The organism is Campylobacter concisus, from assembly GCF_902460535.1.
Lineage (GTDB): Bacteria > Campylobacterota > Campylobacteria > Campylobacterales > Campylobacteraceae > Campylobacter_A > Campylobacter_A concisus_AS.
In genome coordinates this window covers 117530-170016 of sequence record NZ_CABPTV010000009.1, presented here as the reverse complement: position 1 = coordinate 170016, position 52487 = coordinate 117530, and the positions used below count along the sequence as shown (strand labels likewise).

Genomic DNA, 52487 nt, shown 5'->3' with positions numbered 1-52487 from the left:
TTGATATTAACTTTCAATAAGAATAAATTTCTTGTAGCCCACCTACATTTTTTTCTAGAATTTGGTTCTTCTCGTCAAGTTTGACCAAACCATTTGTTTTAAATTTATTTAAAATTCTCGAAAAAGTTTCTGGAGTCATATTGAGTATCGATGAAATTTTTGTATGCTTTAGTTCATTAAATAGATCTTCATGATCTAAAATAAACCTAGCTACCTTCTCTTCAGAGCTTAGTATTAGCTCTTGATGAAGTAAATTCGTTGTTATCCTTATCTTTTGAGCCATTGATTTTAGAAATTTCATGCAAATTTCTGGCTTTGTTAAAAATTGTGCTTCAAATTTTTCATAATTTATCTTTAAAACTTCACCAGAGATAGTAAAAATGGCGCTTGCAGGATATGGGATATTTTCAAAATTTACGACTTCAGCTACAAAATTCATAGGTGCAAGCTGATGGATAAAAATTTCCTTGCCATTTGCCGTAGTTTTATAAAGTTTAACTGAGCCAGTTATCAAAAACGTAAGCCACTTTGGCTCCTCGCCCTCTATAAATAAAAACTCGCCTTTTTTGTATTTTTTAACAACACTGATTGCTTCAAGTTTGGCTAGGTCATCGGCGCTAAGACCTTGGAAAAATGGGATTTGTTCTATCATATTTTACTCGCTTTTAAGATGAAAAAGCATTTTAGCATAAAAAATAGGACAAAATTTAACGGATTTCAAAGGGAGCTTTCTCCCTTTGATTAAAAAATTTATTTTTTTAGAAGATCTCTGATCTCAGTAAGAAGTGCTATATCAGCTGGAGTTTCAGGCTCTGCAGGAGCTGCCTCTTCTTCTTTTGGTAGTTTATTTTTAAGTGTATTTAAAGCTTTGATGACGCAAAAGATACAAAACGCAATGATTAAAAAATCAACCATTGTTTGTATAAATGAGCCATAGTTTATCGTAACAGCTGGCGCACCTTCTGCAGCTTCTTTTAGTGTTAGCTTAAGATCAGTGAAATTTACACCGCCTGTTATAGCGCCAACTACTGGCATGATAATATCGCCAACTAGTGATGAGACAATCTTTCCAAATGCTCCACCGATAACAACACCAACTGCCATATCTATGACATTTCCGCGCATCGCAAATTCTTTAAATTCACTGATAAAACTCATTGCTTTCTCCTATAAATAGTTAAATTTTCGTGCGGATTTTATAAAAACTATGCTTTGCTTAGCCTAAAAATTTAAAATTACATAACTTTAAATTTATCAAGCTAGTGTTATAATCCAAACTTCAAATTTAACGTAAGGAATGAGCTTATGTATCGTTTTGCACCCTCTCCAACAGGAGATATGCACATAGGAAATTTACGTGCTGCTATTTTCAACTATATTTGTTCTTTGCAAGATAAAAGTGGCTTTATTTTACGCATAGAAGATACCGACAAAGAGCGAAATATCGAGGGAAAAGAGAAAGATATCTTAGAAATTTTAAGCAAATTTGGCATAAAACCAGAGCAAATTTACATCCAAAGTGAGAATTTAAAATTCCACAGACAGCTTGCATCAAAGCTCCTCATCAACAAAAAAGCCTTTGCCTGCTTTTGCACCGAAGAAGAGCTCGAAGCTAAAAAGCAAAAAGCAAAAGAGCAAGGCGTGGCATATAGATATGACGGCACCTGCGAGAGGCTAAGCGACGCTGAAGTTTTAAACTGCGAGAAGCCATTTGTTATCCGCATGAAAAAACCAACACGCACGATGAGCTTTACAGACGCGATCAAAGGCGAGCTAAGCTTCGAGCCAGACGCAGTTGATAGCTTTGTCATCATGAGAGCGGATAAGACTCCAACTTATAACTTCGCCTGCGCGATTGATGATATGCTAGAAGGCGTGACCTTTGTCATACGCGGCGAGGATCATGTGAGCAACACACCAAAGCAAGACCTCATACGCGAGGGGCTTGGCTACACTGGCAAGATGAACTACGCGCATTTGCCTATCCTTTTAAATATAGAGGGCAAAAAAATGAGCAAGCGCGAGAACGAATCAAGCGTAAAATGGCTCTTTGAGCAGGGATTTTTGCCTGAGGCGATCGCAAACTATCTGATACTTCTTGGCAACAAAACTCCAACTGAAATTTTTACTATCGAAGAGGCGGTGAAGTGGTTTGATATAACTAAAATTTCACGCTCGCCTGCTAGATTTGACGTGAAAAAGCTTGAGCAGATAAATAGAGAACACATCAAGCTTGCCTCAAAAGAGCGTATAAAAGAGATCTTTGGCGTGGATGAGAGTAAGGTTGAGCTAGTTAAATTTTACACTCAAGAAAGCTCTCTTGTGCCTGAGATAAAGGCAAAAGTTGAGGCTATTTACTCACCGAAAATAGCTCCAGATGAGTATAAAAACGAATTTGAGATCATAAAAAAAGCAGCTCTAAATTTAAAAGCGTGCGAGAGCTTTGATGAGTTTAAAAAAGAGCTTATGAGCGCTACAAATTTAAAAGGCAAAAACTTTTTTATGCCGCTACGTGCGCTGCTTACAAACGACCTTCATGGCCCTGAGCTAAGCGAGCTCTATCCGCTCATCAAAGATGATTTAGCAAAAATTTTGATCTAGGAGCAAAAATGATACTTTCCACTCTATTTTCAGCGATCGCAAACATTTTGCACCTTATCATCACGGTCTATACGTGGATCGTCATAGCAGCGGCTCTCATTAGCTGGGTCAAGCCTGATCCTAGCTCGCCAGTCGTGCAGCTACTTTATAGGCTGACTGATCCTGTTTATAGCTTCATCAGACGCTACATCAAAACAGAATTTAACGGCATCGACTTTGCCCCACTCATCGTGCTTTTAGCACTTCAACTCATAGATCAATTTTTAATAAGGCTTTTATTTGTTTTTGCTGCGTCACTTTAGTATCCTCTCTTTAGCCTGCGTTGCTCTTTTAGCTAAAATTTACACCTACGAGGAGCTAAAAAACGAGCCAAAAAGCCTTGCAAAAGACTACTACATAAACCGCCTTATAAACGAGGGCAGCTACACAAAGGAGCAGATAGCTGAGCTTTCACGCGACGTTTTTAGAAAAAGTGGCTTAGTTCAAAAATCAATCAATAAAATTTTACCTCCCAAAGCAGCCCCTAGCAAGTGTCCTGGCATAAATGCAAGCAACATCACAAGTGCTAGCTTGGCTTGCCAAAATTTACTAACAACGATGAGCTTTTCTCTAAAGCTTGATAGTAAAACTCGTGAAATTTTAGCGGCAAATCTTGCAAATACAAACCCAGAAAAAGCTAGAATTTTACGCACTTTAAACGAGCCAAACCCAGCTCTTAGCTTTGCAAATGCAAACGATACAAAGAGCTTTTTAGAGCTTTTTAACGCTTCAAACCCGCAAAGTAAAAATGCGCTTTTTAGCGTAAATTTTGAAGCAAATTTTATGAACAAGCTCTACATGCAAAAGGGCTTTACAAATTTATTAAACGATATCGTATTTAATAAAAAATATGAAAGCTTTAGAAGAAATTTACTTAGCATAGATCCAGCTGTCACCGAAAAAGGCGACGCATTTACACTTGGGCTAAACGCCATCTTGCTTGGTCAAAATGACGTTGCATTTAGTTTTTTCACAAGAGCTAAAAATACCTTTGATAGGGCTTGGCAAAGGGACAATGCCATATTTTGGCAGTATGAACTAAGCGGCGATGAGAGCTTTTTAAAAGAGCTAAGTGCTAGCAAAGATGCAAATATCTACTCACTTTACGCAAGAGATTTGGTCGGTGGCGAGCCATTTGAGGTGATCGTGCCAAGACCTAGCAAGCAAAATATCGAAAATTTTGATGTGAGCGATCCATTTTTGTGGAACAAAACCGCTGCCCTTGCAAAGGATATGAACGCCACACAAGCAAGCGAATTTGCTATGAAATTTTACACAAACGAAAGTATCGGTGCATACGCATACTTCATGCAAAAGGCACATGGCTGGGAGAAGCAGTACTTTTTGATGCCAAACTCACCAGAGCTTGAAGGCATCAGCACTGAGCGAAAGTCGATGATCTACGCACTAGCAAGACAAGAGAGCCTCTTTATCCCAAGTGTCGTTTCTACCTCATACGCTCTTGGTATGATGCAGTTTATGCCATTTCTCGCAAATGCGATCGGCAAAAAAGAGCTAAAAATTCCAAATTTTGACCAGGACGATCTTTTTAAAACTGATGTTGCATTTAAATTTGCAAATCACCACCTAAACTACCTTGATAAATTTCTCTATCATCCGCTCTTTACAGCCTACGCGTATAACGGCGGCATCGGTTTTACCAAAAAAGTCATCACAAGAGATGATATGTTTAAAGAGGGGAGATTTGAGCCATTTTTATCTATCGAGCTAGTCCCAGTGGCTGAGACTAGAAACTACGGTAAGAAGGTGCTTGCAAACTACGTGATCTATATGGCGCTTAATGGTTCCAGTATAAAGATTTCGCAACTTTTCGAAAATTTAACAAAACCGGCTTTGACTGATAAATTTCGAAACTAAGCGCGAGATCGTCGCTTTGCTTACTTGGTGCGGTCACTTCATAATAGACCGCCCAAGGCATAGAAAATCCAGCAAATTTAAGCATCTCGTCACTTTCATCAAGCAGCCTTGCATTTGTGGCATTTGAGTCACCATTTACCTTTATATTGCTCAAATTTTGCGCATGCTCTTTTGGGTTTATGGCTACTAAAAAGTGCTCTTTGTTCTCGTCTAAATTTGAGTTATATATAGGATTTAGATAGGTTGCAATTATAAGCGTTCTATCGGTGCTATCAATGATCTCGCTCTTGCTTGTGTAGGCTAAAAGCTCATTTTTTAGTGGCTCATGCACGATCACTTTTTGATCAGCACAACCAAATATCATCAAAATAAATATAAAAAATAGTGTAAATTTTCTCATAAAAAACTCTTAAAACATTAAATTTTCTCGCATTTTAGCATTTTATTTTTTAAATTTCACTCATAAATTTTAAAGCCAATATGAGCTATAATCGCAAGAAATTTTAACGAAAAAGGCTCTTATGAAAAGACTTGCCATTGCTTTTTCTGGCCCTTCAAATAGCGGAAAAACGACGCTTATCTTAAAAGTCGCAAAAAAATTTATAGATGACGGGCTAAAGGTTGTTGTAGTCAAGCACGACCCAGGCGACAAGGCCAAATTTGACGTTGAAGGCAAGGATAGCTTTAAATTTTCTCAGGCAGGAGCTGACGTAGTCGTGATGAGTCCGACTAGAACGACTTATTTTTCACAAAGCTCGCAAGGCATAGACGAGGTCATAAGGATGATCGGCGAGTTTGACATACTCTTAGTCGAGGGGCTAAAGACACTGCCACTGCCAAGACTAAGCGTCTTTAGAGGTGAGATCGATGAAGCTTATCTTAGCTTTTCAGACGCGATCGCCACTTATAAAAAACAGATCCCCTACGAGATCACCAATCTAAATTTAGACGATATAGACGCCATTTGTGCGTGGATAATCAAAAATGCAAAGGCTGTATAATGCAAGAACTAAACCAAATTTTTAACACCATAAAAGATATAGCAAAAGAGATAAGCGAGGTGATAAAATACGCCGATCTTGGCTACACAACTCACGAAAACGCAACTGGCGACATCCAGCTAAAGCTTGACGTCAAAAGCGACGAGATCATCACAGCTAAATTTAAGCAGCTTTCATGCTTAAAAGCGCTAATTAGCGAAGAGAAAGAGGACGAGCTTGAGATAAATAAAAATGCTAAATTTATCATCGCTTACGATCCACTCGATGGCTCAAGCCTAGTTGATGTAAATTTCGCCGTTGGCTCGATCTTTGGCATATACGAAGACGAGGTAAAACCAGAAAATTTAATAGCCGCAGCTTACAGCATCTATGGTCCAAGACTTGAGCTAGTAATTGCTGAGAAAAAGGGCGCTTTGCCTAAATTTTATAGGCTTAGCAAAGATGGCGAGTTTAAATTTGTAAAAGAGCTTGAGCTAAAAGAAAAAGGCAAGCTAAACGCTACAGGAGCTACGCAAAAAGGCTGGAGTCAAACGCATAGAAATTTCATAAACGAGCTATTTAACGAGGGCTACAGGCTAAGATACTCAGGTGCGATGGTGAGCGACTTGCATCAAATTTTACTAAAAGGCGGCGGTCTTTTTAGCTACCCAGCAACGAGCGATCATCCAAATGGCAAGCTAAGGGTTGTCTTTGAAGTGTTGCCATTTGCCTTTATATATGAAAACGCAAAGGGCGCAACCTCAAACGGCAAAAACCAAACACTTTTTGATATAAAAATAGAAAAAATTCACCAAACTACGCCATGCTTCTTTGGCTCACGTGATGAAATTTCACTTTTGCATAAATTTTACGAGCAAAAATAATGCAAGAAGCACAAGCAAACGAGCCACTTGACGCATTTGAGCTAGCCCTAAAACAAAAGGCTAAAATCATGCAAGAGTGCCAAGAGCAAAAAGGTCGCAAAAGCTGTTTTAACTGCGAGGCATTTTTTGACTGCGAGACGAGGATAGAGTATGTAAATAGCTGCTACAACTCGATGTCAAAAGGCAACACCGGTAGTGACGGCGGATTTGATTTTTAAATTTAAAGGAAAAATATGAAAGAAAAAGCTTATATAACCACTCCGATTTATTACGTAAATGACGTGCCACACATCGGTCACGCCTATACGACTATCATCGCTGATACGCTGGCTAGATTTAACCGCTTGCAAGGCAAAGAGACCTACTTCATGACTGGCACAGACGAGCATGGTCAAAAGATCGAGCAAGCAGCTCGCGCTAGAGGCAAAACGCCAAAAGAGTATGCTGATGAGATCAGTGCGAAATTTAGATCGCTTTGGGATGAATTTGAGATAAGCTACGACCACTTCATAAGGACGACTGACGAAGAGCACAAGCAAACAGTGCAAAATGTCTTTGAAAAGATGCAGGCAAACGGCGATATCTACAAGGGCGAATACGAGGGCTTTTACTGCGTTAGCTGCGAGACATTTTTTAACCAAAGAGACCTACTTGAGGACAACCGCTGTCCAGACTGCGGCCGTGTAACATCTTTGGTTAAAGAAGAGAGCTACTTTTTTAAGCTTTCAAAATATGAAGACGCACTTTTAAAGTGGTATGAAAACGACGAACTTTGCGTCATCCCAAAGGGCAAGAAAAACGAGGTCGTAAGCTTTGTAAAAGGCGGACTAAAAGATCTCTCAGTCACAAGAACGAGCTTTGACTGGGGCATAAAGCTACCAAAGAGCGCAAACGACGACAAGCACGTTATGTACGTCTGGCTTGACGCACTTATAAACTACCTAACAACACTAGGATACTCAAGAGATAACGCCAGAATGGACCTTTGGCCACACACGACACACATCGTCGGTAAGGACATTTTACGTTTTCACGCAGTTTATTGGCCGGCATTTTTGATGAGCCTTGGCTTGCCACTGCCAAAACATGTCGCAGCACACGGCTGGTGGACGATAGATGGCGAAAAGATGAGCAAAAGCAAGGGCAACGTCATAAACCCAAGAGAGGTCGCAAACGCTTATGGGCTTGAAAATTTCAGATACTTTTTGCTTAGAGAGGTGCCGTTTGGACAAGATGGCGACTACAGCCAAAAGGCTTTGATCGAGCGCATAAACTCAGAGCTTGGTAACGGACTTGGTAACCTACTAAGCCGCATTGTGGGCATGAGCGCAAAGTATAGCGACTACAAAATTGGCTCAAAAGACGTGGTCAAATTTCACAAAGCTGAGCTTGATGAGGCGAAGGGCTACCTTGACGAGGCTATAAAAAATTTAGAAAATTTAGCGACAAACCGCTATTTAGAGGATCTTTGGAAGGTTGTAACTCTGGCAAACGCAGCCGTTGCGAAGTATGAGCCATGGTCGCTTGTAAAAGCTGGCAAAAGTGACGAGGCAAACGCACTTGTGGCGCTTTGCGCAAATTTACTTGCAAAAGTGGCGATACTGCTTAGCCCAGCTATGCCAAAAACTTGCGCTAAGATAGCTGATACGCTTGGCTTTAGCATAGATACGGCCTCTTATGAGAGCCTTGTATTGAAAAATGAAATTTCAAATTTTATGGCAAAAGCTACTGAGTCACTCTTCCCAAGGATAGAAAAAGAGCTAATGGGCGAGGCAAGAGACCTAAAAGAAGGGCCAAAAGAGGAGAAAAAAGAAGAAGATATCATTAGCATCGATGACTTTGCCAAAATTGTGATAAAAGTAGGCGAAGTGCTCGAGTGCGAGAGGGTTGAGGGTAGCGAGAAACTGCTTAAATTTAAGATAGATCTTGGCGAGGAGCAGCCACGTCAAATTTTATCTGGCATCGCCAAATACTACGAGCCTAGCTCGCTTGTGGGCAAGCAAGTTTGCGTTTTAGCAAATTTAAAAGAGCGAACGATGATGAAAAAATATGTCTCGCAAGGCATGATCCTAAGCGCATCAGACGGCTCGCTAACGCTTCTTGGCACGCAGAGCAAGGTCAAAAACGGCGCGATCGTTGGCTAAATGACGATAGAAAATTTAACCCACATAATAAATGGGCAAATTTTAAACAACCCAAGCATCTCAAGCGTGACTAGCTTCGCGTTTGAGGCTAAAAATATAAAACGAGGCTACGCTCTCATCGCCACGCAAAGCGATCAGATCGCACCTGCGATAAAGCAAGGTGCCTACGCTATCATTAGCGAAGATGATATCACACCAAGTGACGAGGAGATAGCCTTTATCAAGGTAGCAAGCCTGCAAACGGCTATCATCAAGCTCATGCGCTTTGAAGCGATCCACAAAAATATCAAATTTTGCGCGGTCAATCCCTTCATAAAAGCACTTTTAGAGAAGTCGCACCTTGAAAAAAACGCCCACATCATACCTGAAAATTTAACCGAGCTTTTTTATAAAATTTTCCATGCAAATTTGTTTGACACATTTTTTAGCGACGATACGAGGATACTTCAAAGGCTCTCGCTTCTTTACGAGACGGCCTGGACTGACACAAACATAAGCGTGCTAAATCCAAGCTCGATCTTTTTTACAACGCTCATTTACGATGACAAATACTATCAAAATTTAAGCATTCCAAGGGTTTTTGCTGGGATGTTCTGCGGACTTCTTGGCTATCTTAAGAAAAACAATATCGGCTTTAAAGTGACAGAGAGTAGAATTTCATCGCACTTTGACCCAGTCTTTATCGACAAAGACTTTAAGCCAGTTGGTTTTGGTAGCAGTTTTAGAGCTGTGATAGCCGAAGAAGACGAAGAGCTATTTTTGACTGAAAGCATATTTCTAAGGCGAAATTTCAGCGAAAGCGAGCTTAAATTTTGCCTGCCAAAAGATAGTACGCTAAAGGTTGAAAACGCCATTTTTTATGAAAATTTAGACGAGATAAAGAAGTTACAAAATTTCGTCTATGCCCTTGTGCTTTGTAAAAAAGAGGATCTACTTGATAGCCTAAGTCAAAGCAAAGAGCAAAGCGGTCTTTTTTAAATTTAGAGCCAGAGCCTAAGCTCTGGCAGTTTTTTACTCACCTAAGAAGTATTTTAGATCAGCCTGCGCGTCGCCACTGATCGGTCTAACATTAAATTTATCCACTAAGAAATTTATGATCTCTTCATTGAAAAATTTAGGCAAGCTAGGTCCTACGTTGATGTTTTTGATACCAAGGCTAAATAGCGCTAGCAAGATGATGACCGCTTTTTGCTCCATCCACATTAGCACGATGGAAACTGGCAGGTCATTTACTGCGATACCTGTTGCCTCGCTAAGCGCAAGGGCGATCTTAACCGCGCCGTTGCTGTCGTTGCACTGGCCAAGGTCGATGTAGCGTGGTAGCTCGGTGCCTGGAACGTTGCCAAAATCGATATCGTTAAATCTAAATTTACCACAGCTTGAAGTAAGTATCACGCAGTCTTTTGGAAGGCTGGCAGCTAGCTCTCTATAGTACTCACGTCCCTTGCCAGGTGCGTCACAGCCAGCGATCACGAAAAATCTGCGGATCTTGCCAGTGTTTATCGCATCTAAAATTTGTGGGGCTAAAGTTAGGATAGTCTTGTAGTGACCGCCAGTTACTAGACTCTCGTCGCTATCAAAGCCGCTAACGTCGCCGCAGGCTAGTGCGCACTCGATAAGTGGTGTAAAATCGTCGTTTTCGATGTGTTTTACGCCGTTTGTGCCTGCGATAGAGTAGCCAAATAGCCTGTCAGCGTATGTGCAGTTTGAGCGTAGTGGCACGATGCAGTTTGTTGTCATTAGTATCGCGCCTTTAAATTCGTTAAATAGCTTAGTTTGATCAAACCACGCCTTGCCGACGTTGCCTTTTAGGTGGCTGTACTTGCGTAGTTCTGGGTATCCGTGAGCTGGAAGCATCTCTGAGTGAGTGTAGATGTTGATGCCCTTATCTTTTGTCGCCTCAAGTAGTGCTTTTAGAGCGTGCAGGTTGTGGCCGCTTACTAAGATCGCCTTGCCCTCGACCTTGTTTTGGCTCACTCTAACTGGTGTTGGGATGCCAAATTTAGCCGTGTGAGCCTCGCTTAATAGGTTCATCACCTCAACGCCAGCACCGCCTACTTCAAGAAGCTGTTTGATATGCTCGTCGAAGTTGAAATTTGAGTTTGTAAGTGTGAAATAAAGCGTATCAGCCATAACGCTATCAACATTGCTAGTATCAGCGCCAAGCTCGTGCGCGTGGTGGCGGTATGCGCTAAGACCTTTTAAGCCAAAAACCATCGTATCTTGCAAAAGTGCTAGCGTGTCACTCTTGCCACAGGTGCCCATAGGCTGGCCCTTTGCACCGCATCCATCCTCAGCGCTCATCTCGCACTGATGGCAAAACATCTTCATATCTTTCATCGTCTCTCCTTGTAAATTTAAAAATTTAAGCGGATTTTATCCTAGGTGGCTAGCCATTTTGGTTGATAGCAGTCAAGAAAAGTTAAATTTAAATTTTAGTTATTAAATTTAAGATTTTATGATTATGGATATCAAAATTTAGAAGAGGCTTTTATAGAAAATGGCTACCAGATCGTAAAAGACAAAAGCCTAATCGATGAAAACACGCTCACCGCAAGCGCTAAGATAGATAAATTTTGGGCATATATAGCTCTTGGTTTTAGCAAGGTTGGGCTAAATATGGATATAGACACACTTTTAAGCGTCAAAGACAAAGAGATAAAGACCGATCTAAAACGCTCTGAGTTTTATTTTCTAGTGCAAACGACGACTTTATAAACATCATCAAAAGCTCTTTGGCTGAGTACAAAGAGAAGCTTGCAAAACAGATAGCCGAGCTAAATTTATAGTAGCTAGCTTTTAAATTTCTAGGCAAATTTCACTTTTTATAAGGGATTTTATCAACGGCGTTTGCTTTTTTAAAGCCATTTAGCCTTAGCCTGCAGCTATCACAAAGCCCGCATGCCTCATCCTCGCTCTCGTAGCAGCTCCATGTTAGCTCTATTGGTGAGCCAAGCTCAAGCGACTTTGAGACGATATCAGCCTTGCTTAAATTTACAAGTGGCGTGATGATCTCGCAAGAAAAATCAGCCGACGTGCCTAAATTTATTGCCTCATTTATGCTTTTTATAAAGCTCTCTTTGCAGTCAGGATACCCAGAGCTATCCTCCTCGACCACGCCTATGTAGATCGCCTGCGCCCCCTCTTTTTCAGCAAGTGCTGCCGCGATTGAGATAAATACGCCATTTCTAAACGGCACGTAGGTGTTTGGCACGTCATTGCTAACGCCATCTTTTCTTATTTGCATGCTCTTATCAGTTAGCGAATTTCCGCCTATTTGAGCGATGAAGCTAACATCTAAATTTATCTTTTTAACCACGCCTAGTCGCTCACATATCTCGTCAAACGCGTGCTTTTCTCGCTTCATAGTCCTTTGGTTATAGTCAAAATGAAGTGCGACCACATCATATCCAGCCCTCTTTGCCATCACAGCGCAAAGCGTGCTATCCATGCCGCCGCTCATTATACAAACTGCTTTTTTCATATTTTGCCCTTTAAATTTGCTAAAATTATACAAAAATTTACTAAGGACAAGCCAAAAATGATACTTTGCGAAGAGAGTTATCCTGAAATTTTAGATCAAATTTGCTCATATCTAACGCCTGGAGAAGTTGAGCTTCTTTTTATCAATAAAGATGAGATGAGAGAGCTAAATAGATCTGAGCGTGGCATAGATAAAACCACTGACGTCTTAAGCTTCCCCCTTGAGCTTGTCATCCACGCCCCACTTGGCTCGGTAGTCATAAACAAAGATATGGTAAAAGAAAAAGCTGCCGAGCTAAATCACAGCGAAGAGGCCGAAACTGCGCTACTTTTTACACATGGCTTGCTGCATATCTTGGGATATGATCACGAAAAAGATGACGGGCAGATGAGAGAAAAAGAGTGCGAAGTGATAGCTAAATTTAACTTACCAAAGAGCCTAATCGTAAGAAGCGAAGATGTTAGGCTCATTGATCTTATAAACAAAAAGGGCTGATCTAGCCCCCTGTTTTAAACACTCTCTTTTTTCGTATCTAAATTTTCAACTTTTGGCGCAAAAGCCTTGTTTATCTTTCTTATCCAGATAACAAGCGAGATAAATAAGATGAAGTAAAGCACGTAGCTAGCGATAGGCCAGCTGGTACTTGTGCCGCTATCTTTTATCGAGATCACGTTTCTAAACTCATTTAGCATAGAAATTCTATATCCGTAATACTTGATAGTGACGTTGTTATCGCTATTTGCAAAGCCTTGAGCCATGGCTTGGATATCGGCTGAGTTAAATTTAAAATAAAATGGAAAGCCCCACGCCGTATCTTCGTTTCTATATGCCATCACCTTTTGGTCATTTTGCGCATCTTTTGCGTAGATAAAATAGACATCTCTTACTGGCCCATCGGCTGGGTTTTTAGCGTCTATGATGCCATCTTTGTCCATGCGTTTTACGTCACCGCCAGTTATCTGCACGCTTGCATAGTGTGGGAATGAATAATCGACCACAAGAGCTAAAAACAGGTGCAAAAGCACGACAAAACTAACGCAAATTCTTTTTATAAATTTGATCATTTCTATCCTTTAAATTTGCGCTATTTTATGAAAAGATAGCTTAAACAAAGGGGCAAAGCGCCCCCATAAATTTAAGCCTTTTTGTTAAGCATAAATTTTAATAGCTGAGCAAAGAAGCATATGCCGCCGATTATCAAGATCGTATCGCCAAGCATCCTTAGCCATCTTAAATTTTGCAAGTGTGACTGCTGTAAAAGCTCAGCACTTCTAGCATACCACATACCTTGATCTAGACTTGCAAACGCCTGATAGATGCCTATTGGAAGCAGTGAAAGCACGATCATTAGCATAAGTCCTGCATTTAGCCCCCAAAAGCCAACTTTCATCAAATTTTCATCAAATTCTTGCCCTTTATATAGATAAGTAGCCACAAGCCAGACAAAGCCAAGTGCCAAAAATCCATAAACGCCAAATAGCGCTGCGTGTCCGTGAACTGGCGTTGTATTTAGTCCTTGGATGTAAAATAGCGAAATCGGAGGATTTATCAAAAATCCAAAGACGCCAGCGCCTAGCATATTCCAAAAGGCAACTGCGATGAAGCAGTAAAGTGGCCATTTAAGCGTTTTAGCCCAGCTTTGAGCAAACTGAAGTTTGTAGTGCTCATACGCCTCAGCGCCAAGTAAAACTAAAGGCACGACCTCAAGCGCTGAAAAGCTTGCACCAATAGCCATTATAGGCGTTGTAGTGCCTGCAAAGTAGAGGTGGTGAAATGTGCCTGGGATGCCACCTATCATAAAGAGTGACGCGCTTGCAAGCGTTGAAAATGTCGCAAATCTTTTTGAGACAAGACCCAGTGAGACAAAGACAAAGGCGAGTGAAGCCGTCGCAAACACTTCAAAAAAGCCCTCAACCCAAAGATGCACGACCCACCAGCGCCAGTACTCCATCACTGGCAATGGACTTCTTTGTCCATAAAATAGCCCTGCTCCGTAAAATAATCCAACCGCAACCGCTGACATAGCAAAGATAGCAAGTAAATTTTTATCGCCTTTGTTTTTAAACCCACCTGCAAATCCACGAAGAAGCAGGAGCATCCAGATGACAAGACCGACAAACAAAATGATCTGCCAAACGCGTCCAAGATCGATGTATTCATATCCTTGATGTCCTAGCCAGAAGCTTAAATTTATAGGCATGATGTTTGCGATAGCTAGATACTCACCCACAAAACTGCCAACTACAAGGAAAAGTAGCGCGTAAAAGAGCAGATCAACACCAAGCTTTTGAAATTTTGGATCCTTGCCGCCATTTATGATCGGAGCTAAAAATAGTCCAGCCGCTAAAAATCCAGTCGCTATCCAGAAGATGCTAGCTTGTATATGCCACGTTCTAGCAAGCGAATAAGGGATGTAGGCTGATAAATTTATGCCATAAAATTCTTGCCCTTCGACTGTGTAGTGAGCTGTAAAGCCGCCTATTAAAATTTGAAACGCAAAAAGAGCTAATGTGACAAAGAGATACTTTTTAAGTGCCTTTTGTGACGGCGTTAAATTTAGCTTTTTAAGCGGATCTTCGCTAATTGGCTCAAGCTTTTCATCATCTTTTTTGCCGTAAAATGAGCTAAACCAAACAAGAAGTCCAACGCCTGTTAGAAGTATCACGACGCTTGCAATCGACCAAAAGATATTCTCACTTGTTGGCACATTATCGATTAGTGGCTCGTGTGGCCAGTTGTTTGTGTAAGTTGCCTCGCTGCCAGGTCTGTTTGTAGCTGTCGCCCAGGCTGACCAGAAGAAGAAGTTGTTTAGATCGGCTCTGTCGCTTGCACCTGGGAGCGTGTTTTCTTTCATCGCATAAGCTTCTCTTAAAGATTTAAACTTAGGATCATCTCCAAAAAGAGCAGCATACTCACTAGCTACTTGACTTATCGCCTTTAGCCTATCGGCGCTTAGCACAAATTTATCGTCCTTTACGCTATTTTCTCTATACTCTTTTTTAAGTAAAACCTTTAAATTTGCCTTTTGCTCTTCGTTTAGATCGGCGTATTTTAGATGATAAATTTCATCAGCTTTGATCTCTAAAAAGGCAACTAGCTCTTTGTGAAGCCAGTCCGCACTCCAATCAGGCGCTTGATATGCCCCGTGCCCCCAAACAGAGCCAACTTGCATACCGCCTATGCTTTGCCAAGCCTCTTGACCTTTATAGATACTCTCTTTATCGATCACGACCTTGCCATTTTCGTCAGTGAAATTTACAACTGGAGGCGAATTTCTATAAACCTCGACGCCGTAGTAGCCTAAAATACTAAAGCAAACCACCAGCACAGCAACGAGTGCGAGCCAGTATCTTTTGTATTCACGCATCAATTCTCCTTTTTTAAAATTTAGGAGAAAGTTTATCTTATTTCAAAATAGTGACTAATGACATATGTCAATAAAAAGAGAATATTTATCCTATTAGCTTTATATGAATTTACAAAATATGCAATTTTTTCACAATGAACATGCAAATTTTACATAACATTAATGTAAATAGCAGTAATATACCAACCAAACTATTTCACATGAAAAAAGGAAAAAATATGCAAATGAATTTCATGCACAAAGTGGCTAAAATAGGCCTTGTTGCTTCACTTTTTGCAGCTCTTAGCCTAAGCGCTGCTGAGTCTGCTAGAAGCATCACAGATATGAAAGGCGTCAAAGTAAGCGTGCCTGAGAAGGTCGAGAAGATCGCTGCACTATGGAATGCAAACAACGAGATCATCCTAGCACTTGGCGGTATGGATAAGGTTGTAGCCACAACTGATCTGATCAAAACCAACAAGTGGTTTGAGCACGTCTATCCAAAACTTAAAAATTTGCCAGCTGCGCTAAACGGCAAAGACCTTCAGATCGAAGAGCTTGTTAAGCTTGCCCCTGATATTATCGTGGTATCAAGCAAAAACTACCAAGATGAACTTATCAAAAACGGCTTTAGCGCAGTAAATTTGATCTTTAGAGACTATCCAGATATGGAGAAAAGCATCTACGCAACAGCTGAAGTCATAGGCACTGATGACGCTAGAAAAAAAGCTGAAAAGCTTGCTAATAAAATCCACGATAACTCTGAGTTTGTAACAGCAAGAACAAAAAGCATCCCTGACGCTAAACGTCCAAAAGTACTTCACCTTCTTGGCGGAGCGAATTTGCTAAAAATTGATGGTACAAACACTATCCAAAACACTTGGATCAAGCTAGGTGGCGGTGTAAATGCTATCCAAACTGAGGGCTCAATGATCGAAGTTAGCGCAGAAGAGATCATCAATGCAAATCCTGATATCATCATCGTTGGCGGTAATGACACAGACGCACAGATCAAAAAGATAAAAGAGCACCCTGCATTCTCTGGCTCAAATGCTGTTAAAAACGGCAAAGTTTATGGCAACCCAAAAGGTGTATTTAGCTGGGATAGATACGGCGCTGAAAACGTGCTTCAAATTTTATGGGCAGCAAAGACTATCCAACCAGATCTATTTAAAGATGTCGATATAAAAGTAAAAACAAAAGAGTTTTACAAAGAGTTCTTAAATCACGATCTTAGCGATACAGAGTACGGCTATATCTTAAAAGGTCTAAATCCAGACGGTAGCAGCAAGTAAGATATGAAAAACGCAAATTTTTCAATAGTTGTTATCTTTTTAGCTCTACTAACGCTTCTTTGCGCCTTTGTCGCACTTGGCGTTGGTAGATTTTACATACCATTTAACGACGTATTTAGCGTGCTAGCTCACAGCTTTGGTTTTGGAGATGGTGCAGCGAGCAACATCACAAACGTGATAGAAAATTTACGCATCCCGCGCATCATCGCAGCCATCCTTGTTGGAGCTGCTCTTAGCGTGAGTGGTGCGGCCTATCAAGGTGTCTTTAAAAACCAGCTAGTTAGCCCTGATCTACTTGGCGTCTCAGCTGGTGCTTGCGTGGGAGCTGCCACTGCTATCATCTTTGATCTATCGCTATTTTGGGTGCAGGCTTTTGCCTTTGGCTTTGGCCTAGCAGCCGTTGCTATCACGCTAGCCATACCTAAGATGATGGGGCGCACGAGCACGCTTATGCTAGTTCTTTCTGGCATCATCGTAAGTGGCCTCATGGGCTCAGTAATCGGCTTTTTAAAGTATGTAGCAGACCCTGAGACAAAGCTACCTGACATTGTTTATTGGCAGCTTGGTAGCCTTGCTAAGCTTGATAGCGATAACTTAATATACATAGCTCCAGTGATGATCATCTGCGCCATTTTGCTAATCGCCATGAGCTGGCGTATAAATTTGCTCTCTCTTGGCGACGAGAGTGCGGCAAGGCTGGGCGTAAATGTGGCTTTTGAGCGCGCCGTCATCATCATCTGCGCTACGCTTCTTACAGCGTGCAGCGTCTGCATAAGCGGCATAGTCGCTTGGGTGGGACTTCTCATGCCTCACTTAGCGCGTATGCTAGTTGGCGCAAATAACATAAAAAGCATGCCTGCAAGCATATTTATGGGTGCGATATTTTTGCTTTTTGTCGATACTCTAGCGCGCAGCATAAGCGTGAGTGAAGTGCCTCTTGGCGTACTTACTGGCTTTATCGGCACGGTATTTTTCGTCTGGGTTTTATGGCGAAATAAAAAGGTTGCATGATGCTTGAAGTTAGAAATTTAAACTTTAGCTACCCAAATGGGGCTGGCAAACTAGAAAATGTAAATTTAAAAATAGGCGCTGGAGAAATTTTAACCATACTTGGTCGAAATGGAGCTGGCAAATCAACAACTCTTGGGCTAATAAGCGGCTCGCTAAAGCCAGTTTCTGGAGAAATTTTCCTTGATGGCAAAAACGTAGATAGCCTAAGCAACAAAGAGCGCGCTAAGATCATGGCATACGTCGCTCAAAGCGAGGTTACTGAGTATGACTACACAGGGCTTGAGTTTATCACGATGGGCCGTGCGGCGCACCTTGGTATCTTTGCAAGACCTAGCAAAGAGGACGAAGAGATCGCTAGAATTTACACCAAAAAGCTTGAGATCGAGTATCTTGAGGATCGCTTCATCACGCAGATGAGTGGCGGTCAAAAGCAGATGTGTATGATCGCTCGTGCGATGGCGGCGCAGCCAAAGATGATCATATTTGACGAGCCAACGAGCGCGCTTGACTTTGGCAACCAGTATAAATTCTTACGCACAGTTAAGTGGCTAAAAGAGCTTGGCTACTCGGTCGTGCTAACCACTCACAACCCTGACTTTGCTGTGCTTCTTGGCGGATATGTGGCACTTGTAAAGGGTGATGGCGAGGTTGGATTTGGCACGGTTGATGAGATCATTAGAAGTGAGAATTTAAGTCAGCTTTACGGACTAAATTTAAACGTGAGCTACATCGACGAAGTAAAAAGAAACTGCTGCCTCACTTATCCACTATAAATTTAAGCTCTCAAAAGATAAATTCTTTTGAGAGCACTTTTGGATTAGTTATTTTCTGAATTATTTTGTTTATTTATCGAGTATTGCCTCAAGAAAGCTACTTGAATTACTGCTGGTATAGTAACCCTATAAGCAGGACCTGCCACATCAGCTAACGTCCAAAGACCTGTTATAACCCAACCTATTGGACCAGCAAAAGCTCCTATTGTTCTTACAAGGGACGCATTTACTGCAAGACTAAGACCTCTGCCTAATAACATTTTAGCAATAGTATTTGCAATAATGAGAGCAATTTTATACATAGCAAAACCGCTAACCAAAATGCTTGCCTGCATAGCAGCCGTTATCGCTTGTGGTTTAAAATCGGTGGTATTTAACCCAAATTCGTTTGCCACTTGTTTCAGCTCCTCTTCATTCATTTTCTCCAAGCTATCAGATAGAATTTTCATAAACATATTTTGCTCTATCATTTGTGTGTTTTGAGCCTTAGAGTAATTAACTTTAAGTTTGTCACAAACATCGCATAAAATTTCTTTATATTGAACCCCGCCACCTCTAAATACGTTCACAAAGCTATTACCACCAAAACATTGAAGTTCGCCCATAATAAGCTCTATATATTCTTTATGGTCTGGATAAAATCTTTTAAACAAATCATTGCTTGTAAGATCTTGCGTAATCCTTTCATCACCTTCTTTGCCTTTTATAATATCAACGAGATCATTTAGTTCGTTGCTATCAAGCTGTCTTAAAAACTCCAAATCTGAATCAAATTTGTAAGCCATTTTTTACTCCTTTAAAAATAATTTCAAAATGTTATATCAACAAAGCTTAATAATTTTTAAATTTAAGTAATTATTTCTTAAATAATAATATATATAAGAAATTATTCCTTAGTTGATAAGTAAGTGCGTTTTGCAAACAATTCCCATAAAAAGGCAAAAAATGGGAAATAATCTATCAAAAAGAGATATTGCAGGAATTTTAAAAATTGATACAAAAACTCTTTATAATTGGAGAAAAAATAAGCCAGAGCTTTATCGTCTAATCATGCTTGGTTTTAAATTTGATGAACTTTTAAAGCAAAGTGAGAAAAATTTAAATGAGTTAAAAGAGTTAGCAGAAGAAAATCAAAATTTTAGACTAAAATAGCTCTAAAATTTATTTTTAAATTCCGCCACTCTCATCTTTGCAGCCTGCGTGATATCATCCTCGTAGTCGTAGAAGTTAAAGGTCGCTCCGTGCTGAAAAAAGCCATTTAGTATATCGCCGCTTTGGCGATTTTTCAGATCAAGCTCGGCCACCTTAAAGCCGTCATTTGTCGCGCAAAATTCTTTTAGTCTAGCTGGCGCCTCTTTTAGCTTGGTAAATAAAAAGCAGTACCCATCGCCACCATTTCGCCCCACTCTACCGCGCAGCTGATGAAGCGTGGCAAGCCCCAGCCGCTCAGCGCCCACGATCACTATCGTATTTAGCCTTGGTAGCGAGATACCCACCTCAACAACGGTGGTTGAGAGCAAAATTTCGCCCTCTTCTCTAAACCGCCTTAAAATTTCCTCTTTCTCTTTGTCCTTGCCGTGCGTTACGAAGACATTTTTGAAATTCTTTAGCCAAAAGCCCTGCGCCTCGCTTAGACTTTGGTAGTTTGAGCTCTCACTGCTCTCGACTAACGGATAGATGATGGCTACTTGAAAGCCGCCCGCAAGCTGCTTTTTGATGTGAGCTAGCAAAAAGCCAAACTCACTAGCACCTAAAATTTGGCTCGTTATATTTTTCTTAAACGGCATCTGCTTTAAAAAGCTAAAATTTACGATCTCAGACTGGATTAAACTTAGCGTCCTTGGTATTGGCGTGGCTGAAAACTGCACGAAATTTGCTCGCTCGTCCTCGTTTGAGGCAAGCTCCTCTATCTTTTTGCGCTGGTTTGAGCCAAAGCGGTGCTGCTCATCGACCATGACAAGCGGCGAATTTGGCAGCTCGTGAAAGAGTAGCGCATGCGTGCCAACGATCAAATTTGCCCCGCTAAAGTCTATCTTTTTCTCCCCGCTTCGCACCAGCATCACGTTCATAAAAGCGGGCAGCAGCCTCTTTGCTTCGTTATAAATTTGCTCGCTTAAGATGCTTGTTGGCGCCATCAAAATGGCACTTTGCGGATAGATGCTAAGCGCAGCTGCTAGGATCACTAGCGTCTTGCCGCTTCCCACATCACCCATTATGACGCGCCTTTTTGCCTGCACAGCGCTAAGGTCGTCTCTGATGTCATTTATGGCGTTTAGCTGGTCATTTGTCGGCTTAAATGGCAAGCCATTAAGCCAAGAGCTTATGTCAAAAAGTTTGATTTTAGGACTTTTAAAGTAGGTTTTTTTCGCACTTAGCTTTTTTATGTAGTTAAAAATTTCTACAAATTTTAAAATTTCTAAGCCTTCATTATCATTTTTTAGGCGGTATAAAATTTGCACGCTTTGCTCATCTAGCCTTTGCAGATCAGCTAGAAATTTAGCCTCTTTTTCATTTAAACCCTCGGCTAGTAAATTTTGTAAATTTAGATATTTTAAGATGAGTTTTTTTAGCTCTTCATCTTTTAGCTCGGTCTTAAATTTAGGCACGATCTGGCCTATTTTTGTGGTGATTTTAGGATTTACGATCTGCCACGAGCCAAAGGCGTAGGAGCAAAGCCCATATATAGCCATCTCTTTGCCAACCTTAAAAGCGCCGTAGTGCCAAGACTTTGCGTTAAAAATGACGATCTTTACGCTACTTTGCCACTGCTCGCAAAAGGCAAGTGCAGTTAGCATGCCAGGGCGCGAGGCGAGTGAGGTGATCTTTACATTTATGCAGACCTGCCCCTCTCTTGGGCTCTTAGCGATCGTCGTATCCTCAAAGCCCTTTGGTAGCACTAGAGCAAGGTCAAGCAGGCTAAGCACGCCTATTTTTAGAAGTTTTGCTCTGTCGCTTGCTTCAAATTTCATTTTTTAGGACGCAAAAACTTAGCTGATTGATCTCTGCGTGGGCTTTTATGAAGCTATTTAGCTCGCTTAGCGAAAGGGCTGAAATTTTATCAAGGTCCTTTAAAAATGCCCCAAGCTCGCCATGCTCATAAAACTCGCCTTGTGCTATGTCAAGGCGCTTAAATAGCGTCTCAAGTCTAAGTGGCAACGAGCCAAGTAAAAATTTCTTCGCCTGCTCAAGCTCGGCCTTGCTAACGCCTTTTTTACTAAATTTTAAAATTTCCTCTTTTATAACGGCGATAGCCTCATCTTTTTTCTCATTTTTTGTCTGCATGTAGCCGTATAGCTGGCTGTAAGAGAGATTTAGCAAATTTCTAGCGTAGGCACTGTATGCAAGCCCTCTTTTCACGCGTATCTCCTCCATGAGCCTCGAGCCAAAGCCACCCTCGCCTAAAATAAATGTCGCCACTGCGGCCTTGTATTTCTCTTCGGGCTTTACATCAAATGGCGAGCCAAAGTAGATGTAGGCCTGCTCGCTTTGCCTGATGATCTCGCTGCTTTCGCACTTGTCAATTGGGCTAAAGCGCTCTAGTTTTCGCACCTTGCCAGGTTTTAGTATTTCTAAAACGCTAGCAAGCTCTTTTGCCTGCTTCTCGTCGATGTCGCCACCAAGCACGCAAAGCAAATTTGAAAGGTCTAAATGCTCGCTTAAAAATTTGCTTACATCTTCAAGCGTGATCGCTTTTATGCTCTTTTTAGTGCCGATACTAGGCTCTGAAAGCACACTTTTTGGGTATAAAAGCTCAAAGAGCCCCTGCCTTGCCACGTAGTCAAAGTCGTTTTCATTTGCTGCGATCTCGCCAAGTGTGACGGTTTTGCACCTATTTAGAATTTCATCAGTTAAATTTGGGGCGAGAAGTAGCTCTTTTAGCTTGCCGCACGCAAAGGCAAAGTGCTCTTTTAGGCAGTTTATTTCGATACAAAATGTCTCAAAGCCGCAGCTTGCATTTAGGCTAATCGCCCTTACTTCAAGCTCTTTAGCGAATTTAGCCGAGCCTAGCTTCATATCGCCTTCGTTTAGTAAATTTGCACTTAGTCTTGCAAGGCCTGCTAGCTTGCCATTTTGTGAGCTACCAGCTGCTTTGAAAACTAGCTTTAAGCTCACTACTGGCATCGCTTTTGAGCTTTCAAAAACGACTGGAATTTTTACATTTTTTACATTGATATCTAAAATTTTCATCTAAAATTTCTCCAAAATATCGTAGTTTGTGTTGCGCTTAGCTGGAATTTCGCCGACATCTTTTATAAGCTCGATCATCTGGTCTTGATTCATCCTAAAGCTTGCCCCTGCAGCCTTTACGACGTTTTCTTCCATCATTGTGCTACCAAGGTCGTTTGCGCCAAAAAGAAGTGCGAGCTGACCTACGTAGCTGCCCTGCGTGACCCAGCTGCTTTGGATATTTTTAAAGTTATCCAAAAAGAGCCTTGAAACCGCAAGAAGCCTTAGATAGACATTTGAGCTTTGCTTTTTGATCTCTGGGAATTCTTGCATGAGCTTTGTATTTAGCCCTTGAAAGCTCCAAAGTATAAATGCCCTAAATCCAGCCGTTTCATCTTGTAAATTTCTGATGTGCTCCCAGTGCTCGACGATCTCGCGAGTGCTCTCAACCGTGCCAAACATCATCGTAGCAGTCGTTTTCATGCCAAGCTCGTGCGCCTCTTTGTGTATGCGAAGCCAGTCTGCGGTGTCGCACTTTTTAGGGGCGATGATGTCACGCACTCTGTCACTTAAAATCTCCGCTCCAGCGCCTGGCATCGAGTATAAGCCCTTTTCGTTTAGGCGCCTTAAGACCTCTTTTGTAGAAATTTTTGAAACTCTTGCGATGTAGTCGATCTCAACGGCTGAAAAACCATGTATCGTGATGCTTGGATAGCGCTTGCTGATGTAGCTTACAAGCTCCTCGTACCACTCGATCTTTAGCTTTGGATGAACGCCACCTTGAAATAAAATTTGCGTGCCGCCAATGGCGATAAGCTCCTCGATCTTCTTGCCGATCTCCTCAAAACTTAGCACATAAGCGTCTTCTTCTTTTGCGTGGCGGTAAAATGCGCAAAATTTACAATCCACCCAGCAGACATTTGTATAGTTGATGTTGCGATCTACGATGAAGGTCGTTATATTATCTGGATGAAGCTCTTTTTTTCTAGCTAGCGCCATCTTGCCAAGCTCGTAAAGCGGTGCATTTTCTATAAGATCGATGGCTTCATTTACACTAAGTCTTTTCAAATTTAACCTTTTATTTTGCTTATTTTTGGGCGAGAGTTTAGCCAAAAATGCTTTTAAATATGATAAATCAGGCGTTATGAAAAATTAATTTTTAAAGGCTAAAATGTGAGAAATTCTTTAAAGGAGCGAGTTATGAAAAAGGTTATATTTGCCGTTATCTGCGGTCTATTTTTAGTTGGTTGTGCTAAAAATGAGCCAAAGCCAGCCAAGCCTCAAGGTGCAAGTTGTGGATGTACTCATCATCAAAAAATGATGCAAGAAAATATGCCAAGCTGCCCACATCACGGCATGCAAGGTGCGATGCATGAGCAAATGCCAGCAGGCTGCCCAGCCCACGCAAAATAGATAAAGTGCCAAATGGCACTTTATTTTAATATAACTTTGTCGCCTTTAGTGCCTAAAACCTGCACTTTCTCGCCGTTTTTTAGCGCTCCGTCATACTTCCAAAGAGTGCCTTTAAAATAGACCATATTTTCTCTGATCTCGCCAACGCCAGCTTCGTCTAAAAACTCTTCGTTAAAGCTCTCTTTTTTAGCCATAAATTTACTCTTTAACGGTGCCTTTAAGAGCGCAAGCAAGATAAATGCAAGCACTAAAACAGCTAAAATTTGAAAGCTCCACTCAAAACCAAAGCCAAAATTTACCGCTCCAACGATGATAAAAGCGACGCCAAAAAAGAGCAGATAAAATGAAAATAGCATAAGCTCAGCCACACACAAGAGCGCGCCGATAGCTATCATTATAAAAGGACTTATCACGCCTTATCCTTAGCTAAGAAATTCTTTAAAACGCTAAGCGAGCCAATTAGCTCAGTCGCCTCGTAAGGGACTAAAATTTTATCTTTTGAGCTATTTTTAGCTAGCTCGCTAAATGCCCCGACTCTGTCACGTGCAAGCAGAAATTCAGCCGCATTTGCGTTTTTGCTCATGCTGTCATTTATCATATCCATAGCCTCTTTTTGAGCCGTTGCGATGGCGATTTGCTCGTATTTTTTCGCATCAGCCATACGCTCTATCGCCTCTGCTTGAAGCACTTTTTCTTGTTTTAACGCTTCTGCGTTGCGGATGAGCGCCTCTTTTTCAGCCAAGGCCTTTAGCTCGATCGCACGTTTTTCACGCTCGGCTTTCATCTGCATATTCATCGCCTCTTCGATGCCAAGTGGGACAGAAATTTCAGAAATTTCAACCCTCATGATCTTTACGCCCCAGTTGCCAGCAGCATCGCCAAGGGCTACTTGAAGTGCGGCATTTAGGCGGTCACGTGAGCTTAGCGTATCGTCAAGATTCATCGCGCCTATCTCGCCACGAAGCGTTGTCATGGCTAAATTTGCAATGGCGCGTTTGTAGTTATCGACGTTATAAACCGCCATTTTTGCGTCAAAAACCTTTAAAAAGACGATGCCATCGACGCTAATATTGACATTATCTTTTGTGATGACTTGCTGTTTTGTGATATCAACGAGTTGCTCTTTTATAGTTATGATCGCCCTTATCTGATCGACAAATGGGATGATGATGTGAAATCCTCCATCAAGCACCTTGTGAAATTTACCAAGTCGCTCGATCAGCAGGTTATCTGCTTGCGAAACGATCTTGATGCCAGCTTTTAAAAACAAAAATGCAAAAATAACCAAAACAACGACTAAAACGCCAAATGTCTCAACTTGCATATTCTCTCCTTTAATTTATAATTTGTTATTTTCTTAAGTATTATAATACATTTTCAAACTTTATTTTTAAAGGATTAGCATGAAAAAATATATCTTTGCACTAAGTGCGGCTCTACTTTTAGCAGGTTGCGCTACGTCAAACCAAAGCGCGAGCGTCCCTCAAGGCAAATGTGAAGTAAAAGGTAGCTGCATGGCTCCAGTAAGCAGCATCGAGGGCACTTACAAGGCATTTTTACCTTGCGCTAGCTGCATGGGCATAGACTCAACCCTTACGCTTAAAAAAGACGGCACATTTGAAAGTGTGATGAACTACAAGTCAAAAGACAACTACAAAGCCGTTAGTAAGGGCAAATACTCAGTTAAAAACGGCGTTATCACAACCGTTGATGAGTATAAAGAGAAGAGCTTTTATAAGATCGAGGGAGAGAGCCTAAAGATGCTTGACATGGATCAAAAAGAGGTCACTGGCGAGCTAAAAGACAAATACATCTTTAAACGCGTAAAATAAATTTTAAAGGCAAAATGATATAATTTTGCAATTTTTAAGGAGTTGCAAATGAAATATCTTTTTGCCATACTTATCTCATTTTTTATCATCGGCTGCGCAAAAAATGAAAATTTAAAGCCACAAAATCAAGAACAAACACAAAAATCAAAAGAAGAAAAACCACTTCTTAGAGATGAAAAACCCAAAAAACCAGAAAAACTCATACTTTCAAACTCTATCTACACAAGCTACTACACGACCTTGCCATGCTCAAACTGCGAGGGCGTGAAGACCATCCTAACTCTAAACAAAGACAAAACCTACACAAAAACTATGCTTACGATGGATAAGGCTGCTACCTTGGTAGAAAAAGGCGGCACTTTCGATGTCGATGAGAGCGCTATCGTGCTAAAAGATGAAAGTGGCGCACTAAGCTACTTTGTGCCAAACAAAAACTCACTTCTTCAGCTTGATGATAAGAAAAATAAGCGAGTTGGCGTGCTAGCTCAAATTTATAACTACGAGCCAGTAAATAAGGCTTATAAAGATAGTTTTTTTGCTAGATTTTCTAAATTTAAAGACAAAAATGGCTTTTTAGAGCTTGTGCTTGTGCCTAGCAAAAATGGCGCAAAGATAAGCTTTTACTCATCGCTAAAAGATGGCTCACCACTTTGTAAATTTAACTCAGAGCTGCTTTATGACAAGGGCATTTTTTACCTTTTAGACGAAAAAGGCGTGGCTTTAAGCGTGCATAAAACCGCTAACGATATCTTCATAATCGCAAACGATAAAATTTGCAAAAATGCTCACATAAGCGGACACTACAAAAGAGAAAAAAGCAGATCTAGCCTCTTTGGCAAGGGCTTTTTTGCGAGGATCACAAGCGAGTCTACAAACAGCGACGTGATGAAAATTTACGGCCCAAAAAATATAAAACGCGACAATACTAAAAAAGAAAATATCTATATCGTCATAAATAAAAACGAGAAAATTTTTGAGTACACCTTGTTAAATGGCATCATCACAAGCGTTGAAATTTTCTCGCACAAGTACAAAACGCCTGAAAATATCAGCCTAAAGTCAAATTTCAAAGATATAAAAAACGCACTTGTCATCTCTAAATTTCAAAGCGACGCAAACAATATCTATCTAAAAATAGATAGCCACGACATGCTAATAAAGCTTAAAAATCCGCTTGCACAAGAGATAACAAGCTTAAGCCAGATCCCAGACGAGGCACAAATAGAGCAGATAACTCTCATGTGGAACCAGTAGCTTGAAAGAGTATCTTAAGCTTTTAAAGGACGAGAGAAATTTCCGCCTTTTAAGCACCATCCAGCTCATGTGCTACTTTGGTGTGTGGTTCTCGCACACGGGCATTTTCACACTGCTTATCTCGCTTGACGCCCCAGTTTGGGCGCTCACGCTAAGTGCAGCGATGGCATTTATCCCAGGCGTTGTCATCGCTCCATTTAGTGGCATTTTGGTTGATAAATTTAGCCCAAAACCTATGCTTGTTATCATGATGGCGGTTGAGACCATAAGCGTTTTTATGCTGCTTTTTATAAATTCGCTTGATTTTTTATGGCTGCTTTTGCTTATCATTTTCATTAGAAACGGCGTTGGCGGGATGTATTTTCAAGTAGAGATGAGCGTTCTGCCAAAAATCTTAAGCAAAGAGAGCCTAAAGCTTGCAAACGAGATCCACTCGATCATCTGGGCGGTCTCATACACCGCTGGCATGGGGCTTGCTGGCGTTTATATACACTTTTTTGGCATCAAAAGCGCCTTTTTGCTTGACGGAGCTCTTTATCTTTGCAGTTTTGGCTTTTTATATCTTTTAAAACTAGACGAGCTAAAGCCAGAATTTATAGAAAAACCTCTAAAAATGCTCAAAAATGGGCTTAAATATCTAAAAGAAAATAGGCTCATCGTGCATCTTATATTTTTACACGCTTTTGTTGGTATCACCGCTTATGACGCGTTGATCGCACTTCTAGCCGATTATAAATACGCAAATTTACTCTCAACCTCGCTGGTTATTGGCCTACTAAACGCCTCAAGGTCGATCTCGCTTATGTTTGCACCGGCCTTGCTTAGTAAATTTATGAATAAAAAAACACTCATCTACATCTACATCGGCCAAGGGCTTGGCATCATCATCTGGGCACTCTCTTTGCGAAATTTTTATCTCTCGCTAATTGGCATCATCTTTGCTGGTTTTTGCACCTCAAGCCTTTGGAGCTACACCTACACGCTGCTTCAGCAAAACTGCCAAAAAGAGTTTTACGGCAGAGTGATCGCGTATAATGATATGGTTTTTCTTGGATTTAGCGCACTTATCTCATTTGCGATCGGCTTTTTATACGAGCTTGGACTAAGCGTGGAGATGATCGCAACCTTTATGGGAAGCCTCTTTTTCTTTGGAGCCTTTTACTACCACGTAGTTTCAAAAAGGTATGAGATAAAATAAGAATATTTATTTTTAATTTAAATTTATAAAAATAATAAATTTTCAAAAAAACAATATTAAATTATTTTACAACTAGCCGATATAAAATTCAAATCATTATGTAAAGGAATTCGTGTGAAGTCAGATAAGCGTCAAGTAAATTTTAAAATTTCATGGACGAGTAATTTCGGCTCTAAAATTTGAGCTAAGCTATAAGCGAAGCCAAATTTTAGTAGTCAATTCTTGCGAGTGAATGGAATTTTAAAAATTTGCAAAAAAGCACATGCAACACGCCACATATCTAAATTTTCTAGCAAAATTTAAGAGCCCATCAACTTTTCAGCCATATTTTTGAGCCTAAATTCATATAAAAGGTTTGAAATTTTATCTGCTGAGCTTAAATTTAGTCCAAGATCACTTGCAACCATTTTGTAATAAATTTGCGGATCTGCTTTTAGGTCAATCGGCGGTGATTTCGAGCTTTTAGAGAGCTTTTTAGCTCCGTCTAAAAGTAGCTTGTGATGGATAAATTTAGCATTTAAAAAGCTAAAATTTAGCCTTTTTGCAAGGTATCTTTGAGCTAGCGTGCAAGGCAGCAAGTCCTCACCTCTAACAACCAAATTTACCCCCATATCCTCATCGTCTATGGAGCTTGCAAAGTTGTAAGCTGGGGTAAAATCCTTTTTATAAATGACAAAATCGCCCATCTGCGCTGCCACATGCCTGCCAAGCTCGTCGTTTTCATCCACGCTTAGTCTAATAGCGGTTTTATCTTTTATAAAATTTAGCTTTTTATCTTTGCAAATTTTAGTGTAAATGCCGTTTTCATAGGCATCTTTCGTGGCTCTTGTGCATTCACAAATGTAAATTTCGCCTAGCTTTTCAAGTGCGTTTTCATATCTTTTGGCTCTTGTTTTAAAGCTAAAATTACGCTCAAAGTCACTAACGCTTGTAGCGCCTTTATCGTAATCTAGCCCCAGAAATTCTAACACATCAAAGATATTTTGAACAAATTCGCGCCGGTATCTGCCAAGGTCATAATCATCGATCCTTAAGTGCAAAACGCCGCCCAATGAGCGCGTCAAAAGATAAGTCAAGATGAAGTTGTAGGCGTTGCCAGCGTGTAGATAGCCGCTTGGCGTCGGAGCTATGCGAGAGACTATGCCACCAGATGGTGGCAAATAGTCATTAATCCCTTGGTCTAGCCTCATTTACTCTTAAAGTGCGTCCGCCGAGTTCTTTTTCATTTAGTGCGTCGATCGCCTTTTGGCCCTCGCTCGCATCGTCCATCTCAACAAAGCCAAAGCCCTTTGAGCGGTCTGTTTCTCTATCTTTTACGATCTTTGCGCGCCTTACTTCACCAAATTGTGCAAAAGCTTCCTTCAACTCTGCCTCTGTCGTTCTATACGACAAATTTCCTACATAAATATTCACAGGATTATTCCTTAAAAAAATTATCGATCTGATCGATTAGAGAAATAATAGCTTATTTCCGTCAAAAAGATGTAAAAATCAAGAAAAATATTACAATTTTTTAAAAAACATCCTTAAATGCAACAAATCGCAACAGCAAGGTATTATAATATCTATCACTAAACAAAATTTATCCTTAAGTTTAAGTAGAATAATTAAATAAAAAATTACAATTTTTTTATAAACTATTTATAAAGTAAATCATTTTTTACTTTATGGTAAGCCTCTTCGCCAAGCAAATTTTTCACTATAAAAAGCGCAAATTCCATAGAAAAAGCTGGCCCCTTGCCAGTGATGATGTTTTGATCTTTTAGCACGTTTTTATCGCTCACGTAGCCTCTTTTGTCGCTTCTTACGTTCTCTTCAAATCCAGGATAGCAGACAAAATGCTCTTTAAGTACATGAGCTCGCTCAAGCACCATAGGAGCGGCACAAATGGCACAAATTAGCTTACCTTTTTTGTCAAATTCTTGCAAAATTTCTCTTAGCTTGGCGTCATTTGCGAGATTTTCTGCACCAGGCAGACCTCCTGGAAGCACGATCGCATCATAGCCTAGCTCCTCCACCTCACGAAGTGTGACATCAGCTTTTACGTTTATATTGTGAGTACCTCTGATCTGCGCGTCCTTCAAGCTAGCGATAGATGCTATAGCTCCAGCTCTACGTAAAACATCGACGGAGGTTAGCGCCTCGATCTCCTCAAAACCATCAGCTAGGATTACGGCTACCTTTTTCATAAAATCGTCCTTTCTCGTGTTATCTGTTTGTTAGGATAAATTTTATATAATCAAAGCTTATTTCACAAGAAAGGACAGAGCATGCAAGTAAAAATTATTTACTGCAACTCTTGAAACTATCGTCCGGTAGCTTCTCGTGTAGAAGATGAAATAAAAGCGAACTTTAGTGATGCAAGAGTCGAGTTGGTTGTAGGAGATGGTGGAAATTTCATCGTCGAGGTTGATGGAAACGTTATCTTTTCTAAAAAAGATCGCATCGGAAACGATGAGTCAAGGTTCCCACACGGCGAAGAGATCACAACTCTTATAAACAAATATCTCAAAGAAAAGTCGGCTTAATGCTAACTAGCGGGGCAGGCAACTGCCTCGTTTTGCTCCAAATTTACTCTTTAAATTTTATCTCATCTTTTTTATATTTTTTAAGTAGCTCATTTATCTGGTTTTGAAATTTACCCCATCTTGTTTCACTGCCATGCTTTGCGAAGAGCCTTTTGGCATGAGAGGTCAAAATTTCACCTTTATCTTTTATCAAAAGATATTCGTATAGCTGATTTATCGCTGCAAGGCCGTTTTGTTCGAGCATTAGCTCTATTAAATTTTCTTCAGAGATATTTTGCTCAAAAAATTTAAAAACAAAGCCAAGGTCGTTTGCTACATTTTCATAAATTTTAGCCACGTCACTATCTGGCTCTAGCTCGTAGTGTGAAGCAGATGTGCGAGTGATTTCATGTGCTCTAGCTCTAAAATGGCACTCATACTCTTTTGGCTTGCTAATCGCTTCTTTGCCAAGAGTAGCCTCTATAAAAGGGGCGTAAATGCCGCAATTTATATAAAATCTTGTGCGCTCTGAGCTATTGCCGCTGCTTTTTTGAAAATTTACAACATATATAAAATTTGTGGTATTTTTGTAGAAATTTAAAGCGCTCTTGCTAAAGCCATTATCCTTAAATAGCGGCTTTAGCAGAGCGATAAGCTCGTCAAATTTCTCTTTCATAAATTTAACGTGCCAGATGTGTGATTATTTATTTGCGCGCTCGATGTACTCGCCACGAACGGTATCAACGCGGATGACCTCGCCTTCTAGTACGTGAAATGGTATCTGAACTACCGCACCACTCTCAAGAGTAGCTGGCTTTTTGCCGCCTTGTGTATCGCCCTTGAAATTTGGTGGAGTTTCAACTATCTTGAGCTCGACTACTTGTGGCACTTCAACGCCGATTGCGTTGCCGTTGTGAAATAAAATTTCAACCATCATGCCATCGATCATCCATTTTTTAACATCGCCCACATCCTCGTCGCTGATCGCAACTTGCTCGTAAGTAGTCGTGTCCATAAACTGGCAAAACTCACCATCATCATAGAGGTATTGCATCTCTTTTTCTTCAAGATGCGGCTGCTCGCACTTGTCACCTGCGTGAAAAGTCTTTTCAAGAACCTTTCCATCGACAAAAGATTTGATCTTTGCACGAACAAAAGCTGCACCCTTGCCCGGTTTAACGTGTTGATATTCTACGATTTTATAAGGAACGCCATCGATCTCGATCTTTAGTCCCTTTTTTAGATCGCCCATTGAATATGAAGCCATTTTTTATCCTTTCGTAATTTGTTATATAACTGCGTATTGAGCCCAAACACAAGCTTCAAGTGCGTTTAATCTCTCTAGCGTTTCTGTTTTTATATGTTCATCAACCAAGATGACCGCAAGCGCCATGCCATGCTCATCTCTACCAAGACGGAAGTCTGCGATGTTTATCTTCTCGTCAGCTAAAATTTTACTGATCTGAGCGATAACGCCTGGTACGTCGTGGTTTTTGAAGATAATCATCTTACCTTTTGGCTTGAAGTCAGTCTTAAAGCCATTTATCGTCACGATGCGTTGTTGATTTTCACCAAATACCGTGCCACCAACCGTTGCTATGCCTTTTTCAGTCGTTATACGAACGGTGATCTTATTTTTGAAAATGCTATCTCCGCCAGCATTTGTCTCAGTGACTATGCCTTTTTCGTCGCATAAAAATTTAGCATTTACGTAGTTTATCGCATCGCCAAGACTCTCTTTTAGAGCACCCACTATGGCAAATGTTAGCAATGAGTTCGCATATTCGCTAATCTGCCCGTAAGTTTCTATGCGGATAGCCTTGATAGCACTTTTGTTGATCTGAGCTGCCAAGAAAGCCATCTTACTTGTAAGCTCGATATAAGGCTCAACAAATGGCGGCAAGTCTTCTGTTTTGATAGGTAAATTTAGAGCGTTTGGATAGCTTATGCCACGTGCTGCTGATATAGCCTGCTCGACTGCCTCTACTGCAATGTTGCGCTGCGACTCAAGGGTATTTGCTCCAAGATGTGGCGTGACGCTTACATTATTTAGGTCAAGAAGCGGATGACTTGTTGCTGGCTCTTTTGTAAAAACATCGATGCCAGCAAAAGCCACCTTGCCGCTTTTTAGCCCCTCATAAAGCGCCTCTTCGTTATAAAGGCCGCCCCTAGCGCAGTTTATAAGTCTTACGCCATCTTTCATCTTTGCTATCTCTTTAGCGCCAATCATATCGGTTGTCTCTTTGGTCTTTGGAGTGTGGATTGTGATGAAGTCACATGCCAAGATGTCATCAAAATTTTTAGTATAAGTGCCACCCATATCGATGACCTTAGATGGATCGATGTATGGATCGTAGGCAATGATATCCATGCCAAAAGCTTTAGCACGAGCTGCTACTCTTGAGCCGATGTTGCCAAAGCCGATCACGCCTAGTTTTTTCTTAAACAGCTCAACTCCATACCACTTCTCGCGCTTCCAAATTCTATCTAGCTTTAGATCGTTGTGAGCGTACTCGAGCGATCTTGCAGCTGCTAGCATGTGAGCCATAGTTAGCTCAACTGCTGCGATAGTGTTTGCAGTCGGGACGTTCATAGCGATGATGCCTCTTCTTGAACAGCCATCTATATCAACATTATCCACGCCAACACCAGCTCTAACGATAGCTTTTAGTTTTTTACCGGCTTCTAAAAACGCCTCATTTACCTCAGTCGAGCTTCTAGTGATCGCCACATCAGCCTCGCCTAAAATTTTTAAAAGCTCATCTTTTGGAGTATTAACTGCGTCTATTATATTTATATCTTGCTCTTTTTTTAAAAGCTCAAAACCTACTGGGTGTATTGCGTCGCAAACAATGATAGTTTTCATAATTTTACCTCTCTTACACTTGAGTGGATGTCGTAAACTCTTAGCTGCAGTATGATATTTTGAAGCAACTTTGAGTCTTGGGTATTTAAAAAGATCTGGCTTTTGGCGCCATCCTTTACAACAGTGAAATCAACCTCACTACTTCGCAAAGTCTGCATCAAACAAAACATAGAGTAGATGTCGTTTTTATCTATCATAAGTTCATATGCTGTGATCTTTGGCTTTTCTATCTTAGGTCGGTTGTATTCTATAAAAATTTCGTTTACAGGCAATACGTAATCTTTTTTCTTAATAGTTGCCAGCTCGTTGATCCAGTTTTCACTGCCGGCTGTGTTTTTGGTTATATTTTGCTCGTTTGTTATATTGTTTTCTGGGATCTGGCTGAAATTTACGCTTGCAAATTTAACAAGATAAATTCCAACCAAACCTAATATCACAAAGAGCAGAACAACTACTAATAAAAGTGTGCGTCTGCCCATTTATACTAGCGTAATTGTTCTTTTATAATGTCGCCAAGTGTTACTTTGTCGTCGTTGTCGTTGATCTCATTTAACACTTCACGCTCTTTTTGTTTTGCTAAACGGCGTATGCTTAGGCGAATTCTATTTTTCTTCTCATCGATAAATGCAATAGCAGCCTCGATCTCATCGCCTATTTTTAGCGTGCTTGCATCTACGCTACCTAGATCTTCTTTGCGGATTAGCGCATCGACATTATCGCCAAGCTCAACAAATACGCCAAACTCTTTAATGTCACGGATCGTTCCTTTTACTATGTCGCCTACACTAAATTTATTAGCAAACGCTTGAACTGGGCTTTGTTTTAGTTCTTTTAGGCTTAGAGAAATTTTTTGCTCAGCGCTGTCGATTTTGATGATCTTTACTTCTAGCTCATCGCCAGCTTTGAACATATCTTTGCATTTGTCGTTTCTATCCCAAGATGCATCTTCGTTGTGCAGCAAGCCCTCAACGCAGCCTACTCTAACAAATGCACCAAAATTTGTGATAGTTGTCACAACGCCTTTTACTACATCGCCCTCTTTAAATTTAGCTTTAAATTCATCAAATGGCTTTGGAAGTAAATTTTTAAGGCTCACTCTTAAGCGGTGTCCTTTTGCGTCTATTTCGATAACCTCAACATCAATCTCTTGGCCTTCGCTGATGTGATCTTTTGGATTTTTGATATTTTTGTCCCATGAAATTTCAGATATATGTAAAAATCCTTCAATATCATTTCCAAGATCGACAAATGCGCCATAAGGCTCGATATTGCTAACTGTTACTTTTATAGTGTCGCCAACTTCTAGGCCATCGCTTATGATCTCTTCCCAAGGATCTGGAGTAGCTGCCTTGATAGATAGAGATAGGTGGCGTTTTTCGTTGTCATAGCTAATAACTTTAACTAAAACTTTATCGCCTTCTTTGTATAAAGAGCTAGGATTTACTGGGCCTTTGTAGCTTATCTCGCTGTAGTGAACAAGTCCGTCTACGCCGCCAACATCAACAAACATACCATAAGTTGTGATTTTCTTAACTGTGCCCTCTATAACGCTATCGTTTTCTACTATGCTTGATAGGGCTTCTTTGCGTTTTTTGCGGTCGTCATCTAAAATTTTCTTTCTTGAGACAACGATGCTATTCTCTTCTTTATCAACTTTTATAACTCTTACTTTGTATGATTTTCCAACTACGCCCTCAGCGTTTTTAAATCCGCTGTGCGTTCTTGGTAAGAAAAATTCTACACCATTTGCGTCTTGAGTGATAAAACCACCTTTATTTTTTCCAACTACTTTTACGTCGATTTCGCCAGAATTTTCAGGATCGTAAGCTTCGATGAAAGTTTTAACTTTCTCTTTTCTAAGTGCTTTTTTGTGCGACACTATAGGTCTTCCATTTCTTGATCCAGTTATTACAACTTTGATCGTATCGCCAACTTTATGCGTCAGGTTGCCGTTTGCGTCAGTGATCTCAGAAACATTTAAAATGCCTTCTGACTTCTTGCCAACGTCGATTAAAACCTCATCACCATTGATACTGACGATCTTTGCGTCACTATCTTCTTCAGTCTTTTTAAAAGACTCCTCTAACATCGCAGCAAAATCGATATCTTCGATATCTTCGTCTTTTGCTTTTCCTAATTGAACACTTTTGTTCACAGCCATCTTGATCCTTTAAATTTTATTATGCCAGTAGAGGCAAATTGGCTTATTATAGTTAATTGTGGCTTTAGCTAGGATAAATTTTATACTTTTTTGATTCTATCAACGACTTTTTGTATGATCCAGTCAGGTGTGCTAGCCCCCGCACTTATACCACACAAATTTTTGCCATCAAACCATGATCTCTCAAGCTCTTCTTCGCTTTCTATTAGGTAGCTATCTTCGCAGAAATTTTTAGATATTAGGTAGAGTTGTTTTGTGTTTGAGCTGTTTTTTCCGCCGATTATTATCATCACGTCAGCTCTTTTTGCTAAATTTTTAGCAGCCTCTTGGTTTTCAAATGTCGCGTTACAAATCGTGTTAAAAACGCGCAGCTCTTTTACATGAAGCATGAGATAGTTTGCGATCTGCATAAATTTCTCAACTTTTCTAGTAGTTTGGCTAACAAGCGCGACCTTTTGTTTAAATTTAATGCCCTCTAGCTCGCTCTCTTCAAGCACGACATAGACGTTGCCCTTAGCATATGACTTCACCCCTTTTACCTCTGGGTGGTGCATGTCGCCAAAGATCACCACATCATAGCCCTCTTCGCTCATTTTTTCGCAAATTTGTTGCGGCTTTGTCACAAACGGACAAGTTGCATCGATCACTTTTATATCGGTTTTTTTTAGCTCTGCAAGGTCGTTTTTAGTGATGCCATGAGTGCGAATGATTGCCTTTTTCTCATCTTTGAGCTCACTTATGCCATCAAGCGTCTTTACATTGTAATTTTTCTCAAGCCTGTTTATCTCTTCATTATTGTGTATGAGTGGGCCGATAGTTGCGGCATCTCCGGCGTTTTCAGCTATCTTTATCGCCCTTTTTACACCAAAGCAAAAGCCATAACTACTAGCAAGCTCAATCTTCAACTCTAGCTCCCATTTTCTTTAAAATTTCAGCAAAATTTGGAAACGAAGTGGCGATAAATTCGCTCTTTTCTATCTGCATGCCACATTTTAGCCCAAGTATGGCAAAGCTCATAGCGATCCTGTGATCTCCGTGGCTATCTATCGTGGCAAATTTAGCCTCAGAGCCATTTATGATAAAGCCATCTTCAAGCTCGTTAGCATCGACACCGCACTGCTTTAGCGCATTTATCGTGACAGCTATCCTGTCGCTCTCTTTTACGCGAAGCTCTTTTGCATTTGCTAGCTTGCTTTGACCCTTAGCGCAGGCAAATGCGATGGCTAAAGCTGGGGCTTCGTCGATGAGCCACGATATATTTTCGCTAACCTCTACACCTTTTAAATTTGGCGAGTACTTAACCTCGATATCGCCGATATCTTCATATTTACTTGAGGTTTTGTGAAATTTTATCTCAGCGCCCATTTTTTCTAAAACTCTGTAAGCTTCGATGCGAGTTTTATTTAGCAAGATATTTTTTAAAATGATATGCGAATTTGGGATGATTAGAGCTGCGACCGCAAAGAAAAATGCCGAGCTTGGATCATTTGGCACGTCTATATCAAGTGGCGCAAGTGGCGATGTCATCGGCTCCAGAGTGATCTCTAAGCCGTCACACTTTATATCAGCTCCCATGCCAGCAAGCATGCGCTCAGTGTGGTCTCTGCTTAGCTCTGGCTCGCTAAATTTGCAGCCATTTGAGTAAAGAGCTGCTAGCAAAAGCGCGCTTTTTACCTGAGCTGAGGCGATCTTACTATCAAAATCAAATCTTTCAAATTTAGCCCCTCTTATACAAAGAGGAGCGTTATTTGCGCCATTTGCGCCATCTATCTTTGCCCCCATCTCATTTAAAGGCTTTGCTATCCTTGCCATCGGGCGAGAATTTAAATATTTATCACCACTTAGCACGAAAAAGCCGTCCTGTGCGGCTAGTAACCCCATAAAAAGCCTCATCGCCGTGCCCGAATTACCACACTCTAAAATTTCATTTGGCTCTTTTATCTTTTGTGGCGGAGTGATAGTTATCTCAGTACCGTTATCTTCGACATTTGCGCCTAAGAGCTGAACGATCTTTAAGGTATTTAGCGTATCACCTGCTCTTAGATAGTTTCTAACGCGAGATGGTTTGTCGCTTAAAAGCGAAAACATCGCACATCTATGCGAGATAGACTTATCAGCCGCGATGTCGTCGATGGTTAAATTTAGACTTTTTTCTAATGGATAAATTCTCATCTTATTCCGATATTTAGCTTCTCTTTTAGCTCACTTAAAATTTTATCCATAAGCGCGTTTATATCGTCATCTTCAAGCGTTTTTTCCATATCTTGGAATGTAAATTTAAGGCTAAGGCTGATCGCGCCGTTTAGTTTTGCATCTTTATAGATATCAACCGGCAAGAACTCTTTTAGCTCTTTTAAATTTAGCCCTCTTATGCACTCATAAATTCGTCCAGCCTCGAAATTTTCAGGCACGATGAGGCTAAGATCTCTTGTCGTGCTTTGGAATTTTGAGTAAGGCACTGCAAGGATTGGCTCAAATTTAAGCTTTGCAAAATCAATCTCACAAACATAAGTTTTTGGCAGATCTCTTTTTGCCTCTACTCTTGCATCAACTCTGCCGATATAGCCGATCTTTTCGCCATTTTGGTAGAGATGTGCCTGCTCGTATGGGCTAAGATATGAAATGCCCTGGCAAGGTTTTAGCTCAAATTTGCCTATGACATTTTGAACCATCGCTGCAAATGCGTAGAAATTTGCCTCCTCGCCCTTTGCGCCGTTTATGAGTGTTGGCTCTTTTAAAAGCCCAGATACGACAAATCCTAAATTTAAACCTTGATTTGCATTTTCGTCAAAAACTTCGCCAAGCTCAAAAAGTCTAACTGAGCGTTTTGAGTTTTTGATGTTTTTCTCGCTTGAGCTTAGGAGGTGATTAACAAGTGCTGGTCTAAGCGTGTTTAGCTCGTTGTTTATAGGATTTAGTATCTTGATCTTGCAAGGCTTGAAATTTAGCTCACTTAGCTCATCAAGGCTGTCAAATACGTAGTGTACACTTTCAAAAAAGCCATTGCTAGCTGCACGGTGCCTTAAATTTAAAGCATTTTTATAGTCAAAATATGTCTTATTTAGCCTATTTTTCTCAGAGAAATTTAGCGGCGTTGAGGCGATATTGTCGATGCCTATTATCCTTACTATCTCTTCGCAGATATCATGAGAATTTACGATGTCATGGCGAAATAACGGCACTTTTACATTAAAGCTCTCTTGCTCGACATTTACCGCGATCTCAAAGCCAAGTTTCTTTAAAATTTTAACGACATCGTTTCTTGCAACCTCTTGACCGATCATATTTTTAAGCTCGCCAAGTGAGATACTAAGCGTGATAGGCTCGGTGTTTAGAAGTGATTGCTGTGAGCCAGCAAAAAGACTTAGACTATCTTTAAAGCCAGCTAGTCTTTTAAAAAGATAGTCCGCCCCGTAAGCTAAATTTGGCTCGCTACCACGGCTTGAGCGATAAACTTGATCGCCTTTTGGTAAATTTTTATTTTCAAAAATGGCTTTTGAGACAACATCTGGTTTTACGTAGCTAGCCTCTACCAAGATCACCTTTGAGCCCTCATCGACCCTAGCTTCATCGCTTTGGTAAATTCCAGCAACGCCTAAATTTTTATCCTCGCAAAAGACCACACACTCGCCATTTTCGCCATTTTTGATGTCAAAAACTGCTTTTTCGCCCTCGCCCACAAGCTTAACGTGATCATAAGCTCTAAACAAGACGCCAGTGCAAAATGTCGCGTATTCAAGCAGTCTTTCTACTAAATTTGTCTTTTGGCACTCAATAAGAGCTAGCCTCAACCTAGTTAATAAATTTTCACTTAATGCATTTTTTAGCTCAAAGGCTTTATACAAAAACGAGCCATTTACCTTATCTTCAGTTCGCACAGACGCGATCCTGCCGATGCCTAGTAAATTTTCGCTATCTTCATTTTCGTGGCTATCTTTCATATTTAGATCAAGCGCAGTGCAAATTTCTCTTGCAATGCCGTGTAAATTTTGGCAGTCGCCCCTGTTTGCTGTGACATCAACCTCGATGATCACATCTTTAAACACTTCAAATTCGCCAAGGCTTGTGCCAAGTTTTAGCTTGCCGATGCTCTCATCAAGTGGCAAAATGCCGTCATTTGTCTTAGGTAGTCCTAGCTCAGTTGAAGAGCAGATCATACCGCATGACTCGATGCCTCTTAGTTTTGCCTTTTTGATCTCAAGACCATTTGGCATCGTCGTGCCAATGAGCGCAACTGGCACAAACTGACCAGCCTCAACGTTTTTAGCCCCACACACGATCTGAAGCGTTTCGCTGCCAACATCAACCTGACAAACGCTTAGCTTATCGGCGTCTGGGTGCTTTTCTCTACTTTTTACGTAGCCAACTACGATGCTCTTTGGTAAATTTATCTCTTTATAGCTATCAACTTCTAAACCGATTGAATTTAATGTCTTTGAAAGTGTCTCACCGCTAACCTCGCTAAGATCGACCCACTCGTTTAACCAATGCTTTGAAATTATCATTTAAACTGCTCCAACAATCTTAAATCTCCCTCAAAAAGTGACCTTAGATCAGGCACTCTATGAAGCAACATCGCAAATCTCTCAACGCCAAGGCCAAAGGCATATCCACTTACATTTTTATAGCCAACCGCCTTAAATACATTTGGATCAACAACGCCGCATCCAAGCACCTCAAGCCAAGTAGTCTGCTTGCACACCCTGCAGCCCTTGCCATGGCAAAATATACAACTAATATCAACCTCTGCGCTAGGCTCCGTAAATGGAAAGAAGCTAGGGCGAAAACGCACTTCAACGTCGCCAAACATGTGCTTTAAAAAGCCCTCAAGCATTGATTTTAAATTTGCAAAGCTAACTTTCTCGGCATCCTCCACCACAAGGCCTTCTACCTGGTGAAACATCGGTGTATGTGTTAAGTCCATATCGCGTCTAAAGACCGTGCCTGGCGCTATCATGCGGATAGGCGGCTTTTGATTTAACATAGTTCGCACCTGAACTGGGCTCGTATGCGTCCTTAAAAGTCTAAAATCATCTAGGTAAAATGTATCTTGCATATCTCTTGCTGGGTGGTATTTTGGTAAATTTAGCGCCTCAAAGTTGTGAAAATCATCTTCTATAAGCGGCCCAGTCTCGAGCGAGAAATTTAGCGCCAAAAAGTATTCAATTATCTTATCCATCGTAGCCATCACAGGGTGCAGCGCCCCGCTAGCAACAGGCTCGTTAAAGAGCGTGATATCAGCGGCCTCTTTTTTCATCTTATTATCTATCTCTTGCTCGCTAAGCTCGGCCTTTTTGGCTTCTATAAGCGCGCTTAGCTCATCTCTTTGCTTGTTTAAATTTGCTGCAAATTCCTTTTTCTCATCCTCGCCAAGCTCTTTTAGCTTTGCAAAACCTTGCGCCAAGATGCCCTTTTTGCCAAAAATTTCTACCCTGACCTTCTCAAGATCATCAAGAGTTGAAATTTCATTTTTGATTTTATTAATGAAATCTTGCAATTTTTTACCTTTATGAATTTTTGCATCGATTTTATAGAAAAAGAGTTAAAATCAAGATAAAAAGCGCGAAATTTAAGCACACTTTGATATAATTTCTCAAACTTTCAAAGGAGCTAAAATGACCATATTTGAAAAGATCGTTGCTGGTGAAATTCCTTGTAACAAAGTGCTTGAGAGCGAGAAATTTCTAGCTTTTAACGACATCAACCCAAAAGCGCCGATCCACATCCTCATCATCCCTAAAAAACACTACAAAAACTTCCAAGAGATGGACCCAGTTTTGATGGGTGAGATGACCAAATTTATCCAAGAAGTGGCGAGCTTAATGGGCGTTGATAAGAGCGGATACCGCCTCATAACAAACTGCGGTGAAAACGGCGGTCAAGAGGTCATGCACCTACACTTTCACCTACTTGCTGGCGCAAAACTTGGCTGGAGCGAAGGCGTAGCTGATCCACAAAGCACATTTTAAAAACAAAATTTAGACTCTTTTTGAGTCTAAATTTCACTTCAAAATTTTACTTTTTAAAACATCTAAATTTAAATAAATTTATTTCCTAGCAGCTTTTACCGCTTCAAGTAGCTCTTCAAAGCCAGCTTTACTTGAATGCTCGACATCTTTTAGTATCTCGACACCTGCTAAATGTCCCTTATCTTTATCAGCAAAAATCGCCATAGCCTTATCTAGCCCGTGATGGACATTTTCGTGGTGCGCAGCTATACTTGAGAGAATTCTTGGATCTTTTATGATGGTATTTTTCACATCCTTTTCATACCACTTGCCAAATCTACACTCATGCACGTCTTGAATTTTATTTATCTCGCCAAGCAAGACGCCTCGGTAGCCATTTAGCTTCATGTTGATGTGATCTATCTTACCGTTACTGACATTGACCTCATTTGTTACGTTTAGGGCTTGATTTAGGATGTTTTGCGTGTTGGCATTTACGCTTGAGATGTTGCCCTCAAAGCCACCTAAAATTTGCATCGCATTTGCTGAAATTTTAGAGAAATTCTCACTCATTTCGATCATTGTGTTCGCACTTTGCTTAAGACCATTTATATTTACTTCAACCTCAAGTGTCGCCTTTTGCGTGCGCTCTGCAAGCTTTCTAACCTCATCTGCAACGACTGCAAAGCCTCGTCCATGCTCGCCCGCACGAGCCGCCTCGATAGCAGCATTTAGCGCTAGCAAATTTGTCTGATCTGAGATGTCTTTTATGAGATTTATGATCTCAACGATAGAATTTACGCTTCCATCAAGCGAAGAGGCATCGTTTGAGAGATCGCCGCTCATCTGGCTCACTTGCTCGATCGAGCTTAAAATTTCAGCCGTTTGAGACTTGAGCTCGCCTGTTTCTTTGAAGGTTTTTTCATTTAAATGGTTTATATTTTCAAGCATTTTTAAATTTTCTTCGATGGTTGATTGCAAGAAATTCATACCATCTTGATAGCTAGTAAGGAGCAAATTTACAGCCTCTTGCTTATCCTTAGCTTGCTCTTTTGGCTCGCAAGTTTTGGCATTTTTTAGCTCATTTTTAAGTGCTAAAATTTCAGCCTTTAAAGCTTCATTTTCTCTTTCCAAAGCTTCATTTTTACTACCAAGCTCTTTGCTTTTGCTGTCAAAAAACATTTTTCATCCTTTAAAATTTGTAAATTTCGCGTAATTATAACTCTTTTTACTTAAGCCAGTCGTCTAAAATTTTAATTTGCTCTTCAACGCTTTTATTTGACGTGCCGCCTTTTGAAGTGCGGGCCTCTTTTGAAGCGTGAAGATCTAGAAATTTAATGGCATTTTCATCTAAATTTTCATCGACACTTTTTAGCTGCTCTTTGTTTAGCTCACTTAGATCAAGCCCCAAGCTCTCAGCCTTTGCCACAGCTTTTCCGGTGATAAAGTGCGCCGTTCTAAATGGGATATTTTTCTCACGCACTAGATAGTCCGCCAGATCAGTTGCACTTAGATGCCCGGTTTTTGTCGCTTTTAGCATATTTTTTTTATTAAATTTAGCCGTTTTTATCATCTCATTTAGGATAGTAGCCGAGCTTAAAATGGTCACAACGCTATCAAAAACGCCCTCTTTGTCTTCTTGCATATCTTTATTGTAAGCAAGTGGCAAGCCCTTCATCGTAGTTAGCAACGCTACTAAATTTCCATTTACACGCCCGGTTTTACCGCGTATAAGCTCAGCGACGTCTGGATTTTTCTTTTGAGGCATGATGGAGCTACCCGTGCTATAAGCGTCGCTAATACTTACAAAGCCAAATTCCTGCGAGCTCCAGAGTATGAGCTCCTCGCAAAGCCTAGAAGCATGCGTCATAAAAACACTAATGTTAAATAAAATCTCAAGCGCATAGTCACGGTCGCTCACGCTATCCATCGCATTTTGCGTGCAACCTGCAAAGCCAAGCTCGCTTGCAACGATGCTCCTATCTATCTTGTGCGGCGTGCCTGCAAGGGCTGCTGAGCCAAGCGGACTTAGGTTGTTTCGCTCATACGAGCTAATAAAACGCTCAAAATCCCTCTTAAACATAAACGCGTATGCTAGCAAATGGTAGCTAAGGCTTACTGGCTGGGCATGCTGAAGGTGCGTGTAGCCTGGCATTAGCGTATCTTTGTGGTTTTTGGCTAAATTTGTAAGCGTGGCGATGAGCTCTTTGATAAGAGATGAAATTTCTAAATTTTTCTTCAAGACATAAAATTTAAAATCAAGTGCGACTTGATCATTTCTGCTTCTAGCTGTGTGCAGCCTGCCGCCAAGCTCAGCTCCGATGATCTCGCTAAGGCGCTTTTCAACCGCCATGTGGATATCCTCATCTTCTATCTTAAAAGCAAATTTACCAGCTCTTATCTCAGCTAAAACCTCATCAAGCCCCTTTATAATCGCCTCTGACTCATCTTTTTTTAAAATTCCGCAAATCCCGAGCATTTTTGCGTGCGCCTTACTGCCAGCGATGTCCTCTTCAAAAAGATTTTTATCAAAATTTATAGAAGCATTAAATTCCTCGAGCAACTTCGAGCTAGCCTCGCTAAATCTACCCTCCCACATCTTTTTATGTGCGTTTTCATCTTTTTTCATAGCTTTGCCTTTGATTAGTTTTGTGTGATTTTAACAAAAAGGTGCTTAACTAGGCTTTTTAAGAGCGTTTTATCAAATAAATTTTTGATCTAAAAATAGAAATGTAATATAAAAATTATGCTAGAGTATCAAAAGAGTTATATATATAATTTACATTTAAGGTTATTAAAATATAATTCGCCCAGCAACTTTTTAAAAACTATTTCAAGTTTTTTGATTTATTGCCGATATAGTTTTAAATGAAGAAATAAACTAAAAAGGAAGGACGATATGCAAATAGATGCAAATATGAACTCAAATGTTTTCTATCATAATGGCTACACATCTATATCATCAAGTAGCGCTAAAACCAGCATATTAGTTTCTTCTGGCTATGGTACAAAAGATATCGTTAGAAGTAATGATGTGCATGTCGAACAAAGAGAAGAGGTTAGACAAAAACCTACAATTATTAGAAAAGAAGATGTCACAGAGCTACAAAAAAATTTAGAGAAATTACAAGACCAAAGAAGTGATATAGCTAATCAAATTTCAAGCATCCAACACCTGAAAGATCGTGATTCTATGCAGATGCTTCATCATCTAAATTTAGAACAATCAAGCATTCAGAATAACATTTTAAGCATTAAAACTCAGATGACAGAAATGGTACAGGCTTAAGACTAAGCCTTACCGATAATAGTTCTTAGAACTAAACAAAAATCCTCTAAAAAGTATCCCATTGACTTATAGAAGTTACTGCTAGCATTTTGTTCAAGCTCTTTTGCGAGAAGCTCGGCATAAGGTAAGAAAAACGAGAGGCTAAAAGCAGCAAGAAGCTGCATAGACTCTTTTGTCGTCTCTTTTTTTAAGATATTTGCTATCAAAATGAGCTGATTTGAGATGCTATCAACCTCACCCATTTTTGGCTCAAATTTTATAGCCTTGTAAAATTGCGCCAAATCATCTTTTGCGCTTGAGAAATAGTAGCTTGCTTCAAATTTTGCCTTCAAAATGACAAAATCATCACACAAGGCCGCACTACTCTCATCTTTGATAAATTTAGCGTAAAGCTCATTTCCTTTTATGTTTGCATCGCTCTTTGTTTGCGTTATCCACGCATTTGTCTTTTTGATACGCATAAAAGATGAGACACCCAAGATGCCGTTAAAATTTGTAGCAAGCGCAGCCGCTACGACGCTGTAAAGCTCTCCAAGTCTCAAATTTAATCCTTAAGCTTCAAATATCTAAGTCTAAGCGCATTTAGCACGACAGTAACCGAGCTTAGGCACATCGCCATCGAGCCATAAACTGGACTTAGAAGTAGCCCAAAGACCGGATATAGCACGCCAGCAGCCACTGGTATACAAATGGCGTTATACATAAATGCCCAAAACAAATTCTCTTTTATGTTAGCAATAGTCGCATTTGCAAGCCTTACAAGCCCGCTCACGCCACGCAAGTCATTTTTTACAAGCACGATATCGCCAGCGCCTTTAGCGATGTCTGAGCCTGAGTTCATAGCGATGCCAACGCTTGCTTCTTTAAGTGATGGCGAGTCGTTTATGCCATCTCCCACAAAGATCACGCCACCTCGGCTCATTAGCTCTTTTACCTTGTTAAATTTATCCTCAGGCAGCATATTTGCGTAGTATTCGCTCACATTTAGTTTGCTAGCAATATTTGCCACTACTTTTTTATCGTCACCCGATAGGATCACACTTTGTAAATTTAGCTTTGCAAGCTCGTTTATAACGCTATTTGCTTCATTTTTTAGCTCATCGCTTAGCGTTAAAAAGCCACTAAATTTTTGATTGACCGCGCAAAGTATGACGCCACTTCCATCATTTGTAGCCTCTTTTATCGCTTCACTATCTGCTTCATTTAGCAAGATATCGTTTGCTGCGAGCAGCTTTTCGTTACCTATTATTATCTTGTTACTCTCGTCTTCATAGACGATGCCTTGACCAACTACGTTTTGAAATTTGCCATTTAGCTTTTGTAAATTTATGTAATTTTGTTTTGCGTATCTTACGATCGCTTTTGAGATCGGATGCTCGCTTAAATTTTCAGCAGATGCCACTAGCTCTAGCTCTTTTTCGCTCAAATTTGAACTTTTGACGCTGATTAGCCCCTTACTTAGCGTGCCAGTTTTGTCAAATGCTACAAATTTAGCATCTTTTATAAGCTCCAAAACCTCTGGATTTTTCACCAAAATCCCAGCTTTTGCACCACGCGCGAGCGAGCTTACGATTGCTATTGGCGTGGCAAGCCCAAGTGCACATGGGCATGAGATGATAAGCACGCAGATCGCGCTAGAGATCGCATAGGCGAAATTTCCACTAAAAATTATCCATATAAAAAATGTAAGAACTGAGATCGCCACGACGCTTGGCACAAAGATGTTTGCTATCTTGTCAGCCAGCCGTCCGATAGGCATCTTTTTAGAGCTAGCGTCGCTTAACAAGCTTAAAATTTGAGATAGCAAGCTCTCGTAAGAACTCTTTGTTACCTTGACACTTATATAGCCATTTGTGTTTAGAGTGCCGGCAAATACGCTGTCTCCCGCCTCTTTATAAACTGGCAAGCTCTCTCCTGTAAGCATAGAAGCATCTATCTCAGCGCCACCTTGAACTATCACGCCATCACTTGGGATGTTGTAGCCATTTTTTACGATGACGATGTCGCCTACTTTTAGCTCATTTACATTTACCTCTTTGCTCTGTCCATCTGGCATGACCAAAAAGGCAGTCTTTGGCGAAATTTTAAGTAGGGTCTTTAGGTAGTCGCCAGCTTTTGCTTTTGAGCGCTCTTCAAGGTACTTGCCAAGCAAAACAAAGGCTATTATCATCGCTGCGCCCGAGACATAGACGTTTTTTAGATCATCTGGGATAAAATTTGAAAAGATCACAACAAAAAGCGAGTATAAAAACGCACTGCCACTTCCAAGAGCTACAAGCACATTCATATCGTAGTTTTTGTTTTTAACAGCCTCTATGGCGTGAGCAAAGAAGTCTTTGCCACTAAAAGCTAGCACCAAAAACGCTAAAACTAGCATGAGTAAATTTACTAGCAAGTTCTGAGGTGCGAACATCTCAAGCGCCATTATCACGATGCTTGCTATAAATGCAAATATAAATTTATTTCTTATCGAGGTTATATGCTCGTCTCTTTTGGCTTCAAATTCATCAATATTTGTCGCCACAAAGTAGCCAAGCTTCTTTATCTTTTGCTCTAAAACTTCACGCACGCTAGCGTCTTTTAGGACAAATTCGCCGCTTGCGTTTGCGAAATTTACATTTGCTTCAAGCACCCCATCTATCTTTTTGGAAACTTTCTCGATAGCGTTTGAGCAATTTACGCAGCTCATTCCCGCTATATTTAGCTTGACTTTTAAAGGCATATCAAAGCTCCTTTATAACGTCAAATCCCAGATCAGCCATTTCTGATTTAAATTTCTCTACATCACTATCTTTTATATCAAGGCTTACTTGTCTTGGCTCTTTGCTAAGATCGACTTTTATCTCACCAAAGTCATCTTCAAGTGCGTTTTTTATAGTATTTGCGCAGTTTTGGCAATGCACGTTATTTACCTCAAATGTTTTCATATTATCTCCTTTATCATGTGGTCGTATTCGTGTAAATTTATGATCTTTTTGGTGTTAAATTTAAAGCCAAGGCTCTCGTAAAATTTACGAACTTTTGGCTTATTTACATCAACTATCAGCGAGACTTTTTTATGTCCTAGCTCTTTTGCTTTGGCAAATGAGTGCAAGATAAGCTCTTTTGCAAGCCCTTGGCCTCTAAATTTCTCATCCACAGCGATGCTATCTATATAAAACTCATCGTCAAAGCACTCTTTTTCTACCTTGGCGTCTTTGCCAAGCGCCTTTAGATGCTGTGAAATTTCTCTATCAAACTGCCACGCGTCGCCACCAAAATAAGCACACATAGCAGCGATGATCTGCTCGTCACATTTATAGACATAGACATTTTTATAGCTAAGTCTGTTTGTCTCGCTTTGAAAAAATTTCTCTAAAATTTCATCGCTTTTTGCAGGATCGTCGTAGCCACTTAGCTTGTAGGCGATATCCTCCATCGCTAAATTTAGTAGTTTTATGCAGATTTTTGCATCTTGTTTTTGAGCATTTTTTATCATGAGTATGATTATATGCCTTTAGCTTAAATTTTTACCAAATATTATTTTCAAATTTACAAATTAGGCGCTTTAGCAGGCAAACTAAAAATGTTTTAAAAAAGTATAAAATTTTTTTAGTTATAATCCGTAAAAAATTTATTTAAGGATATTTATGGGACGAGCATTTGAGTACCGAAGAGCAGCAAAAGAAGCTAGATGGGATAAGATGAGCAAGGTATTTCCAAAACTTGCAAAGGCTATAACAGTAGCGGCAAAAGATGGCGGATGTGATCCAGATATGAACCCAAAACTTCGCGCAGCCATCGCAGCAGCAAAGGCTGAAAATATGCCAAAAGATAACATCGATGCGGCTATAAAAAGAGCAAATGGCAAAGATAGCGCTGATATCAAGACTATCTTTTATGACGGCAAAGCAGCTCACGGCGTGCAAATCATCGTCGAGTGCGCTACTGACAACCCAACAAGAACAGTCGCAAATGTAAAAGCGATATTTAGCAAAAATGGCGGAGAAATTTTGCCAAGTGGCAGCCTTAGCTTTATGTTTACAAGAAAGAGCGTTTTTGAACTTGAAAAACCAAGCGCAGATGTCGAAGAGATCGAGCTTGAGCTGATAGACTACGGCCTAAGCGACATCGAGGCTGACGATGATACGCTATATGTTTATGGCGACTATGCAAATTTTGGCACACTACATGAAGGGATAGAAAAGCTAAATTTAGTAGTTAAAAAAGCTTCACTTCAGTACTTGCCAAATCAAACCGTGAGCCTAGATGAAGAGCAAATGCTTGAGGTTGAGAGGCTTCTTGACAAGTTAGAAGACGACGATGACGTCCAAGCAGTTTATACAAATATCGAGTAAAAAGGAGCAACATGCGTTTTGATGAGTTAAAAGTTTATGATATAAATTTAGACGAGCTAAAAAAAGATAAATTTGCAGTTTTAAAGACAGAAAAAGGCGATATCAAACTTGAGCTTTTTGCCGAGGATGCACCGCAAGCTGTTGCAAATTTTGTCCATTTGATAAAAACAGGCTTTTATAATGGCCTAAATTTCCACAGAGTTATACCAAATTTCGTCATCCAAGGTGGCTGCCCAAATGGCACAGGCACAGGCGGTCCTGGCTGGAGGATAAAATGTGAATGCGATAATCAAAAGGTAAAGCACGAGCGTGGCAGCCTTAGCATGGCTCACGCAGGTCGCGACACTGGCGGATCGCAATTTTTCATCTGCCACAGCAAGCAACCTCATCTTGACGGCGTGCATACAGTCTTTGGAAAGTGCACTGATGACGAGAGCTTAAAGGTACTTGATGCTATCAGACAAGGCGACAAGATCCTCTCAGCAGAGATCAAGCAGAGCCTATAAAAGGGGAATTTATGGATAGTGCAAAAACGCAAAAAAGTCTCTTTGTGAGGCTATTTACCAATCTCGCCATTTGGGTTGTGATAGGTATAGTTGGCGGTGTTATCGTCGGTATGGTCGCACCTGAGCTTGGCATAGCGAGCAAGCCAGGCATTGATTATTTTATAAAAGCCCTTAAAATTTTAATCGGCCCTATCATCTTTTTAACGATCGTTTCAGGCATCGTCGGACTTGAGAGCCTAAAAGATCTTGGCACCATCGGGCTTAAGGCGTTTATCTACTTTGAGATAGTTAGCACGCTTGCTCTTGCTGTTGGTATCATCTTTGGCGAGACGCTTCGCCCAGGGCATGGCATGAACCTTGACTACACTCAGCTTGACGCCTCAAGTGTGGCTAAATTTACATCTCAAGCTGGAAATATGGACGCAAATAGTGGCTTTTTAGCACACACGCTTCATCTTTTAAGAGGCGCTGTGCCAGTGGATGACATCTTCCCTTACGTGCATATACTTGATCCATTTATAAAATCAAACACACTTCAAGTGCTTTTCATGGCGATTGTCGTTGCCATCGTGCTTTCGCTACTTGCTCATGATAAAAAGCAAGCTTGTCTAAAACCGCTTGAATTTATCCAGCACTACGTCTTAAAGCTTCTTACTTGGCTTATGTTATTTAGCCCAGTGGCGGCCTTTTCAGCGATGGCTTACTTGATCGGTAAATTTGGCATCGGAACGCTTCTTGGTATGATGGAGCTTCTTGTCGTTATGGCGCTTGCAAGCTGCTTTTTCATCTTTGTCGTGCTTGGCGTCATTTGCTACTTTGCCAAAGTCAATGTCTTTAAATTTATGCGCTTTATCTCAAAAGAGGTCTTGGTCGTTTTTGCGACAAGCTCGAGCGAAACAGCTCTTGCGCCACTTATGCAAAAGCTAGAAGCAGCTGGTATAAATAGAGGCGCAGTTGGCCTTATTATCCCAACTGGCTACTCATTTAACCTTGACTGCACCAACATCTATCTAAGTTTAAGCGTTATCTTCTTAGCTCAAGCATTTAATATCCCACTAACTTTTGAACATCTAATAAGCATACTAATCGTGCTAATGATCACAAGTAAAGGCGCTGTTGGCGTTACAGGCTCAGGCTTTGTCGTCCTTGCTGGCACACTAAGCGCTCTTCCAAGCACTGGCATACCAGTCGTAACCGTAGCTGTGCTACTTGGCGTTGATAAATTTATGTCAGAGATGCGTGCTGTTGGTAACCTTTGCGGCAATGCCGTTGGCTGCATGATCGTATCTATCTGGGACAAAAAGGTTGATATGGAGAAATTTAGATACGCACTAGACCATCCAGACGAATTTCACTTCCACTCATAATAAAGTTTTTTAAGGGGCAATCGCCCCTTTTTATCTTAAATTTACTTCAAAACTTAAAGTGCTTATACCCTATTTTTACAATACCAAATGAAAATTTATAAATTTTATTTTTAAATATAGAAACTAATATTATAATTATTGAAAATTTTAATTTGGAGGAGCTATGAAGACATTAGGCATCATAGGCGGCATGGGACCACTTGCCACAGCTGATTTATACAAAAAGATCATCGATATAACCCCAGCAACTTGCGATCAAGAGCACCTACACATCGTTATCGACTCATACGCGCAGATAGAAGATAGGACAAAATTTATCATGGGCGAGGGAGAAAGTCCGCTTCCAAAGCTGATTCAAAGTGCAAAACTTTTAAAAAATGCAGGATGCGATGCGATGCTAATGGCTTGCAACACGGCTCACTACTTTGCTCCAAGTATCGAAAAAGAGGCTGGAGTGAAAATTTTGCACATTGCAAAAGTTACCATAGATGCCTTGCAAAAAAAATATCCACACGCTAAAAATATCGCTGTCATCGCAACAAGTGGCACAAAAAAGGCAGGCGTTTATGATCAAATTTTAAAAGAGCGCGGGCTAAAGAGCGTGGATTTTAGCAAAGAGACGCAAGATGTCATCATGGAGTGCATCTACAAAGGCGTCAAAGCTGGCAAATTAGAAGAGTATGTGCCGGTATTTTATGAAGTGCTTTCAAACATTGAAGCTGACGTTTATATCGCAGGCTGCACCGAGATACCGATGTTTTTACCATTTATCAGCAGCGAGTATAAATTTATAGATGCGACATTTGAGCTGGCAAAAGCTGGCGTAGAATTTGGCTTAGAAAAGAGGGTATTTTGATTAAATTTAGCCAGATACCTGGCTAAATTTTTGTTTTAACTACAAAAACCCTACAACTATACTGAACACAACAACGACTTTTTATAGTAGAAATTTGAGATCAAATTTAGCTGGAGTGTTCTGGCTAAATTTTAAATTTTTAACTTCAAAGACCGCACTACTTACAATAAATTTAACAATAATTTTTTATATTAGAAATTTTTAGATTTAAAGAGATTACAAAAAATTTTAAATTTAACTGGAGCATTCGGGCTAAAATTTGATTTTTAACTAAAAGGATCGCTTGTATTAAAATTTCTGATATTAGGCAATTAAATTTTTCAAGCATTTACAAAAAGCAAATTTTATAGT

General features: G+C 40.4%; 55 protein-coding genes and 1 pseudogene. 24 read left to right on the top strand and 32 right to left on the bottom strand.

All coding sequences use genetic code 11. The features are described from left to right. Positions 1-13: 13 nt before the first annotated feature. Together FZ945_RS09055 and mscL are read right to left on the bottom strand one after the other, a co-directional pair. Positions 14-652 carry a Crp/Fnr family transcriptional regulator gene (locus FZ945_RS09055; protein WP_107929591.1) on the bottom strand — a complete coding sequence of 213 codons (639 nt, stop codon included), beginning with the start codon at positions 650-652 and terminating at the stop codon, positions 14-16. Between the two features lie 98 nt (positions 653-750). After that, positions 751-1158, bottom strand: a complete 408-nt coding sequence (gene mscL / locus FZ945_RS09050) for a large-conductance mechanosensitive channel protein MscL (RefSeq protein ID WP_021086457.1) — start codon at positions 1156-1158, stop codon at positions 751-753. Positions 1159-1305: 147 nt separating this feature from the next. Here mscL and gltX point away from each other — a divergent pair, with 147 nt between their 5' ends. From gltX to FZ945_RS09035, 3 genes are read left to right on the top strand one after another with little or no spacing between them, the layout of a single operon-like run. Continuing rightward, positions 1306-2601, top strand: coding sequence for a glutamate--tRNA ligase (gene gltX, locus FZ945_RS09045; RefSeq protein ID WP_148804011.1), 1296 nt, complete (start codon positions 1306-1308; stop codon positions 2599-2601). Positions 2602-2609: 8 nt separating this feature from the next. Beyond that, positions 2610-2903: a YggT family protein gene (locus tag FZ945_RS09040; RefSeq protein ID WP_021089641.1), complete on the top strand. Its 294-nt coding sequence runs from the start codon at positions 2610-2612 to the stop codon at positions 2901-2903. Beyond that, positions 2881-4518 carry a lytic transglycosylase domain-containing protein gene (locus tag FZ945_RS09035; RefSeq protein WP_148804009.1) on the top strand — a complete coding sequence of 546 codons (1638 nt, stop codon included), beginning with the start codon at positions 2881-2883 and terminating at the stop codon, positions 4516-4518. The genes FZ945_RS09040 and FZ945_RS09035 overlap by 23 nt, the downstream gene beginning before the upstream one ends. Here the strand turns inward: FZ945_RS09035 and FZ945_RS09030 are convergent. Then, complete coding sequence (locus FZ945_RS09030) at positions 4439-4882, bottom strand: hypothetical protein (protein WP_262367207.1); 444 nt, start codon at positions 4880-4882, stop codon at positions 4439-4441. The genes FZ945_RS09035 and FZ945_RS09030 overlap by 80 nt on opposite strands. Before the next feature lie 157 nt (positions 4883-5039). On the opposite strand from FZ945_RS09030, the gene mobB reads away from it, so the two are divergent. Genes mobB through FZ945_RS09005 form a run of 5 tightly spaced genes read left to right on the top strand, consistent with a single transcriptional unit; the run spans position 5040 to position 9504 of the window. Next, positions 5040-5519 carry a molybdopterin-guanine dinucleotide biosynthesis protein B gene (gene mobB / locus FZ945_RS09025; protein ID WP_103646102.1) on the top strand — a complete coding sequence of 160 codons (480 nt, stop codon included), beginning with the start codon at positions 5040-5042 and terminating at the stop codon, positions 5517-5519. Beyond that, the gene (locus tag FZ945_RS09020) at positions 5519-6382 is read left to right on the top strand and encodes a class 1 fructose-bisphosphatase (protein WP_262367206.1); all 864 of its coding nucleotides are present in this window, start codon (positions 5519-5521) and stop codon (positions 6380-6382) included. The genes mobB and FZ945_RS09020 overlap by 1 nt, the downstream gene beginning before the upstream one ends. Beyond that, on the top strand, positions 6382-6600 hold the full coding sequence (locus FZ945_RS09015) for a hypothetical protein (protein ID WP_002940116.1): 219 nt from the start codon (positions 6382-6384) through the stop codon (positions 6598-6600). Before FZ945_RS09020 ends, FZ945_RS09015 begins: the two co-directional genes overlap by 1 nt. Before the next feature lie 15 nt (positions 6601-6615). Then, a complete protein-coding gene (gene metG, locus FZ945_RS09010; protein ID WP_148804005.1) occupies positions 6616-8526 on the top strand; it encodes a methionine--tRNA ligase in 1911 nt (636 codons plus the stop codon). Next, a complete protein-coding gene (locus tag FZ945_RS09005; RefSeq protein WP_148804003.1) occupies positions 8527-9504 on the top strand; it encodes a ferrochelatase in 978 nt (325 codons plus the stop codon). Positions 9505-9537: 33 nt separating this feature from the next. Here the strand turns inward: FZ945_RS09005 and hcp are convergent, their stop codons facing one another. Next, entirely contained in the window at positions 9538-10866 is a 1329-nt protein-coding gene (gene hcp, locus FZ945_RS09000) for a hydroxylamine reductase (RefSeq protein ID WP_148804001.1), read from the bottom strand. 478 nt (positions 10867-11344) lie between these two features. Continuing rightward, positions 11345-12043 (bottom strand): 7-cyano-7-deazaguanine synthase QueC, encoded by a 699-nt coding sequence (gene queC / locus FZ945_RS08995; protein ID WP_148803999.1) that lies wholly within the window; start codon positions 12041-12043, stop codon positions 11345-11347. A 24-nt stretch (positions 12044-12067) separates the two neighbouring features. On the opposite strand from queC, the gene ybeY reads away from it, so the two are divergent. After that, positions 12068-12505, top strand: coding sequence for an rRNA maturation RNase YbeY (ybeY, locus tag FZ945_RS08990; protein WP_021087687.1), 438 nt, complete (start codon positions 12068-12070; stop codon positions 12503-12505). A gap of 14 nt (positions 12506-12519) precedes the next feature. Here the strand turns inward: ybeY and FZ945_RS08985 are convergent, their stop codons facing one another. Beyond that, positions 12520-13074: a DUF1523 family protein gene (locus FZ945_RS08985; RefSeq protein WP_148803997.1), complete on the bottom strand. Its 555-nt coding sequence runs from the start codon at positions 13072-13074 to the stop codon at positions 12520-12522. A 71-nt stretch (positions 13075-13145) separates the two neighbouring features. Next, positions 13146-15377, bottom strand: a complete 2232-nt coding sequence (locus FZ945_RS08980) for a nitric-oxide reductase large subunit (protein ID WP_148803995.1) — start codon at positions 15375-15377, stop codon at positions 13146-13148. Between the two features lie 218 nt (positions 15378-15595). Here FZ945_RS08980 and FZ945_RS08975 point away from each other — a divergent pair, with 218 nt between their 5' ends. Genes FZ945_RS08975 through FZ945_RS08965 form a run of 3 tightly spaced genes read left to right on the top strand, consistent with a single transcriptional unit; the run spans position 15596 to position 18435 of the window. Next, on the top strand, positions 15596-16651 hold the full coding sequence (locus FZ945_RS08975; protein WP_148803993.1) for an ABC transporter substrate-binding protein: 1056 nt from the start codon (positions 15596-15598) through the stop codon (positions 16649-16651). 3 nt (positions 16652-16654) lie between these two features. Further along, positions 16655-17662 carry a FecCD family ABC transporter permease gene (locus FZ945_RS08970; protein ID WP_148803991.1) on the top strand — a complete coding sequence of 336 codons (1008 nt, stop codon included), beginning with the start codon at positions 16655-16657 and terminating at the stop codon, positions 17660-17662. After that, a complete protein-coding gene (locus tag FZ945_RS08965; protein ID WP_009294599.1) occupies positions 17662-18435 on the top strand; it encodes an ABC transporter ATP-binding protein in 774 nt (257 codons plus the stop codon). The genes FZ945_RS08970 and FZ945_RS08965 overlap by 1 nt, the downstream gene beginning before the upstream one ends. A 44-nt stretch (positions 18436-18479) precedes the next feature. Here the strand turns inward: FZ945_RS08965 and FZ945_RS08960 are convergent, their stop codons facing one another. Continuing rightward, on the bottom strand, positions 18480-19220 hold the full coding sequence (locus FZ945_RS08960; RefSeq protein WP_148803990.1) for a YaaW family protein: 741 nt from the start codon (positions 19218-19220) through the stop codon (positions 18480-18482). 160 nt (positions 19221-19380) lie between these two features. Here FZ945_RS08960 and FZ945_RS08955 point away from each other — a divergent pair, with 160 nt between their 5' ends. Further along, complete coding sequence (locus tag FZ945_RS08955; RefSeq protein WP_103558592.1) at positions 19381-19587, top strand: transcriptional regulator; 207 nt, start codon at positions 19381-19383, stop codon at positions 19585-19587. Between the two features lie 2 nt (positions 19588-19589). Here FZ945_RS08955 and recG read toward each other — a convergent pair whose 3' ends face one another. From recG to FZ945_RS08940, 3 genes are read right to left on the bottom strand one after another with little or no spacing between them, the layout of a single operon-like run. Further along, positions 19590-21404: an ATP-dependent DNA helicase RecG gene (gene recG, locus FZ945_RS08950; protein ID WP_148803988.1), complete on the bottom strand. Its 1815-nt coding sequence runs from the start codon at positions 21402-21404 to the stop codon at positions 19590-19592. After that, positions 21394-22623, bottom strand: coding sequence for a M16 family metallopeptidase (locus tag FZ945_RS08945; RefSeq protein WP_148803986.1), 1230 nt, complete (start codon positions 22621-22623; stop codon positions 21394-21396). The genes recG and FZ945_RS08945 overlap by 11 nt, the downstream gene beginning before the upstream one ends. After that, positions 22624-23670 carry a dehypoxanthine futalosine cyclase gene (locus FZ945_RS08940; protein WP_148803984.1) on the bottom strand — a complete coding sequence of 349 codons (1047 nt, stop codon included), beginning with the start codon at positions 23668-23670 and terminating at the stop codon, positions 22624-22626. A gap of 132 nt (positions 23671-23802) precedes the next feature. Here FZ945_RS08940 and FZ945_RS08935 point away from each other — a divergent pair, with 132 nt between their 5' ends. Further along, positions 23803-24015, top strand: coding sequence for a hypothetical protein (locus tag FZ945_RS08935; protein ID WP_148803983.1), 213 nt, complete (start codon positions 23803-23805; stop codon positions 24013-24015). A 20-nt stretch (positions 24016-24035) separates the two neighbouring features. Here FZ945_RS08935 and FZ945_RS08930 read toward each other — a convergent pair whose 3' ends face one another. After that, positions 24036-24428, bottom strand: a complete 393-nt coding sequence (locus FZ945_RS08930) for an NfeD family protein (RefSeq protein WP_148803981.1) — start codon at positions 24426-24428, stop codon at positions 24036-24038. Next, positions 24425-25339 carry an SPFH domain-containing protein gene (locus FZ945_RS08925; protein ID WP_009294606.1) on the bottom strand — a complete coding sequence of 305 codons (915 nt, stop codon included), beginning with the start codon at positions 25337-25339 and terminating at the stop codon, positions 24425-24427. The genes FZ945_RS08930 and FZ945_RS08925 overlap by 4 nt, the downstream gene beginning before the upstream one ends. Before the next feature lie 79 nt (positions 25340-25418). On the opposite strand from FZ945_RS08925, the gene FZ945_RS08920 reads away from it, so the two are divergent. From FZ945_RS08920 to FZ945_RS08910, 3 genes are read left to right on the top strand one after another with little or no spacing between them, the layout of a single operon-like run. Beyond that, complete coding sequence (locus tag FZ945_RS08920) at positions 25419-25847, top strand: copper resistance protein NlpE (protein WP_103607976.1); 429 nt, start codon at positions 25419-25421, stop codon at positions 25845-25847. Between the two features lie 48 nt (positions 25848-25895). After that, positions 25896-27101, top strand: a complete 1206-nt coding sequence (locus FZ945_RS08915) for a copper resistance protein NlpE (RefSeq protein ID WP_148803979.1) — start codon at positions 25896-25898, stop codon at positions 27099-27101. 1 nt (position 27102) lies between these two features. Next, entirely contained in the window at positions 27103-28299 is a 1197-nt protein-coding gene (locus FZ945_RS08910) for an MFS transporter (RefSeq protein ID WP_148803977.1), read from the top strand. 299 nt (positions 28300-28598) lie between these two features. On the opposite strand, the gene FZ945_RS08905 is transcribed toward FZ945_RS08910, so the two are convergent. The 3 genes from FZ945_RS08905 to FZ945_RS08895 all read right to left on the bottom strand — a co-directional run bounded on the left by FZ945_RS08905 (position 28599) and on the right by FZ945_RS08895 (position 30488). Continuing rightward, positions 28599-29489 (bottom strand): glutamate--tRNA ligase family protein, encoded by an 891-nt coding sequence (locus FZ945_RS08905; RefSeq protein ID WP_148803975.1) that lies wholly within the window; start codon positions 29487-29489, stop codon positions 28599-28601. Further along, the gene (gene rbp / locus FZ945_RS08900) at positions 29467-29712 is read right to left on the bottom strand and encodes an RNA-binding regulator (RefSeq protein WP_148803973.1); all 246 of its coding nucleotides are present in this window, start codon (positions 29710-29712) and stop codon (positions 29467-29469) included. The genes FZ945_RS08905 and rbp overlap by 23 nt, the downstream gene beginning before the upstream one ends. A 224-nt stretch (positions 29713-29936) precedes the next feature. Continuing rightward, positions 29937-30488: a DJ-1 family glyoxalase III gene (locus tag FZ945_RS08895; RefSeq protein ID WP_107804775.1), complete on the bottom strand. Its 552-nt coding sequence runs from the start codon at positions 30486-30488 to the stop codon at positions 29937-29939. An 81-nt stretch (positions 30489-30569) separates the two neighbouring features. Here FZ945_RS08895 and FZ945_RS08890 point away from each other — a divergent pair, with 81 nt between their 5' ends. Then, positions 30570-30827, top strand: a complete 258-nt coding sequence (locus FZ945_RS08890; protein ID WP_257639680.1) for a SelT/SelW/SelH family (seleno)protein — start codon at positions 30570-30572, stop codon at positions 30825-30827. A 43-nt stretch (positions 30828-30870) separates the two neighbouring features. Here FZ945_RS08890 and FZ945_RS08885 read toward each other — a convergent pair whose 3' ends face one another. From FZ945_RS08885 to pheS, 9 genes are all read right to left on the bottom strand, one after another. Then, positions 30871-31482, bottom strand: coding sequence for a DUF4304 domain-containing protein (locus FZ945_RS08885; RefSeq protein ID WP_107891966.1), 612 nt, complete (start codon positions 31480-31482; stop codon positions 30871-30873). Between the two features lie 24 nt (positions 31483-31506). After that, entirely contained in the window at positions 31507-32073 is a 567-nt protein-coding gene (efp, locus tag FZ945_RS08880; protein WP_004317246.1) for an elongation factor P, read from the bottom strand. Positions 32074-32094: 21 nt separating this feature from the next. Then, the gene (gene serA, locus FZ945_RS08875) at positions 32095-33675 is read right to left on the bottom strand and encodes a phosphoglycerate dehydrogenase (RefSeq protein WP_262367216.1); all 1581 of its coding nucleotides are present in this window, start codon (positions 33673-33675) and stop codon (positions 32095-32097) included. Then, the gene (locus FZ945_RS08870) at positions 33669-34109 is read right to left on the bottom strand and encodes a hypothetical protein (protein ID WP_262367205.1); all 441 of its coding nucleotides are present in this window, start codon (positions 34107-34109) and stop codon (positions 33669-33671) included. Before FZ945_RS08870 ends, serA begins: the two co-directional genes overlap by 7 nt. 47 nt (positions 34110-34156) lie before the next feature. Beyond that, positions 34157-35833 (bottom strand): 30S ribosomal protein S1, encoded by a 1677-nt coding sequence (locus FZ945_RS08865; RefSeq protein ID WP_148803967.1) that lies wholly within the window; start codon positions 35831-35833, stop codon positions 34157-34159. 80 nt (positions 35834-35913) lie between these two features. Beyond that, positions 35914-36738, bottom strand: a complete 825-nt coding sequence (locus tag FZ945_RS08860; RefSeq protein WP_148803965.1) for a 4-hydroxy-3-methylbut-2-enyl diphosphate reductase — start codon at positions 36736-36738, stop codon at positions 35914-35916. Continuing rightward, positions 36728-38005 (bottom strand): 3-phosphoshikimate 1-carboxyvinyltransferase, encoded by a 1278-nt coding sequence (aroA, locus tag FZ945_RS08855; protein WP_148803963.1) that lies wholly within the window; start codon positions 38003-38005, stop codon positions 36728-36730. The genes FZ945_RS08860 and aroA overlap by 11 nt, the downstream gene beginning before the upstream one ends. Further along, positions 38002-40338: a phenylalanine--tRNA ligase subunit beta gene (gene pheT / locus FZ945_RS08850; protein WP_148803961.1), complete on the bottom strand. Its 2337-nt coding sequence runs from the start codon at positions 40336-40338 to the stop codon at positions 38002-38004. Before pheT ends, aroA begins: the two co-directional genes overlap by 4 nt. Then, a complete protein-coding gene (pheS, locus tag FZ945_RS08845) occupies positions 40335-41330 on the bottom strand; it encodes a phenylalanine--tRNA ligase subunit alpha (protein ID WP_004317202.1) in 996 nt (331 codons plus the stop codon). Before pheS ends, pheT begins: the two co-directional genes overlap by 4 nt. A gap of 118 nt (positions 41331-41448) precedes the next feature. Here pheS and FZ945_RS08840 point away from each other — a divergent pair, with 118 nt between their 5' ends. Further along, positions 41449-41802: a histidine triad nucleotide-binding protein gene (locus FZ945_RS08840; protein ID WP_004317216.1), complete on the top strand. Its 354-nt coding sequence runs from the start codon at positions 41449-41451 to the stop codon at positions 41800-41802. Positions 41803-41880: 78 nt separating this feature from the next. Here the strand turns inward: FZ945_RS08840 and FZ945_RS10685 are convergent, their stop codons facing one another. The 3 genes and pseudogenes from FZ945_RS10685 to argH form a co-directional block, all read right to left on the bottom strand. Next, positions 41881-42189 carry a CZB domain-containing protein gene (locus FZ945_RS10685; RefSeq protein WP_410369051.1) on the bottom strand — a complete coding sequence of 103 codons (309 nt, stop codon included), beginning with the start codon at positions 42187-42189 and terminating at the stop codon, positions 41881-41883. Between the two features lie 54 nt (positions 42190-42243). Continuing rightward, positions 42244-42552, bottom strand: a pseudogene (locus FZ945_RS10680) (methyl-accepting chemotaxis protein); the annotation flags it as partial. 457 nt (positions 42553-43009) lie between these two features. Further along, positions 43010-44410: an argininosuccinate lyase gene (argH, locus tag FZ945_RS08830; protein ID WP_148803957.1), complete on the bottom strand. Its 1401-nt coding sequence runs from the start codon at positions 44408-44410 to the stop codon at positions 43010-43012. A gap of 270 nt (positions 44411-44680) precedes the next feature. Here argH and FZ945_RS08825 point away from each other — a divergent pair, with 270 nt between their 5' ends. Further along, positions 44681-45070, top strand: a complete 390-nt coding sequence (locus tag FZ945_RS08825) for a hypothetical protein (protein ID WP_148803955.1) — start codon at positions 44681-44683, stop codon at positions 45068-45070. Positions 45071-45072: 2 nt separating this feature from the next. Here FZ945_RS08825 and FZ945_RS08820 read toward each other — a convergent pair whose 3' ends face one another. Genes FZ945_RS08820 through FZ945_RS08805 form a run of 4 tightly spaced genes read right to left on the bottom strand, consistent with a single transcriptional unit; the run spans position 45073 to position 48548 of the window. Beyond that, complete coding sequence (locus tag FZ945_RS08820; RefSeq protein WP_148803953.1) at positions 45073-45612, bottom strand: oxidoreductase; 540 nt, start codon at positions 45610-45612, stop codon at positions 45073-45075. A gap of 2 nt (positions 45613-45614) precedes the next feature. After that, on the bottom strand, positions 45615-47792 hold the full coding sequence (locus FZ945_RS08815) for a heavy metal translocating P-type ATPase (RefSeq protein WP_148803951.1): 2178 nt from the start codon (positions 47790-47792) through the stop codon (positions 45615-45617). Between the two features lies 1 nt (position 47793). Beyond that, on the bottom strand, positions 47794-47997 hold the full coding sequence (locus FZ945_RS08810) for a heavy-metal-associated domain-containing protein (RefSeq protein ID WP_021085807.1): 204 nt from the start codon (positions 47995-47997) through the stop codon (positions 47794-47796). After that, positions 47994-48548, bottom strand: coding sequence for a GNAT family N-acetyltransferase (locus FZ945_RS08805; RefSeq protein WP_107929633.1), 555 nt, complete (start codon positions 48546-48548; stop codon positions 47994-47996). The genes FZ945_RS08810 and FZ945_RS08805 overlap by 4 nt, the downstream gene beginning before the upstream one ends. A gap of 151 nt (positions 48549-48699) precedes the next feature. Here FZ945_RS08805 and FZ945_RS08800 point away from each other — a divergent pair, with 151 nt between their 5' ends. From FZ945_RS08800 to cuyB, 4 genes are all read left to right on the top strand, one after another. Next, on the top strand, positions 48700-49407 hold the full coding sequence (locus tag FZ945_RS08800) for a YebC/PmpR family DNA-binding transcriptional regulator (RefSeq protein WP_103567571.1): 708 nt from the start codon (positions 48700-48702) through the stop codon (positions 49405-49407). 11 nt (positions 49408-49418) lie between these two features. Next, on the top strand, positions 49419-49913 hold the full coding sequence (locus tag FZ945_RS08795) for a peptidylprolyl isomerase (protein WP_148803949.1): 495 nt from the start codon (positions 49419-49421) through the stop codon (positions 49911-49913). Between the two features lie 11 nt (positions 49914-49924). Further along, entirely contained in the window at positions 49925-51280 is a 1356-nt protein-coding gene (locus FZ945_RS08790; RefSeq protein WP_004317219.1) for a cation:dicarboxylate symporter family transporter, read from the top strand. 163 nt (positions 51281-51443) lie between these two features. Further along, positions 51444-52136, top strand: a complete 693-nt coding sequence (gene cuyB / locus FZ945_RS08785) for a cysteate racemase (RefSeq protein WP_021089668.1) — start codon at positions 51444-51446, stop codon at positions 52134-52136. Positions 52137-52487 lie beyond the last annotated feature (351 nt).

Coding starts and splice junctions, on each gene's coding strand:
- FZ945_RS08925 (WP_009294606.1), bottom strand. CDS start 25,339: ATGCAAGTTGAGACATTTGGCGTTTTAGTCGTTGTTTTGGTTATTTTT.
- FZ945_RS08865 (WP_148803967.1), bottom strand. CDS start 35,833: ATGGCTGTGAACAAAAGTGTTCAATTAGGAAAAGCAAAAGACGAAGAT.
- FZ945_RS08790 (WP_004317219.1), top strand. CDS start 49,925: ATGGATAGTGCAAAAACGCAAAAAAGTCTCTTTGTGAGGCTATTTACC.
- argH (WP_148803957.1), bottom strand. CDS start 44,410: ATGAAAAAAGATGAAAACGCACATAAAAAGATGTGGGAGGGTAGATTT.
- FZ945_RS08840 (WP_004317216.1), top strand. CDS start 41,449: ATGACCATATTTGAAAAGATCGTTGCTGGTGAAATTCCTTGTAACAAA.
- FZ945_RS08945 (WP_148803986.1), bottom strand. CDS start 22,623: ATGAAAATTTTAGATATCAATGTAAAAAATGTAAAAATTCCAGTCGTT.
- FZ945_RS08935 (WP_148803983.1), top strand. CDS start 23,803: ATGAAAAAGGTTATATTTGCCGTTATCTGCGGTCTATTTTTAGTTGGT.
- FZ945_RS08905 (WP_148803975.1), bottom strand. CDS start 29,489: ATGAGGCTAGACCAAGGGATTAATGACTATTTGCCACCATCTGGTGGC.
- FZ945_RS08960 (WP_148803990.1), bottom strand. CDS start 19,220: ATGGCTTACAAATTTGATTCAGATTTGGAGTTTTTAAGACAGCTTGAT.
- FZ945_RS08895 (WP_107804775.1), bottom strand. CDS start 30,488: ATGAAAAAGGTAGCCGTAATCCTAGCTGATGGTTTTGAGGAGATCGAG.
- FZ945_RS08795 (WP_148803949.1), top strand. CDS start 49,419: ATGCGTTTTGATGAGTTAAAAGTTTATGATATAAATTTAGACGAGCTA.
- FZ945_RS08915 (WP_148803979.1), top strand. CDS start 25,896: ATGAAATATCTTTTTGCCATACTTATCTCATTTTTTATCATCGGCTGC.
- FZ945_RS08920 (WP_103607976.1), top strand. CDS start 25,419: ATGAAAAAATATATCTTTGCACTAAGTGCGGCTCTACTTTTAGCAGGT.
- FZ945_RS09055 (WP_107929591.1), bottom strand. CDS start 652: ATGATAGAACAAATCCCATTTTTCCAAGGTCTTAGCGCCGATGACCTA.
- FZ945_RS08805 (WP_107929633.1), bottom strand. CDS start 48,548: ATGATAAAAAATGCTCAAAAACAAGATGCAAAAATCTGCATAAAACTA.
- hcp (WP_148804001.1), bottom strand. CDS start 10,866: ATGAAAGATATGAAGATGTTTTGCCATCAGTGCGAGATGAGCGCTGAG.
- FZ945_RS08800 (WP_103567571.1), top strand. CDS start 48,700: ATGGGACGAGCATTTGAGTACCGAAGAGCAGCAAAAGAAGCTAGATGG.
- FZ945_RS09015 (WP_002940116.1), top strand. CDS start 6,382: ATGCAAGAAGCACAAGCAAACGAGCCACTTGACGCATTTGAGCTAGCC.
- metG (WP_148804005.1), top strand. CDS start 6,616: ATGAAAGAAAAAGCTTATATAACCACTCCGATTTATTACGTAAATGAC.
- FZ945_RS08985 (WP_148803997.1), bottom strand. CDS start 13,074: ATGATCAAATTTATAAAAAGAATTTGCGTTAGTTTTGTCGTGCTTTTG.
- FZ945_RS09020 (WP_262367206.1), top strand. CDS start 5,519: ATGCAAGAACTAAACCAAATTTTTAACACCATAAAAGATATAGCAAAA.
- ybeY (WP_021087687.1), top strand. CDS start 12,068: ATGATACTTTGCGAAGAGAGTTATCCTGAAATTTTAGATCAAATTTGC.
- mobB (WP_103646102.1), top strand. CDS start 5,040: ATGAAAAGACTTGCCATTGCTTTTTCTGGCCCTTCAAATAGCGGAAAA.
- FZ945_RS10685 (WP_410369051.1), bottom strand. CDS start 42,189: ATGAAGCTAAATGGCTACCGAGGCGTCTTGCTTGGCGAGATAAATAAA.
- FZ945_RS08980 (WP_148803995.1), bottom strand. CDS start 15,377: ATGCGTGAATACAAAAGATACTGGCTCGCACTCGTTGCTGTGCTGGTG.
- aroA (WP_148803963.1), bottom strand. CDS start 38,005: ATGAGAATTTATCCATTAGAAAAAAGTCTAAATTTAACCATCGACGAC.
- cuyB (WP_021089668.1), top strand. CDS start 51,444: ATGAAGACATTAGGCATCATAGGCGGCATGGGACCACTTGCCACAGCT.
- FZ945_RS08965 (WP_009294599.1), top strand. CDS start 17,662: ATGCTTGAAGTTAGAAATTTAAACTTTAGCTACCCAAATGGGGCTGGC.
- FZ945_RS08815 (WP_148803951.1), bottom strand. CDS start 47,792: ATGCCTTTAAAAGTCAAGCTAAATATAGCGGGAATGAGCTGCGTAAAT.
- FZ945_RS09005 (WP_148804003.1), top strand. CDS start 8,527: ATGACGATAGAAAATTTAACCCACATAATAAATGGGCAAATTTTAAAC.
- mscL (WP_021086457.1), bottom strand. CDS start 1,158: ATGAGTTTTATCAGTGAATTTAAAGAATTTGCGATGCGCGGAAATGTC.
- FZ945_RS08885 (WP_107891966.1), bottom strand. CDS start 31,482: ATGAAAGAGAAATTTGACGAGCTTATCGCTCTGCTAAAGCCGCTATTT.
- FZ945_RS08970 (WP_148803991.1), top strand. CDS start 16,655: ATGAAAAACGCAAATTTTTCAATAGTTGTTATCTTTTTAGCTCTACTA.
- gltX (WP_148804011.1), top strand. CDS start 1,306: ATGTATCGTTTTGCACCCTCTCCAACAGGAGATATGCACATAGGAAAT.
- pheT (WP_148803961.1), bottom strand. CDS start 40,338: ATGATAATTTCAAAGCATTGGTTAAACGAGTGGGTCGATCTTAGCGAG.
- recG (WP_148803988.1), bottom strand. CDS start 21,404: ATGAAATTTGAAGCAAGCGACAGAGCAAAACTTCTAAAAATAGGCGTG.
- FZ945_RS08825 (WP_148803955.1), top strand. CDS start 44,681: ATGCAAATAGATGCAAATATGAACTCAAATGTTTTCTATCATAATGGC.
- FZ945_RS08975 (WP_148803993.1), top strand. CDS start 15,596: ATGCAAATGAATTTCATGCACAAAGTGGCTAAAATAGGCCTTGTTGCT.
- FZ945_RS09040 (WP_021089641.1), top strand. CDS start 2,610: ATGATACTTTCCACTCTATTTTCAGCGATCGCAAACATTTTGCACCTT.
- efp (WP_004317246.1), bottom strand. CDS start 32,073: ATGGCTTCATATTCAATGGGCGATCTAAAAAAGGGACTAAAGATCGAG.
- FZ945_RS08955 (WP_103558592.1), top strand. CDS start 19,381: ATGGGAAATAATCTATCAAAAAGAGATATTGCAGGAATTTTAAAAATT.
- FZ945_RS09030 (WP_262367207.1), bottom strand. CDS start 4,882: ATGATATTTGGTTGTGCTGATCAAAAAGTGATCGTGCATGAGCCACTA.
- FZ945_RS08810 (WP_021085807.1), bottom strand. CDS start 47,997: ATGAAAACATTTGAGGTAAATAACGTGCATTGCCAAAACTGCGCAAAT.